Here is a 57,671-nt window from a genome sequence, read left to right as displayed (position 1 = left end):
CTGCTGGGCGGGCGGGTCCGCGAGCGCACCCTCGCCACGGTCGACGACTGGACGCTGCGCACGCTGCGCGACCTGACCCCCGACGTGGCGTTCGTCGCCACCAACGGGCTCAGCGTGGCCGGCGGCCTGACGACACCTGACCCTTCCGAGGCCGGCGTCAAGCGCGCCATGGTGGAGGCCGGACGGCGGGTCGTGCTGCTCGCCGACCACAGCAAACTGGAGCAGGACCACTTCGTCCGGTTCGCCGACGTCGCCGACGTCGACGTGCTGATCACGGACGCGCAGGCGGACCCGGCGCACTGCGAGGCGCTCGAGGCCGCCGGCCTGGAGGTGGTGCGCGCATGATCGTCACCCTGACGCCGAACCCGTCGTTGGATCGGACGCTCGAGGTCACCGAACTGCGCCGCGGCGCGGTCCTGCGCGCCACCCGCGTGCTGGTCCAGCCCGGCGGCAAGGGCATCAACGTCGCCCGGGCGCTGCAGGCCAACGGGGTGCGCACGCGCGCCGTCGTGCCGCTCGGCGGTCACGAGGGCGACCAGCTGCTCGACACCCTGCGTGCCCAGGGTCTGGACGTCGTCGCCGTCACGACGGCCGGTGCCGTGCGGACCAACGTCAGTGTGGTGGAACCCGACGGGGTCGTGACGAAGATCAACGCGCCCGGCCATCCGCTCGGCCGCGACGAGGTGGCCGCACTCACCAAGGCCACCGTCGCCGCCATCGAAGGCGCCGACTGGGTCGCCGGCTGCGGCTCGCTGCCGCCCGGCACCGCGGACGGCTTCTACGCCGAGCTGACCCGCAGTGCCCACCACGCCGGCGCCCGGGTGGCGATCGACACCAGCGGTCCGGCTCTGCGCGCGGCGCTGGCGGCCGGTCCCGACCTGATCAAGCCCAACGCCGAGGAACTGGCGCAGGTGACCGGCCGTGCCGTGGAGACCCTCGGCGACGCGGTGCAGGCCGCCGACGAGCTACGCGAGCTGGGCGCCGGCACCGTCGTGGTGTCGTTCGGTGCCGACGGTGCCGTGCTCGTCGATGCGGCCGGCACGTGGCACGCGACCACCCCGCCGATCACGCCCCGCAGCGCGGTCGGCGCCGGCGACGCCCTCGTCGCCGGCCTGCTCGCGAGCCCGCGGCTGGACGCCGACGCGCTGCGGCGCGGCGTCGCCTTCGGCACCGCCGCCGCCCTGCTGCCGGGCACGCAGCTGCCCGGCCCCGACGACCTCGACCTGGCGAGCGTGGCCCTCCACGCCGTCGACCCCGACCGACGACTGCGCGAACCCGGAGGACCACGGTGACCACGACCATCGCCGACCTGATCGACACCCAGCTGGTGACCACCGACCTGGCCGCCACCGACCGCGACGGCGCGATCGCGGAACTGACCGCGCTGCTCGCCGCCGACGGGCGGGTGACCGACCCCGACACCTACGTCAAGGCCGTGCTGGCCCGCGAGGAGGAGACCGGCGGGACCGGCATGGAGTCCGGGATCGCGATCCCGCACGCCAAGAGCCCGGCCGTGACCCGCGCCGCCGTCGCCTTCGGCCGCAGCGGGTCGGGCCTCGACTTCGGGGCCGAGGACGGCACCCCGGCCGACCTCGTGTTCCTGATCGCCGCGCCGGAGGGCGCGGACGACCTGCACGTGCGGGTGCTCTCGCGCCTGGCACGTCGACTCATCCACTCGGCGTTCCGGACGGCCCTTCGGGAGGCGGACTCGTCCGCAGCCGTCGTCGACGTCATCCACCGGGAGGTAGAGCTGTGAAGCTCGTCGCCGTCACGAGTTGCCCGACGGGTATCGCCCACAGCGAGATGGCCGCGGAGGCCATCGAGGTGGCGGCCCGCGAACAAGGACACGAGATCCACGTCGAGGTACAGGGCGCCGCCGGTGGCCCGCCCGTCGACCCGGCGTACGTCCGTGGCGCGGACGCGGTCATCTTCGCCGTGGACGCCACGGTGAAGGACCGTGACCGCTTCGCCCACCTGCCGGCGGTCGAGGTCCGCACCCGTGAGGCCATCGACCGGCCGGGTCAGACCGTCGAGCGCGCCGTCGCCGCGGCCGAGCGCGCCCCGGCCCGCGTCGGCGCCGGCCCCGGCGCGACCCCGGCGGGGGAGACCGCCGGCGGCGACCACGACGTGTTCGCCAGCGTGACCGGCCGCGGCACCAGCAAGGCGGAGGAGGTGCGGCGCTGGCTGATGACCGGCGTCAGCTACATGATCCCCTTCGTGGTCGGCGGCGGCATCCTCATCGCGCTGTCGTTCGCGATCGCCGACGCGGTCGCCATCACCGAACCGGACATGCAGCTGTTCGTCGTGGGCGAGGGCGTGCAGACCGCAGGCGACCTCGGCGTCGACACGATCACCTGGCTCGGGATCCTGTTGCTGACCATCGGCGGGATCGCGTTCAGCATGCTGGTGCCGATCCTGGCCGGCTTCATCGCGTTCGCGATGGCCGACCGCCCCGGCATCGCCCCCGGCGTCGTCGGTGGCCTGATCGCGGTCCAGGTGGAGGCCGGCTTCCTCGGCGGGCTGGTCGCCGGGCTGCTCGCCGGCGGGATCGTCATGGCGCTCAAGAAGATCCCGGTGAAGGGAACCATCAAGCGCATGATGCCGATCCTCGTCTACCCGATCGTCGGCATCCTGGCGGTCGGTGTGCTGATGTTCCTCGTCGTCGGCGAGCCGGTGGCCGCGATCAACGCCGCGCTGACCTCGTGGCTGCAGGGGATGTCGGGCGCCAACCAGATCGTGCTCGGACTGATCCTGGGTCTGATGATGGCCTTCGACATGGGCGGGCCGGTCAACAAGGTCGCGTACGCGTTCGGGATCCTGTCGCTGGAGGCCGGCAACTACCAGGTGATGGCCGCGGTCATGGCGGCCGGGATGACCCCGCCGCTGGGACTCGCGCTGGCCACCGTGCTGCGCCGGAAGCTGTTCACCGAGGAGGAGCGCGAGGCCGGCGAGGCGGCCTGGGTGATGGGCGCGTCGTTCATCACGGAGGGCGCGATCCCGTTCGCGGCCGCCGACCCGCTGCGCGTCATCCCGGCCCTGATGGCGGGCTCGGCGGTGACGGCCTCCCTGTCGTTCGCCTTCAACGCCACGCTCCAGGCGCCGCACGGCGGGATCTGGGTGATCGGGGTCATCGGCAACTGGGCGCTGTACCTGCTGGCCATCGCGATCGGCACGGTCGTGACCGCGGTGCTCGTCGTCCTGCTGAAGTCGCTGGGCCGCCGCACCGCCGAGGAGACCACCGACGCCGCGGCCCCGGCCGCCGTCGCCAGCTGAGAAGGAGATCCGATGCCGAAGCGCACCGTCACCCTGCCCAACCCCAGTGGCTTGCACGCCCGCCCCGCGAAGGTGTTCGCGAAGGCGGCCGCGGCGGCGCCCGGCGAGGTCACCCTCGCCAAGGGCGACCGTGAGGTCAACGCCAGCTCCGTGCTGTCCGTGCTGACCCTCGACTGCCACCAGGGCGACACGATCACGGTGGGCGTCGAGGGCGAGGACGCCGAGGCGACACTCGACGAGCTCGTGGCACTGATCGAGTCCGGACTCGGCGAAGGGACGGCCGCGTGAGCACGCTGACCGGGCGGGCGGCGGCCCCTGGGGTCGCCCTCGCCCCCACCTTCAGGATCGAGCCGCCGGCCGCGGCCGCGCCGGTGCCATCGACCCGCACCGGGCCGGTCGACGACGAGGTCGCCCGCCTGGACGCCGCACTGGCCACCGCCCGGGCCCAACTCGAGGAGCTCGCCGAGCGCGTGGCCGCGGCCGTCGGCGAGGAGGAGGGCGAGATCTTCGAGGCCCACGCGGAGTTCGCCGCCGACCCCGAGCTGCGCAGCCAGGCCGTCCAGGAGATCACGGCCGGCGCCTCCGCCGAACGCGGCGCGATCACCGCCTTCGACCGGTTCCGGGAACTGCTGCGCGGCTCGTCCAGCGAACTGCTGGCCGCACGCGCCACCGACCTCGACGACGTGCGCGACCGGGTCGTCGCCCTGCTCCAGGGCCGCGACGTGGCCGTGCCGGTGCCACCGACGCGCTCGGTCGTCGTCGCCGAGGAGCTGACCCCGTCGCAGACCGCCAGCCTGCCGCGTGAACTGATCGCCGCCCTGGTGACGGAGACCGGTTCGCCGACCAGCCACGCCGCCATCCTCGCCCGCTCGCTGGGCATCCCGGCCGTCGTGGCCGTGGACGGACTGCTGGCCGCCGTCGCCGACGGCGACGAGCTCGCCGTGGACGGGCGCACCGGCGAGGTGGTCGTGCGGCCCGACCCCGACCACCGCGCCGCGGTCACGAAACGCCTGGCGGAGGAGGACCAGCGGCGCACCGAGCTGGCCGCCCTCCGTGACGAGCCGGGCCGCACCGCCGACGGTCGCCACGTCGAGGTGGCCGCCAACATCGGCAGCGCCGACGACCTCCCCGTCGCGGTCGAGGCGGGCGCACAGGGCTCGGGGCTGGTCCGCACGGAGTTCCTGTTCCAGGACCGTCGCACGGCACCGTCGGTCGCCGACCAGGTCGGCTTCTACACCCAGGTGCTGCGGGCCTTCCCGGGCCACCGGGTCGTGTTCCGGACCATGGACGTCGGCGCGGACAAGCCGCTGCCGTTCGTCCACCGCGAACCGGAGGAGAACCCGGCGCTCGGCCTGCGCGGCATCCGGCTCCACCTCAGCCGCGCCGAGCTGCTGCACGACCAGCTGCGGGCCCTACTGCGGGCGAAGGCGCAACTGGCCGACGGCTCCGCCGGCCGGCTCGCCGTCATGTTCCCGCTCGTGTCGGTGGTCGACGAGCTGCGCCGCGCGCGGGCGGCCCTCGAGCAGGTCGCCGCGGAGGAGGACGTCGACCTCGCCGACGTCGAGGTGGGGGTCATGGTGGAGGTGCCCTCGGCCGCGCTGGGCGCCGACCGGCTCGCCGCCCACGCCGACTTCCTGTCGATCGGCACGAACGACCTGTTGCAGTACCTGTTCGCCGCCGACCGGCTGCAGGCCGGCGTGGCCCACCTCGCCGACGTCTGCCATCCCGACGTGCTCGCACTCATCGGTCGCGTGGTCGCGGCCGGCCACGCCCAGGGCGCGTGGGTCGGGGTCTGCGGCGAAGCGGCCAGCGACCCGACCGTGGCCGCGGCGCTGGTCGGGCTCGGGGTCGACGAGCTGTCCATGACCCGGGTGGCCATTCCTGAGGTCAAGGACCGGCTGCGCCGGCTCACGACCCAGCAGTGCGCGGACGCGGTCGCCGGAGCGCTCGACGAGGCCGAGGACGGCGCCGGCGTCCGCGCCTACCTCGAGGCCGCCCTCACCGAGGCCTGACCGAGGCCGCGGTCGGGAGATCCGTGCGTCGAGTGCGAGCGACTCTTGGACCTCGCATCGAGGAACGGTCCGAGGGCCGCGGGGTGAAGCCTGAAGGCTTCGCAGCACGTCGGTAGGGCGGCGCTGACGTACGCTGCTCTGCCCGTATCGAGGTTGCGACCCAGGTGAACGGCATAGGCGTCCAGCTCGGGCTGGTCGCGTTCCTCATCGTCCTCAACGCCGCGTTCGCTGGCTCCGAGATCGCGTTGATCTCGTTGCGCGAAGGCCAGCTGGCGCGTCTCGAGCAGCGCTCGGCCGCCGGACGGGTGCTCGCGCAGTTGGCGAGGGAGCCGAACCGGTTCCTGTCCACGATCCAGATCGGGATCACGCTGGCAGGCTTCCTGGCGTCGGCGACCGCGGCGGTGGCGCTGGCCGAACCGCTGGTCGAGCCGCTGTCGTTCCTGGGACGCGCCGCCCGTCCGGCGGCCATCTTCTCGATCACACTCGCGCTGACGTTCGTGACGCTGGTGTTCGGTGAGCTGGCCCCGAAGCGGTTGGCGATGCAGCGGGCCGAGGCGTGGGGGCTGCTGGCGGCCCGGCCGCTGGTGGTGATCTCCAAGATCGTCGCACCGGCGATCTGGCTGCTGTCGCATGCCACCGACCTCACGGTCCGGCTGTTCCGCGGCGATCCTGATGTCGACCGGCAGGCGGTGACCAGCGAAGAGATCCGCGATCTCATCGCGACGCAGGAGACCTACACCGCAGAGCAGCGGCAGATCATCGACGGCGCCCTGGAGGTCGCCGACCGCACCTTGCGCCAGGTCCTGGTACCGCGCGCACGGGTGGTCGCGCTGCCCGCGGACACCACGGTGGAGGAGGCATTGCAGCGGCTGGCGGCGGCCGGCCACAGCCGAGCGCCGGTGTTCACCGAGGACCTCGACGACGCGGACCGGACGGTTTCGGTGCTGGGGATGGTCGGCCGGTCCGGGACCGTCCAGGACCATGCCCGGCCGGCCACTGCGCTGCCGGAGTCGCTCAACGCGGTCGTCGCGCTGGGCGAGATGCAGTCCGCGCGGCAGCAGCTGGCGCTGGTCGTGTCCGAACACGGTGGGGTCGAGGGGATCATCACCGTGGAAGACCTGGTCGAGGAGCTGGTGGGCGAGATCTACGACGAGCACGACCGGGACGTGCTGAGCGTGGTCCACGAACCGGACGGAGCTGTGGTCGTGCCGGGGAGCTTCCCCGTCCACGACCTGGAGGATCTCGGCATCGAAGTGGAGGCCGAGGACGCCACGACGGTGGGTGGCCTGATCGTCGAACAGCTCGGTCGCATCCCGGTGGCGGGCGACGAGGTGGAGCTGGACGGTGACCGCTTCGAGGTCCTCTCCGTGCGGCGACGCATCGCCGAACGGGTCCGAATCCAGGAGCAGCCGAACGAGCCGCCCCCGAGCTGACCGCTGCGGCTGCATGGGCCCTCGGTCGGAAGCCTCGATGAGCGGTCTCCAGCCAGTTTCCCAAGACCCCGGCGTCGGCGACCAAAGGATCTCGGCCGCGGTGCGGAGCTCAGGCCGCCCGGTCCGCGAAGGCGGCCGCCACCGCGTCGACCAGGTCGGCCTTGCGTGCACCTGACGGCACGGCCAGCTCCAGCTCCGCGGCCAGCACGCGCAGGTCGTCGACGGTCTCGGACGCCGCCAGCGCGGCCGGTCCGGCATCCAGCAGCGTGGCGACCGCGGCGAGGTCGTCCTCGAACGCCTCGCGGGCGGCGAACCGGTCGGCGTCCGAGCGGGCGCGCAGCACCGACGACGGGTGCACCGTCGGGATCGCCGGCAGCCGGTGCGGGCCGACGTGCAGGCGTCCGCGCGCCTTGGTGACCTTGACCTGAGGGCCCAACACCGCCTGGGCGGCGGTGGCGCCGAGCAGCACCAGCACCCGCGGGCTGGTGCGTGCCAGCTCCGCCTGCAGCCACGGCAGGCAGGCGCGGATCTCGATGCGGTTCGGCTTCTCGTGGATGCGCCGCTTGCCGCGCCGCTCCGACCACTTGAAGTGCTTGACGGCGTTCGTGCGGTACTGGGCCGTCTCGCCCAGCCCGACCGACTCCAGCGCCCGGTCGAGCTCGCGGCCGGCCGGACCGACGAACGGGTGGCCCTCCTGGTCCTCCCGATCGCCCGGCTGCTCGCCGACCAGCACGAGCTCGGCGTCCGGCGCGCCCTCGCCGAAGACCGTCTGCGTACCCGTCAGGTGCAGGTCGCAGGCCGTGCAGCCGGCCGCGATCCGGGCCAGCTCGTCCAGCGACGCGTCCGGCGGGATCAGTACCGCCGCGGTGTCCGGTTGCTCCACCATCGTGTGACCTCCGGCGCTCGTCCCGGCGAACGATCGCACGCGGGCGGGCGGCCCCGTAGGGTGGGCGGCCCGGCCGTAGGAGGGTGGATTGTCGGTCACCCTCCCGGTCGATGCGCCGGTGCTGGTCGTGGGCGCGCTGTTGGTGGCGGCGGTGCTCGTCGCGGGGCTCTCCGACCGGCTGCGCGTCCCGGGCGCGCTGCTGTCCCTCGGGCTGGGGATGCTGCTGGGCAGCGACGGGTTCGGTTGGGTGCCGTTCGGTGACGTCGCGCTGGCCCGCGACCTCGGGGTCATCGCGCTGGTCGTGATCCTGTTCGAGGGTGGGCTGACGACGAAACCGGCCGACCTGCGCCGCGGTGGTCTGCCGGGGTTCGTGCTCTCGAACCTCGGCGTGCTGATCACCGCGGCCGTCACCGCCGGTGCGCTGGTGCTGCTGCTCGACGTCGGCTGGCGGACGGGGTTCCTGCTGGGCGCGATCGTCGGTTCGACCGACGCCGCGGCGGTCTTCGACCTGCTGCGTCGCACCCCGCTGCCGCGGCGTATCGCGTCCGCGCTGGAGGTCGAATCGGGCGCGAACGACCCGTTCGCGGTCGTGTTGACGATCAGCATCCTCGCCACCGCCGACGCGCCGCTGGACTGGACGGAGTGGTTCACGTTCGGTGCCCGCCAGCTGGTCGGTGGCCTGGCCTTCGGCGCGCTCGCCGGCGCGTTCGGCGTGGTGCTGCTGCGGCGCTGGCGGCTGCGGGCTCAGGCGCTGTACCCCCTGCTGGCCTTCGCGGTCGCGGCCGTGGCCTACGGCAGCGCCGCCGTGGCGGGCGCGTCCGGGTTCCTCGCGGTCTACGTCGCCGGCCTGGCAATCGGCGCGTGGGTTCCACGGGAGCGGCGCGTCATCCGCAACTTCGCCACCACGCTGGCCAACAGTGCCGACCTGGGGCTGTTCCTGATGCTCGGGCTGCTCGTGTTCCCGTCGCAGCTGGGCGAGGTGGCCGGTCCTGCGCTGGCCGCCACGGCTGTGCTGCTGTTCGTCTCCCGCCCGGTCGCGACGATGGTGTGCCTGACCCCGTTCGGGTTCGGCTGGCGTGAGCAGGTGGTCGCGTCGTGGGCCGGTCTGCGCGGCGCCGTGCCGATCGTGCTGGCGACGTTCCCGCTGACGGCCGGCTACCCGGCGGGCGCCACCATCTTCAACGTGGTGTTCTTCGTCGTGCTGGTCTCGGTCGCCCTGCAGGGCGTCACGGTGGCGCCGCTGGTGCGTCGCCTCGGGCTGGAGGAGGACCGGCCGGCCTGGGAGAACCTCGCCGAGGCGCTCCCGATCGAGTCGCTGGACGTGCACCTCGTGGAGTTGACCGTGGCCGAGGAGCTCCCGATCTGTGGCCGGCGGCTTCGCGAGGTTCCCGTGCCGGAGGGCATGCTGATCACCACGCTCGTGCGGGGACACGCGATGCTGGTGCCGACGGGGGCGACGCGGCTGCACCCCGACGACCAGCTGGTGATCACCGTGGCGGCCAGCGAGGACGCCGCGGCGCTGGTCAGTCGGTGGGCCCGCGACCGGCGCCACCAGACCGTCGACGGTGAGGAGGCGCCGTGACCGTCGGGGCGTTCGGCGACGACCTCGCCGTCGTCCGCGAGCTGGGCAGCCGCGCCGACGGGCGCGACTGGCTGCAGGCCCTGCCCGCCCTGGTCGCGGACCTGGCGCGCGACTGGCGGCTCCGGATCGGTGCGCCGTGGCCCGAGGGGCGCACCGCCTGGACGGCCCCGGCCGTGACCAGCGACGGCCGGGAGGTCGTGCTGAAGGTGGTGTGGCCGCACCCGGAGGCGGCCGGCGAGGCCGCCGCCCTGACGCACTGGTCCGGCCACGGCGCCGTCCGGCTGTTGCGGCACGACCCGTCGCGCTGGGCGCTGCTGTTGTCGCGCTGCCGTCCCGGCGTGTCGCTGCGCGACCACGACGCCCCGGCCGACGTGCGCCTCCGCACGGCGGCCACGGTCCTGCGACGGCTCTGGGACGTCGCCCCGCCGACGCCGCCCCTGCCGGTGCACCTGGTGCCGGAACTCGCCACGGTGGCTGCGTCCTGGGCCGCGCTGGCCGAGTCGCGGCTGGCGGCGACGGACGGCCGCCACGACCCCGGCCTGGCGCGCCACGGCATCGCGCTGCTCCGGAGCCTGCCGAGCGTGGAGACCTCGGTGATGTTGCACGGCGACTTCAATCCCGGCAACGTGCTCAGCGACGCGGCGGCGGGCTGGCAGGCCATCGACGCGAAGCCGATGCTCGGCGACCCGGCCTACGACCCCTGGCCCTTGCTGACCCAGCTGGACGCACCGTTCGCGGCGCCCGATCCGGCGGCCCGGCTCGCGGAGCGGTACCGGCGCTTCGGCGCGCTGGTCGGCGTGGCGCCGCAGCGGCTCGCGGCCTGGTCGGTCGCCCGGACGATCGAGATGGCCCTGTGGCAGGACCACCACGGCCGCCACGCCGAGGCCGCGGCCGCCTTCGGGCAGGCGTCCGTGCTGGCGCGCGTCGACGAACGGCTGCCGGGGTGACGGGACTTGCGCCGTCCTCGTGCGCCGATGCCGGTGCGATCACGTCGGGGCGTCGAGCAGGTCGCGGTCGACCCGCACCAGCCCGACGCCCCCGTGCACCAGCAGCGGATCGGCCGAGGCCACCTGCACGCTCCCCGGCAGTTCGACCTGCCCGCCGGAGCCGTACACGCGGGTGAGACCGTCCTGGCGGACGAACGTCAGGCCTCCCCGCCAGTCGACGTGCGCGCTGTCGGCGACCTGGAGGTGGCGTTCGTAGGCGACCCGCAGCGGGTCCGTCCGCAGCCGCACGACGCTGCGGCCGCGACCGAGTACCAGGTCCACCAGGCCCGCCTCCACGTCGACCACCTCGAGCAGCGGCCGGTCGGCGAGCGCCACGCCGGCCGGCAGTCGCAGGCGGGCCTCGTCCTCGATCGCTCCGTCCGCGCCGACGACGAAGGCGAGCAGTTCACGTCCGGACGCGAGCACCTCGATGCCGAGGATCCGGCGGCCCAGCGGTTCGGCGAGCAGGCCGCGGTGCACGTCCGGGTCGAAGGCGCGCTCGAAGGCGACCTCGCCGGTCGCCGGGTCGACGGCGGTGCGTCGGTCGGTGTCCTCGACGAGCACCCAGGGGGCCGCGGAGAACGGATCGGCACCCTCGTGTACGTCGGTGGCGACGCTGCCGGTGACCTCGCCCGTGTCCGCGTCGATGCGGTCGACGCGCCCGTCGGCGACGGCCTGGATGCCGCCCTGGCCGACGAACGCGAACCGGTAGGGCCCGGCCGCCTCCCAGTCGACGCGCCCGTCCACCAGCGAGACCCGCTGGATGCCGCCGGCGGGCGTGGCGAGGAACGGCAGCGGGGGAGCCGGGTGGCGTTCGGGCTGGAGGAGCGGCGTGCCGACGTGGTGGCCGAGCACCGCACCGTCCACGTCCACCACCAGCAGCTCGCCCTGGGAGCCCTGCCCGACCGGGCCGCCGGCCACCAGCAGCCGGTCACCGAGCCAGGCCAGCTCCGAGGCCCGGGCGAAGGGCAGCTCCGTCGTGGTCCGCTGATGGCCGTCGGTGGCGTCGAACAGCAGCAACCGCGGGCCGTCGGCGACGGCGACGAGGCCACCGCCGACGGCGCCACGCAGGTCGTGGGACCAGGCCTGGGCGGCGTCCGACGCCGTGGGGCGCTGCCAGCGCACCTCGCCGGTGTGTGGGTCGAGCGCCAGCATCCCGTCGCGGCTCGCGTGCACGACCAGCCCGTCCCCGACCCACACGTTGCGGTGGTCGACCCCGTCCACCTGCCAGGCGGCGCAACCCTGCGGGAAACAGCTGTCCTCACGCGGCACGCCGCGGCCGCCCGCCGGATCCGACGCCGCATCCGGGTCCGTGTCCGGGTCGGACGGTGTGACACCGGCACGCGGGGGATCGGCGTCCGGGCCGGGGCGCGCCTCGACGGGCAGCTGGACGTCCACGTCGCCGGGCATGGCCGGATCGCCCGCGGCCAGCGGATCGGGCGGGAGCGCCCGGTAGCCGACGGCCACACCCAGCACCGCCAGGAGGCCCAGGACGACCGCGCCACGCGGTCGGGTCCGGCCGACGGTGACCCCGCGCGGGCCGGTGAGCGCCGCGCCGCAGCGGCCGCACCAGCGGCTGGTCGCGCGCGGCCACGACGCGCCACACGCCTCGCACTGCCGTCGTGCCACGGCGGCCCTTCGCGGTCGTACTCGGGATGCTCCGTGCCCGGCGAACGTACTGCGAGCCGCACCGCCACGGACGGGGCCGCCCGGGCCCACGAACCGGCACCGTGCCCGCGAACCGCCACCGGGCGGCGTGTCGCCACCCGGGACCCGCCGCCGGTTCGGCTCAGCGCGGGCTGGCCTCACCCGTGTCCACGAGGTAGGCGACGGTGCGTGCCAGGAACGAGCCCATCTGCTCCCGGCTGACGTCGCCGCGCGGCTGGTAGCGGCCACGCGCGTCGCCGCCCGCGAGTCCGGCGGTGGCGGCCTTGTCGATGAAGGCCTCGTGGGTGTTGCCGGCGATGTCCGGGAAGCCGGCGTCGGCCTCGATCAGGTCCTCGCCGGTGCGGTACTCCAGCGCCGCCGCCAGGAAGCGCGCCATCTGGTCGCGCTTGACGTACGCGTTGGGGCGGAAGGTGCGGTCCGGGAAGCCGCCGACGATCCCGGCCGTGACCAGGCGTTGGATGTTGGCCTCGTGCGCGTGGCCGGCGATGTCCGTGAGCCGTGTCGGCCGCGGCGCCGGCAGCGTGCCTCCGGTCTCGTCGATCATGTTCGCGATGAAGGTCGCCATCTGGCCGCGGGTGACCTTGCGGCCGGGCCGGTAGCTGCCGTCGACGAAGCCGCCGGCGATCTGGTAGTGGGCGACGCAGTCGATCGCGGCGGCGTGGACGGTGGTCGCGTTCGTCACGTCCGGGAACGCGTCGCGCTCCGCGTCCCGGCAGGTGTTGCGCAGGTCACGCACGGGCGGGCGCGTCCGCAGCAGTTCACGGACGTCGAGCAGGCCGTGCCCGAACGCGGTGTCGCGGCCGGGGGCGCCGAGGTCGAGCGCGGTCGCGCCCAGTGCGGTGCGGGTCTGCTCGGCCGAGGAGTTGGTCGCCTCCATGAACAGCGCGGCCGCCCCGGCGACGATCGGCGTGGAGAACGACGTGCCGTTGAAGAGGTCGTAACCGTCACGCGCGCCGAGCGTCAGGATGCTGTTGCCCGCGGTGTACCCCTCGGCCGTGCGTTGTCCGCCGGGCGCGGCGATCTCCACCCATGGGGCGCGGTTGGAGTAGGAAGCGCGGCTGCGGTCGGGGCGGGTGGCGGCGACCGCCAGCGTGGCCGAGTGATCGGCCGGTGCCACCGCGACGTTGTTCGAGTTCTCGTTCCCGGCGGCCGCCACCACCAGCACGCCGGCGTTCCGGGCGCGGTTCAGCGAACGCGCCAGCGGGTTGATGGTCGTCCCCGGCCCGCCGAGGGAGAGGTTGATGACGTCGGCGCCGTCGGCGACCGCCCGGTCGATGGCCGCCGCGATCGCCGAGGCACCGGCACAGCCGGCGAAGTCGAACACCTGGTAGGGGCGGATGGTGGCGCCCCAGGCGATGCCCGTGAGTTGCTCGCCGGGCCGGGCCGCCGCCACGCCGGCGACGGCGGTGCCGTGCCCACCGCGGTCGGAGTTGGCCGCTGCGGGGATGGCGACGCCGCGCAGCGCGTCGAATCCGGCCGCGACACGGTTGCGCAATTCCGACCGGCTGCCGTTCACGCCGTCGTCGATGACCGCGATCGTCACGCCGGCGCCGGACGCGCGACCGGAGGCGGCCGAGGCGCGGACCTGCGTGCGCCACCAGGCGTTGGCCTGGGCCGCCGTCGCCACCGGGTCGGTCGCGGCCCGGGTGAAGACCTGCGAGGACCGGACGTCGACGACCCCGGCCAGGCGCCGCACCGCGTCGACGTGGTCCGGGGAGGCCAACAGGACCTCGAACGTGCCCGACGCCTCGTGGACCGACGTCGGTGTCAGCCCCGCCGTCCGTACGGCCGCGAGCGACTCGGCGAGGCGACCGGATGCGGCCGTGACGGTCTGCCGGGCGACGCTGTCCACCTGGCACGAGCCGTCGGGGAAGTAGCCCGGCGGCTCCGGCGGCACGCCGTCCTCGGGGATGTCGATCTCCCCGTCCGGCATGACGGCGTCGTCGTACTCGGGCATGCGGTCGACGGCCGCATCGTCGGGCCCGAACGACGTGATCACGAAGAAGAAGCTGTCGACGCCCGCGATGGCCGTGGCGGGGAAGGCGAACCCGGCGCCATGGCCGTCCGGTGCCAGCTGACCGGTGCCGAGGAACGTCGGCTCGTCGTCGGAGCTGTCGAGGTCGTGAACCGCACCGACCACGGTCTTCCCGATGGCGCTCAGGAAGATCTCGAAGCGTCGGCGATCTTGCGGCCGGTCCTCGTCGGTGACGAGTTGCAGGGTGACCCCGCTGGCCAGCTGGCTGGCCGTGATGGGCTTGCACGTCTCCACCACGAAGCCGTAGTGCGCGGTCGACGCCGCCGTGGCGTCGACGATCGCTGCGGCCCGCAGGTCGAGCGGTGCCTCGCCCGCGTCCCCGCAGTAGTCGTCGTAGTAGTGGGCGACGCTGCTGGCCGACGACCGGCGGAACACCTCGCCGTCGGCGCGCACCAGCGGTCCCTCGGCTCGCGCGTCGCGGGTCGCCACACGCAGCTCGCGGAGGCGCTCGGGCGACGGCGGGGCAGGGAGGTCGATCATCAGCGAGCCGGCCGGCACGTCGTCGGCGGCCGGTGCCGCGGCGGTCGCGCTGGCCGGTGCGACCGTCGCCGTGGCCAGCAATCCGGCGCCGAGCGACGCCACGAGCAACCGTCGGGAGAGTGTCGTGTCGCGCACGCCGTCGTCCTGCCACGCGTCGGAGGAGCCCCTGCACCGGGGCCTGCCGCCCCCCGTCGGCCGGCGACCCCGGATTCCGCACGAACGCTAGGCGATCGTGGCGCGCGCGCCCGGCTATTCCTCGTCGAGTTCCTCGGCGAGCCCGTTGGGATCGATGAGCCCGCCGGCGGCGGCGAGCGCACCAGCCGTGGTCACGGCGCGGTCGTAGACGACGGTGAAGTAGTGGGCCGCGATCTGCTCGTGACCCGGCAGCGGTGGCGTGCCCAGCGAGCGCGGCACCGCGGCGGGGGCGTCCGTGATCTGCACGCCGGTCTCGGTCTCGGGCAGCTGGGCCGGGTCCCCCCAGAAGGCGACCGGGTCCGGCTGGTTGCGACCGCGCCCGCGGTTGCGGCGGTTGCCGCGCGGGGGCTTGCCACCACCGCCGCCACCACCGCCGCCACCGCTGCCACTGCCGCCGCCGGTGCGCTGGTTGCGGCGTTCCTCCTGCGCGGCCGGCTGCTGCTGGCCGCCGGCGCGCCCACGGCCGCGTCGGCGCGAAGCCCGCCGGCCGGTGTTGCGTGCGGCACTCATGCTCGACCTCCGGTGTCGGCGGTGGGCAGGGCGGACTCGTCCGTGAGCAGCGCCGAGCTGTCCAGCCCGAGCGCCCGGCGCAGCTGCTCGGAGTCGAGGTCGTCGACGGAACTGGACTTGGGCAGCACCAGGTCGGCGATCTGTCGCTTGCCGGCCACGACCTCCTCGACGCGTTCGTCGACGGTGCCGGGGCAGACGAGCCGGTGGGCGACGACCGTCCGGGTCTGCCCGATGCGCCACACGCGGTCGCGGGCCTGGTCCTCGACCGCCGGGTTCCACCAGCGGTCGTAGAGCACGACGTGGCTGGCGGCGGTGAGATTGAGCCCGGTGCCGCCCGCCTTCAGCGACAGCACCATGGCGCCCGGGCCGGTGCCCTCCTGGAACTCCTTGACCATCCGGTCCCGCCGGCCGCGGGCCAGGCCACCGTGGTAGCAGGCGATCGGCAGGCCGGTGCGGGCGGTGAGGTGTGCGGCGAGCCGCTCACCCCAGGTCGCGAAGTGCGTGAAGATCAGCATCCGCTCGTTGGCCTCGAAGACGTTGTCGACGATCTCCTCGAGGCGGGTGAGCTTGCCGGAGCGGTCGGCCAACGGCCCGTCGTCGCCGGTGTAGGCGGCCGGGTGGTTGCAGATCTGCTTGAGCGCCGTGATGGCGGCCAACACCGCGCCCTTCTTCTTGGGCGCGCCCGGTTCGGCCTCGGCGGTCTCCGCCACGAGCTGGTCGAGGACGGCCTGGTACAGGCCGATCTGCTCGGGCGTCATCGGACAGTGGTCCAGCGCGTCGATGCGGTCGGGCAGCTCCTCGGCGATGACCGGCTCGGCCTTGGTCCGGCGGAAGACGAGCACGCCGTTGAGGGTCTTCAGCGCGGACTCGGCGGTCGAGCCCGACTCCGACGCCTTCTGCATCTGCGCCACGAACGTGGCCCGGTCGCCGACGAGCCCCGGGTTGACGAAGTCCATCAGCGCCCACAGGTCGCCGAGGCCGTTCTCGATCGGGGTGCCGGTCAACACGACGCGGTTGCGGGCCTGCAGCCGGCGCAGCTGCTGGGCCGTCTCCGACGTCGGGTTCTTGATGACCTGCGCCTCGTCGAGGACGACCTTGTTCCACTCGAGCTGGGCGAGGGCCTCGACGTCACGCAGGGCGGTGCCGTAGGTGGTCAGCAGGACGTCGGTGTCGGCGACCTCCTCGGCGATGGTCTCCAGGCTGGCGCGGTCCACGCCGTGGTGGACCCGGACCCGCAGCTCCGGGACGAACTTGGCCGCCTCGGAGGCCCAGTTGCCGACGACGGCGGGTGGGGCGATGACCAGTGCCGGCCCGGCCTCGCGCGACAGGCGCAGGTGGGCGAGCAGCGTCGGGGTCTTGCCGAGGCCCATGTCGAGGGCGAGGCAGCCGCCCAGCCCGGCGCCGTCGAGGAACTCCAGCCACGCCAGGGCGTTGGCCTGGTAGCTGCGCAGCTCGCCCTCGAAGCCGGGCGGACTGGTCGGCGGGTGCGGCGGGATCTCGCGGGCGCTGCGCAGCAGGTCGGCCGCCCAGCCCTCGCCGCCGACCGAGACCGGTCGACCGAGGGCCGTGCCGTCGAGCCCCAGCGCGTAGCGCAGCATGTCCGCGCCGGTGAGCCGGGTCTGCTTCTCGCGCTCGGCCAGCGCCTCGGCCGCCGCCTGCAGGTCGGCGTGGTCCACCTCGACCCAGCGGCCGTGGGACTTGACCAGCGGCCGCGACTCCTTCGCGAGGCGCTGGATGTCGTCGGCGGTCAGTTCGACGTCGTCGAAGACGGCCGACCACCGCACGCTGGAGAGCTGCTGGGCACCGACGGCCGTCTCGTGCTCGCCGGTCGAGGTGACGCGCAGCGAGGGGGTCGCCTTCTTCTTCGCCAGCGGCGGGACGCGCACCTCGAACCCGGCGGCGACCAGCACGGAGCCGGTGTGGGCCATCAGCTCCCACGCCTCGTCCTGGCTCAGGATGACCTGGCCGCGGCGGGTGTCCTTGCCGCGGGCGAGCGGGGCGTAGAGCCCCTCCAGGCGCTCGAGCTCGCGCTTGATCGCCTCCTTGCGCTCGTGCTTGGCACGCGACATGGCCGCCTCGACCGGCTCCTCCTTGCGGCCGGCCGCCGAGGTCAGCGTCCGCAGCAGCCAGGCGTCGCCCTCGTCGGGCGGGTCGAGCTGCACGACCAGGCCGACCTTGGGTGCGCCCGTGACGCCCTCGGCCCAGGTCTTCAGTCCCTTGGCGATCTCGCTGCCCTGCTGGTGCAGCGCCTCGAACGTGGAGCCGTCGAGGCGGCCGAGGACGGCCTCGGCGACCTCGGAGGCGCTGCGCGGCTGCGGGGGTGGTGCGGGGACCTCGACCCGCGCTGCGGCCTCGCGGCAGATCGCGTCGACGAACGCGGCCACGATCGAGCGGGTGATCGCCCGCGGATCGCGGCGGTCGAGCGCCGCGACGACGCCGGGCATCGACTTGGCCAGGGCGGTGAGCTCGTCGTGGTCGATCAGCGTGGCATCCCAGCGCACGGCGAAGTACGACCGGTTCGCCGGCGCGTCGCCGACCTTCTGCAGCTGCGGCACCATCCGCCCGTGCGCGACCAGCCGCACCGCCAGCGCGGCCGCCAGCCCCATCCAGGTCACCGACGCGCCCAGTGCCTCGTCGTCGTGGGTCGAGTTCAGCGACACCAGCCAGCCGAGGGAGCTGCGCACGGGTGCGGCCACGGCGTCGACCTTCTCGCCGCCCGGCAGCTTCACCGGCTCGTGGTCGCCCCACACGTCGCTTCCGGCGCCGACCTGCTTGAGCCGGGTCCGCAGCGACTCGACGTCGTCGGCGTCGGCCTCGTAGCCGCCGGCCCAGGCCACCACGTCGCCACGGTCCCAGGTCAGCTGCAACTGGGTCACGCCCACGACGGCCGGCTGCGGCGGCGGGGCCTGCTCGCGCTCCTCGCGGCGGTCGCCGTCGCGGTCCTGGCGTCGACGGGGGTCCTGCCCGGTCAGCTCGACGAGCATGTCGTCGACGCGGTCGCGCTCCTCCTCGAAGTCGGCGAGCACGAGCGCTCGCTCGGGACCGTGGAGTTCCTTGCGGAGCCGGTCGATCGTGCCCTGCGCGTCGCGCCGCATTGCCTGCAGCGCCTCGACCCACTCTTCCTCGTGGGACTCGAGGACCGCGAGGTCGGCGTCGCTCGCGAGGCCGTCGAGGTGGGCCTGGGCGAGTTCGCGGAAGTCGCCCAGCGTCACCGGCCGTGGTGCTGTCGTGGTGCTGATGGTCGTCTCTTTCGTGCCGTCCACGGCGAGAACGCATCCGAGTCGTCTCGCGCGGCGTCGTCCGCACGTTCGCGTCGCACGGTCGGCGAACCCACGCCCGCACCTGCCGGGTGGGGTGCTGGCCCATGCGGGACCGACGTTGCTGCCCCGTCCAGGCCAGCCGGTCGTCGACCGGCGGCATGCCACCGTCCGCGCGCCCCCGGGTGGGGACGCAGTGCGCCTCGGACCGTGTAGGCGGCGACGCGTCTGCCGCACCCCTCGTCGGCGGCGACACTGCCTGCGAGCGGCGCGGCCCGGTCCGAGAGCCAGGTGCCGGTGCGGGAGGGTGCCGCCCCGGCGCGCGACCAGCCTACCGGCGAGACGGCGATCGTCCACCCATTTCCGAGGTGCCCGTTCGTCGCCCGTCTGCGGGTGGACGACATGCCGGAGGGCCGGTGGTCGAAACCACCGGCCCTCCGTGTGCCCCGTCTCCCCCGTGCCGGGTCCCGCTGCGGTTGTCGCGGGACCCGTTCCCCCGGATCGTGGAGCGTGTGCTGCGAGTTGGGTTCGTCAGGCGAAGGCGACGGCGTCGCGGCGGAGCTTGAGGACGACCAGGCCGAGGCCGAGCAGGGTCAGGCCGACCACGAAGGCGAAGGCGGAGAAGGCGTAGGACAGGATTCCGAGGGCGAGCACGGTGGTGAGCGAGGTGGCGGTGATCCAGCTCATGCGGGCGTCGTTGGGGACCATGACGGGTTCGCCGGCTTCGTCGAGCACGACCTCGCCGGTGGCTTCGTCGATCTGGGGGACCATGCGTTCCATCTCGGCGTAGCGCAGCCCTTCGGTGGACTCGAGCTGGTGGTGGGTGATGATGTCGGACTGGACCCACATGGAGATCGGGCCGCGCACGGCGATGCCGGGGATGGCGGCGTCGTCGGGGGTGACGATGTTCTCCACGGCGGCGGTGCGGTAGGTGTAGATGGCGCCGCCGATGCCGCCGAGGGCGGAGAAGGTGCCGATGATGATGGCGGCGAAGGCGACGAGGGTGAACAGCCGGTTGGGGCGCAGGTGGAGTTCGATCTTGGGGGCGGTGCCCTGGGCGCGGCCGGTGGTGAGGTCGGTGCTCATGTGGGTCTCGCTTGTTCGGTGGGTGGTGGCGCCGGTGTCGGTGCCGTTGAGGGAAGTGTCGACGGTGCGACGGTTCGTATCGCCGGTCGCAAGGCCTGATCTGGCGCGCGGAAGGTCCCGACCCGGCCGGGACCTTTGCGCCCCACCCGGGCGCGTCCACCGCTTCGGCCCCACAGACCCCGCACACCGACGCGGCCACCTACCCGGCCGAGGCGCGCGACGGGCACGCCGTCAGCCTCCCGCGGCGGTCACACGAGCGTGGGCGCCGCTAGCGCTCGCGTGGGGTCGGCGCCACCTCGTCGAGGGCGGCCAGGTCCTGCGCCGTCGGCTGCCAGGCCGTCGCGGCGACGTTGGCGGTGATCTGCTCGGGGCGGGTGGCGCCCGCGATCACCGATGCGACCGCCGGCTGTGCCGCCAGGCCACCCAGCGCCACGTCGAGCAGGCCGACCCCGCGTTCGCGCGCGAAGGCGTCCAGCCGTTCGACGACGTCGAACCGGGCGTCCTGGAGCCACCGCTGCGCGCGCGGCGAGCCGTGCAGGCGCGTGCCCTCCGGCGCGGGCTCGCCGCGGCGGTACTTGCCGGTCAACAGGCCGCTCGCCAGGGGGAAGTAGGGCAGCAGCCCCACGCCGAAGCGCCCGCACGCCGGCACCACCGCGGCCTCGACGTCGCGCTCCAGGAGGCTGTAGTGGTTCTGTGCGCTGATGAAGCGTTGGAGGCCTCGCGAGCGCGCCACCCAGTCGGCGTCGGCGACCTGCCAACCGGCGAAGTTGGAGGAGCCGACGTAGCGGACCTTGCCCTCGTGCACCAGTTCGTCGAGCGCCGCGAGCGTCTCCTCGATCGGCGTGGCCGGATCCGGCCGGTGGTACTGGTAGAGGTCGATGTGCTCGGTCCGCAGCCGGCGCAAGGAGGACTCCACGGCGCGGCGGACGTAGGCCCGTGACCCACGCGCCTGCCAGTCCGGACCGTTGTGGTCGACGGGCAGGCCGAACTTCGTGGCCAGGACCACCTCGTCGCGGTGGCCGCGCAGCACCTCGCCCAGGTGCAGTTCCGAGTCCCCGTAGGCGTCGGCGGTGTCGAAGAAGGTGATGCCGGCGTCGAGGGCCGCGTGGACGACCCGCCGGGAACCGTCGAGGTCCAGGCGGCGACCGAGGTTGTTGCAGCCCAGCCCCGCCACGGAGACCACGAGGCCCGAGTCGCCCAACCGCCGGTACTCCACGCGCGTCGCCGATCGCCGCTGGCCCGTGCCGGTCCGCACGGACGAGCCGACCCTAACGGGCGGCGCCACGCCGCGCGCCAGGGCCTGCCGGCCGCTTGGATGGCGCCGAGGACCACGACGACGAAGGGTCGCTGACGTGCGGATCAACTTGATGGTCGAGGGGCAGGAGAGCGTCACCTGGCCCCAGTGGCTGGCGCTCGCCGAGGCCGTCGAGGACGCCGGTCTGGAGGGCCTGTTCCGCTCCGACCACTACCAGTCCGTCGCCAACCGCACGGAGCTGAGCTCCCTGGACGCGTGGGCGACGCTCACGGCGCTGGGAGCCGTCACGTCGCGGATCCGGCTCGGGACGATGGTCTCGCCGGCCTCGTTCCGGCATCCCTCGGTGCTGGCGAAGAACGTCGTCACGGCGGACCACGTGTCGGGCGGCCGGGTCGAACTCGGCCTGGGCGCCGGCTGGCACGACCTCGAGCACCGCACCTACGGCTTCCCCTTCCACGCGGTCGGCACCCGCTACGACGTGCTCGCCGAACAGCTGGAGATCATCCGCCGGCAGTTCCAGGAGGAACGGTTCGACTTCGCCGGTGAGCACTACCGGCTGGAGGCCTGCGAGGCGCGTCCCAAGCCGGTCCAGGAGCGGCTGCCGATCATCATGGGCGGCCAGGCCGGGCCGCGCGCGGCCGCGCTCGCGGCGCGCTGGGCCGACGAGTACAACACCGTCCACCCGACGCTCGACGAGGTCCGCGAACGACGCGCCAACATCGTGCGTGCCTGCGAGCAGGTCGGGCGCGAACCGCTGGTGTTCTCCGTCATGACCGGGTGCGTCGTCGGCGCCGACGAGGCCGACTTCCGCGACCGGGCCGGCCGGCTGCACGCCGACGAGGGCAGCGACCAGCCGCTGGACACGTGGATCGAACGACGGCGCGACGTCTACGTGATGGGCACCGTCGAACAGGCCGCGGAACGCCTGACCGCGCTCGAGCAGGCCGGCGCGTCGCGCGTGTTCCTGCAGCACCTGCTGCACGACGAGGTCGACGAGGTGGCCCTGCTCGGCCGGCTCACCTGACCGGCCGGAACCGTGCAGGTCGCGCCGACGCGGGCGGCCCCACCACCAGTCGAACGCGCGGTGGCGGCGCGATCACCCGTGGGCGCGCACGGGCGCCGTCCGCTCGCGACCCGGGGGCCGATCGGCCGAATGCGGGCCAGGAGCCGCCGGATTCGGGCGATCCGGCACCCACAGGGTCGAGAGGTGCAAGGAATTTCAGCAACTTCTGGTTGCCTTGCAACGATCCAGCAAGTAGGACTTCGGTCACGTTCGACGGTTCTCGCCGTTTCCGGGAGAGGGAGATCCTTCCGTGCGTCGCCTGTGGTCCTGCCTGCTCGCCTGCGTCCTGCTGTTGTCCCTCGTCCCGGCCGCCGGCGCCGAACCCGCCGCGCCGGAGACCGCCGACACGATCGACGCGTCTGCCGACGGCGCGCCCGCCTGGGCCCGCCACGCCTCGATCTACCAGGTCTTCGTCGACCGGTTCCGGGACGGCGACCCCGCCAACCCGGACGTCGACACGAGCCTCGACTTCAGCGGGGCGTTGAAGGACTGGATGGGCGGCGACCTCGCCGGCGTGCGCGAGGGCCTCGACCACATCCAGGACCTGGGCTTCGACACGATCTGGCTCGGCCCGGTCTACGACAACAAGTACTTCCACGGCTACCACCCGACCGACTTCCTGCAGGTCGACCCCAATTTCGGTGACGTCGCCGCGCTGACGGCCCTGGTCGACGAGGTCCACGACCGTGGCCTGCGGATCGTCTACGACTTCGTCCCCAACCACACCAGCGACGAACACCCGTGGTTCCAGGACGTGCTGGCCCGCTGCCAGGACAGCCCCTGGTTCGACCACTACCGGTTCGAGACCTGCGACGCGGACACCGGCACGTACGAGTACGCGACGTTCTTCGGCATCGACGAGTTGCCCGAGCTCGACCTGCTCGCGCCCGACACGCCCGCGTCCCGCTACCTGCTCGACGAGGTGGTGCCGTTCTACTTCGACGAGGTCGGTTTCGACGGCTTCCGCATCGACCACGCCAAGGGCTTCGGCAGCGTGGACTCCGAGGGGACCGACGACAACCAGGCCTTCCTCGCCGCGCTGCGCGACCGGGTCGCCGCGATGGAGGGCGAGAAGTTCCTGTTCGGCGAGATCTGGTCGCCGCGCAACGCCATCGCGGGCTACCAGGACGTCCTGGACGGCGCCGTCAACTTCCCGCTGCACGACGCCTTCGTCAGCACGATGGCCGGCAACGCCTCCCTGGCCAACCTCGACGCGGCCGTGCGAGCCGACCTCGACGCCTACGGCGACGGTTTCGTCACCCCGAGCTTCCTCGACAACCACGACGTGCAGCGGTTCGTGTTCCGGGCCGGCAACGACGACACGGCCCGTGAGCGGCTGAAGCTCGCGTTGACCGCCCAGTTCACGCTGCCCGGGGCGACGATCGTCTACCAGGGCACCGAGATCGGCATGGGCCAGACCGCCAACACCGAGGCCGCCGGCGGGGGCTGGGTGGACCGCTGGTACCGCGAGCCGATGCCATGGCCCGACGCCGCCTGGGCCCACGCCGGCAGCGAGGGCTTCGTGCTGCAGGAGCGGCGCGAGGACGTCGCAGCCCGGGTGCAGGCCCTCAACGCCCTGCGCGACGAGCAGCCCGCCCTGGCCGCCGGCGAGTACCGGACCGTCCATGCCGCCGGAGACCTGTACGCCTTCGAGCGGGTCCACGACGACGGGCGGCTGCTGACGGTCGTCAACCGCGGCGACGCCCGCACGCTCGACCTCGCCGACCTGTACGGCGCCGAGGTCCCGGACGGTGTCGCGCTGGACGCCCTGCTGGGGGAGGGCACGACCACCAGCGGCGACGGCACCCTGACGCTGGATCTGACCGCGGTGAGCGCCGAGGTGTTCGCCGTCGACGGGGACCTGCCCGCCGCGCCCGGCCCGGACGACACGCCCCCGGCCGACGTGCCGGACCTCGTGGTGCTGCCCGGCGCGTTCCAGTCCGAGCTGGGCTGCACCGGCGACTGGCAGCCCGACTGCGAGGCGACCGCGTTGACCTACGACGCCACCGGTGACGTGTGGCGCGGCAGCTTCGACCTGCCCGCCGGCCGGTGGGAGTACAAGGTCGCCATCGACGGGTCCTGGACCGTGAACTACGGCCAGGGCGGTCAGCCCGACGGGCCGAACCTCGTGCTGGAACTGGCCGAGCCGACCACCGTGGACTTCGTCTTCAGCCACCGCACCGGCTGGGTGGCCAACTCGGTGCAGCACGTCTTCGCGACCGTGCCCGGCGAGTTCCAGACCGAGGCCGGCTGCCCCGGCGACTGGCAGCCCGAGTGCTTCCGGACCTGGCTGCAGGACGTGGACGGCGACGGCACCTACACCTACACCTCGCCCGGCCTGCCCGCCGGCAGCTACCTGTTCAAGGTCGCCCTCGACGGCGGCTGGGACGTCAACTACGGCCAGGGCGGCATTCGCAACGGCGCCGACCTGTCGGCGACCGTGGCCGACGGCGAACGCATCCGCGTGCACTTCACCCCGCCGACCGGTGACGGCGACGCCGGGCTGAGCTACGAAGTGGTCGAGGGCACCGACCCGGTCGACCCCTCGCCCGGTGTGCAGCGCGACCACGCGGTCGTGCACTACCAGCGTGACGCCGGTGACGAGGCCGAGTGGGGTCTGCACCTGTGGGGCGACATCGACGTCTCCGAGCAGCGCGAGTGGCCCGACCACAAACGGTTCACGGGCGAGACCGACTACGGCCGCTTCACGTGGGTGAAGCTGGCACCGGGCGCCGAGGAGGTCGGCATGGTCGTCGCGAAGGGCGACCAGAAGGACCCCGACGCCGACCTCGTGTTCGACCCCCGGCGCACGCCCGAGGTGTGGGTGCGTCAGGGCGACGCCACCCTGCACACCTCGCAGGCGGCCGCGCAGGGCTTCGTCACGATCCGCTACGAGCTGGCGGACGGCGACGACGGCAGCGGGCTCGGCCTGCACCTGTGGGGCGACGGGCTGGCGGAGGGCGCCGGCACCGACTGGGGCTCGCCGCGGCCCATGGACGGCAGCGACGACTACGGCGCGTACTGGCAGGTCCCGGTCGGCGACGTCGACGCACCGGTCGGCTTCATCGTCCGCCGTGGGCAGGACAAGGAACTCGAGCCGGACCTGTTCCTGACCCCGTCGCAGACCCCGACGGCGTGGCTGCGGGCCGGCGACGCGACCGTCCACGCCTCGCGCGGCGCGGCGCTGGACCTCGCCGTCCTGCACTACCACCGCCCCGACGGCGACTACGGCGACCCGGCCAGCGACGACTACAACGACTTCTGGGGCCTGCACACCTGGGGCGGCGCGGCCGACCCCGGCTGGACCACGCCCCGCAAGCCCGTCGCGCAGGACGGTTTCGGGCTGGTGTTCGAGGTGCCGCTGGACGCCGGTGCCGAGTCGCTGAACTACATCCTGCACCGGGGTGACACGAAGGACCTTCCGCAGGACCAGACCCTCGACCTGCAACGCTTCGGCCACGAGGTGTGGATCCTGTCCGGCGTCGAGGAGTACCTCTTGCCCGTCGTCACGGCCGGCACGACCGGCAGCACGAACCTGCGCCAGCAGCGGGCCCACTTCGTCACCAGCGGACTGATCGCCTGGCCGTTCGACACGCCGGCGGGTGCGACCTACCACCTGCACCACGCCGCCGAGGGCGGCCTGGAGGTGGGCGACGACGGTGTCACCGGCGAGCACGTCGAGCTCACCGTCGTCGCCGGCGGACTGCCCGCCGAGATCACGCAGCGGGACGGGTTCCGCCACCTCGCCGGCCGCGCCGCACTGGCCGTCCCCGACGACGTCGACCTCGACGCGTGGCTGACCGGCCAGCTGGCGGTGTCGGCCACCGATGCCGACGGTCGCCTGGTCGCGGCCACCTCGCTGCAGCTGCCCGGTGTGCTCGACGAGCGCTACGCCACCGACGCCGAGCTGGGCGTGGTGTGGGACGGCGACACGCCCAGCCTGCACCTGTGGGCACCCACCGCCAAGCGCGTGGCGGTGCACCGGTTCGCGGACTCGGGCAGCGCGGAACCGGTCGAGGTCGTCGAGATGACCCGCGACGGCGGAGTGTGGTCGCTGGCCGCGGACGCGTCCTGGGACCGCGACTTCTACCTCTACGAGGTCGAGGTCTTCGTGCCGGAGACGGGCCGGGTGGAGACCAACCTGGTCACCGACCCGTACTCGTTCTCGCTCGCGACCGACTCCACCCGCACGCAGGTCGTGCGCCTGTCCGACGAGGACCTCGCGCCCACCGGCTGGCAGCAGCTGGACAAGCCGGCGTTCGCCGGGCAGCGCGACCTGACCGTCTACGAACTGCACGTGCGCGACTTCTCCATCGCGGACGAGACCGTTCCGGAGAAGCACCGCGGCAAGTACACCGCGTTCACCCTCGACGACACCGACGGGGTGAACCACCTGCGGGCGCTCGCGGACGCCGGCCTCAGCCACCTCCACCTGCTGCCGACGTTCGACCTCGCCACGATCCCGGAGGACCCCGACGACCGGGTCGAACCGGACATCGACTGGGACGGTGACCCGGCCTCCGAGCACCCCCAGGCCGCCCAGCAGGCGGTCAAGGACCGGGACGGCTTCAACTGGGGCTACGACCCCTTCCACTACACGACGCCCGAGGGGTCCTACGCGACCGACCCGGACGGCGTGCAGCGGATCGTCGAGTACCGCCAGATGGTCGCCGCACTCAACGACCTGGGCCTGCGCGTGGTCAACGACGTGGTCTACAACCACACCCACGCCGCCGGGCAGGACTCACGGGGCGTGCTCGACAAGATCGTGCCCGGCTATTACCACCGCCTGTCCGACACGGGCGTGATCGAGACCTCGACCTGCTGCCCGAACACCGCCACCGAGCACGCGATGATGGAGAAGCTCACCATCGACTCCGTGCTGACGTGGGCGAGCGAGTACAAGGTCGACGGCTTCCGCTTCGACCTCATGGGCCACCACCCCAAGGCCCAGATGGTGCGGCTGCGCGAGGCACTCGACGGGCTGACGCTCGAGGAGCACGGCGTCGACGGGTCGACGATCGTGCTCTACGGCGAGGGCTGGAACTTCGGCGAGGTGGAGAACGACGCCCGCTTCGTGCAGGCCACCCAGGCCAACCTCGCCGGGACCGGCATCGGCACGTTCAACGACCGGCTGCGCGACGGGGCCCGCGGAGGCAACCCCTTCGGCGGCCTGCGTGAGCAGGGCTTCGTCACCGGGCTGGCCGTCGACGCCAACGGCACCAACCAGGGCAGCCCGGCACAGCAGGCGACGCGGGCACGGCACCTGGCCGACCTCGTCCGGATCGGGCTGGCCGGCAACCTCGCCGACTACGCGTTCGAGGCGTCGGACGGCACGGTGAAGGCCGGTCGTGAGCTGGACTACGGCGGCTCGCCGGCGGGGTACGCCGCCACGCCGACGGACAACGTCGTGTACGTCTCCAAGCACGACAACGAGACGCTGTTCGACGCGATCCAGTACAAGCTGCCGACCGACGCGCCGATGGCCGAGCGCGTCCGGGCCCAGAACCTCGGCCTGTCGGTCGTGGCGCTGGCGCAGGGCACGCCGTTCTTCCACGCCGGCAGCGACCTGCTGCGCAGCAAGTCGCTGGACCGCGACAGCTACAACTCCGGCGACTGGTTCAACCGGCTCGACTGGAGCCGGCAGACCAACAACTGGGGCGTCGGGCTGCCGCCGGCCGAGAAGAACCGCGACAACTGGGACGTGATGCGGCCGCTGCTGCGCGGGCTGCCCGCACCGCAGACCGCGGACCTGGACCGCAACGCCGACCACTTCCGCGAACTGTTGGCGATCCGGGCGTCCTCGGAGCTGTTCCGCCTGCCCGACGCGGGCGCCGTCCAGGAACAGTTGCGCTTCCACGACACGGGCGCCGACGCCACCTTGGGGGTCATCGCGATGTCCCTGACGGGCGGCCAGGACGCCTACGAGGACCTCGTGGTGGTCTTCAACGGCTCGACCGAGGACTACGTGCTCGACGACGCGCAGATCACGTCGGGCGAGTGGCGTCTGCACCCCGTGCAGGCCGCCTCCGGCGACCCGGTCGTGCGCACGTCCGGCTACGACGCGGCGGCGCACACCTTCACGGTGCCGGCGCGGACCACGGCGGTGTTCGTGATCGGCGAGGACCCGGTCGGCCCGCCGCCCGTGACCTGTCCCGACCGCCCGGGCGACGGGGACGGCCAGGGCTGCCCGCCGCCGCACGCCGGTGAGCCGGGCCGTCCGCCGCACGCCGGCGAGCCGGGCCGTCCGCCGCACGCGGGGCAGCCGGGCCGTCCGCCGCACGCGGGCGAGCCGGGCCGCCCGCCGCATGCCGGTGGACCGACGACGGGTCGCTGACGCGCGCGAGGTCGGCACACGGCTCATGCTGCGGGGGCAAGGCGATCTTCCGGTCGCCTTGCCCCCGGCGCGTCCGGCGGCTAACACACCACGGCTTGCCGACGACGGAGCACCACGTGGACGACGCAGCGATCTCGCGGCCGGACAGCATCGGCGTGCTGACCAGCGGCGGTGACGCTCCCGGCATGAACGCCGCCGTGCGGGCGGTCGTGCGCACCGCCCTCTCGCAGGGTGTCCAGGTCTATGCCATCTACGAGGGCTTCCGCGGCATGGTGGAGGGCGGCGACGCGATCCGCCGCATGCGCTCGCAGGACGTCGGCGGGATCCTCCACCGCGGCGGGACCGTGATCGGCACCGCCCGTTCGGAGAAGTTCCGTACCCGTGAGGGCCGCCGGCGGGCGGCGGCCAACCTCCTCGCGCACGGCATCGACGCGCTGGTCGTGATCGGCGGCGACGGCAGCCTCACCGGTGCCAACCTCTTCCGTGCCGAGTGGCCCGAACTGCTGAAGGAACTCGTCGAGGCGGGTGAGCTGGACGCGTCCGTGGCCGAGGTCCACCCGCACCTGCGGCTGACCGGCATGGTCGGCTCGATCGACAACGACATGTTCGGCACGGACATGACGATCGGGGCCGACACGGCCCTGCACCGGATCACGGAGGCGATCGACGCGATCCACGCCACGGCGGCCAGCCACCAGCGCTCGTTCGTCGTGGAGGTCATGGGCCGCAACTGCGGTTACCTGGCGTTGATGTCGGCGCTGGCCACGGGCGCCAACTGGGCGTTCGTGCCGGAGAACCCGCCGCAGACCGACGACTGGGAGGGTGCGCTCAAGGAGATGGTGCAGGCCGGGCGCCGTATCGGGCGCCGCTCCAACCTCGTCGTCGTCGCCGAGGGAGCCCGCGACCGGCACGGCCAGCCCATCACCTCCGAGCGGGTGCAGAAGATCCTCGAGGAGGGCCTCGGCGAGGACACCCGGGTCACGATCCTGGGGCACGTGCAGCGGGGCGGGGCGACCTCGGCGTTCGACCGCAACCTGTCCACGCAGTGCGGCTACCACGCCGTCCACGAACTGTTGCGGTTGCGGCCCGACGAGGAACCCAAGCTGATCGGGATCCGCCGGAACCGGATCGTCAGCTCGCGGCTGATGGAGGCGGTCGAGCTCACCCATTCGGTGGCCGCCCACCTCGCACGGCAGGAGTACGACGAGGCGATGCTGCTGCGCGGTGGCAGCTTCGCGGAGTCGTTCGAGACCCTGCGCACGCTGGTGCGGGCCCAGCCGTCCCCGCCGATCGAGGGCGAGCCCTCGCTGCGCCTGGCGGTGCTGCACGCCGGCGGTCCGGCGCCGGGCATGAACACCGCGGCGCGGGCGGCGGTCCGTGTCGGTCTGGACCGCGGCCACACGATGCTGGGGGTCCAGCGCGGCTTCAAGGGGCTGCGCGACGGCGACGTCCACGAACTCGACTGGATGAGCGTCAGCGGCTGGGTCTCGCGCGGTGGGGCCGAGCTGGGCACCAGCCGGTTGGTGCTGGGTGCCCACGAGCTGGAGTGCATCGCGCGGACCGTCGAGGAACAACGCATCGACGGGCTGCTGATGATCGGCGGTCTGTCGGGCTACGAGGCGGCGCACGCCCTGCTGGCCGCCCGCGAGCAGTACCCGGCGCTGGACGTGCCGATCGTGTGCCTGCCCGCCACGATCAACAACGACGTGCCCGGCACGGAGTTGTCGATCGGGGCGGACACGGCGCTCAACTCGATCGTCAGCGACGTGGACAAGATCAAGCAGTCGGCGGTCGCCTCGCGGCGCGTCTTCGTCGTCGAGGTGATGGGCAAGTCGTCGGGCTACCTCGCGCTGACGAGCGGCATGGCGACCGGCGCGGAGCACATCTACACGCCCGAGGAGGGCATCACGCTCGACGCGCTGCAGGACCACGTGCAGGAGTTGAACGCGGCCTTCCGCAACGGCCAGAGCCTCGGGCTCGTCATCCGGGCCGAGCAGGCCGACGAGGTCTACACGACCCCGTTCCTGTGGGCGCTGTTCGAGAAGGAGGGCGGCAGCCTGTTCGACGTCCGGCAGGCGATCCTCGGACACGTGCAGACCGGCGGCAACCCGTCACCGTTCGACCGCATCCAGGCGACGCGGTTGGCGGTGCGCGGGATCGACTACCTCATCGACGCCGCCATCGGCGCGGACCACACCAGCGCGATGGGCGGGCTGGTGGCCGGCAAGGTCCAGTTCACCGCGCTCGCGGACGCGCCCGAGCTGCTGCACGAGCGGGCCGAGCATCCGACGGACGTGCCGTGGTTCTCACTCCGGCCGATCGCCGACGTCATGGCCGGCCCGGGCGGTGGCCGCTGACGCCGAGGTGGGCGCTGACGCCGAGGTGGCCGCCCACGTTCGAGGTGGCGCTGACGCCGAGGTGGCCGCGGCCGCCGTCACTCCTCGGCCTCGATGGTGGTGACGGGCATGTCGACCGCACGGGCGATGCGGCTGGGCAGGTCGAGCTTCAGCCACCGCGACAGACCGGCGGGCAGCGTCGACACGACGATCTCGTCCACCTCGACGTGGTCCAGCGCCTGGCGGACCGCCTCGGCGCCGTCGGGGTCGCCGAGCTCGCCGTCGGCCACGCCGCCGGCGTCCCGCAGCCGCTCCAGCATGCGGTGCAGGCGCAACTCGCAACGCTGCTGCGCCTCCGCCCGCGCGTCGTTGACGTCCTCCATCGGCACGGCCGGCAGCGCGAAGAACGGATCCGGCGGCGACCACACCGCCACCTCGTAGCCCAGCTCCGTCATCGGCACGACGACATAGAAGTCACGGGTCCCGGCAGCGATCCGGTCCCGGATGGCCGCATCCAGCTCCGCCCCGCCCAGCGTCTGATTGGCCACGATCATGCAGCGTCCCACGGCGGTCCTCCCTCGGCCGTCGTGTACAGCCTGCCTGCTGCGGCGCCCGTGAGCGAGCAGGTGGGGCCGCGACCGGCCACCGTCACGTCGGTTGCGCGTCGGTCAGCAGCACCGACAAGCAGGTCGGGCCGGCCTCCAGCTTCTCCAGTTCGTCGATCGCCACCGCGACGACCTCGAACCCACGCCCGGCGATCTCCTCGGCGGTTCGTGGCGCGCTCGCGGACACGACGACCAGGTCGTCGAGCAGCAGCACGTCGGCGCCCGTGGGCTCGGGCGCGACCAGGATCGGGCGTGGTCCGAAGGGGGCGAGGTCCACGCAGTCGGGACGGGCCACCAGCTCCCCGTCGGGCAGGGCGGTGACGGCCGTCTTCAGGTGCAGGGCACCGGTCACGTCCACGGGGACGACGGTGCGGCCGAGCGGCACCAGCCAGCGGCGCAACTGCTCGACGGCCGCGTCGTTCGTGCGCGAGGAGCGGCCCACGTAGACACACGTGCCGATCTGCAGCACGTCGCCACCGTCGAGGGTGGCCGGCGGTTCGACCGTCACGACCTCCAGCCCCATGGCCGCCAGGATCGGTTCGAGCCCGGCGGTCTCGCCCCGGCGTGACGCCGCCCCCGGGCGGGTGACGATCGCCAGACCCCCGACCGCGACGACGACGTCCTCCACGAACACGCCGTCGGGGTGCGACGGGGCGGCGGGCAGGTGGCGGACGGCGACGCCGTACTGGCGGAGTACCTCGACGTAGGCGGTGTGTTGCGAGGCGGCCCGGTCCGGGTCCACCGGCTGCCGCGCCAGATGGGTCAGCTCGGCCTCGGCGAGGTGCCTGGCCGGGCGACGGACGAGGGCCGCCGCGGGTGGGCAGCGTTCGTGGCGGCGATGTGGCGTCAAGGCGCGGCTCCCGTCGGCGGTCTCCGGCAGCCACGGAGCCTACGAAGCGGCCGGCCGCACCGGGCGGCGTTCGCCGGCACACGCCGATGCGGCACGGCGATCTGTCGCTGGCGTGGCGGGCCGGGCGCGGCGGGGCGGGCGATTCGCGCGGACGCCGAACGCACGGCCGGGGCGACACCCACGGCGGGGTCCCGCGCCGTCCAGGGTGGGGAGTCGACCAGCGCCAGGCGAACGGAGCACGGGATGAGAACAGCAACCGGACGGGGCGGGATGGTCCTGGCGTCGGCGCTGGTACTGGCAGGCTGCGACGGCGGCACGGCGACCGCCCCGGACGACGGGGCCGAGACCTTGGCCGAGGGCAGCACCGACGTCGGGGACGTCGAGGGCGAACCGGGGGAGGAGTTGCTCCCGGGCGAGGACACCGGGCCGGCCACCACCACCGACGACCAGCGCGTCGAGGTGGCCCTGGCGGACGTGGACGGCGAGCCGGTCGGCACCGTCGTGGTCACCGAGGCGGCCGACGGGGTCTTCGTCGAGGCGACCATCGACGGCCTCGGTCCCGGCTGGCGTGGCTTCCACCTCCACGAGAACGCGGCATGCGACGCCGACGACCCCGACGGCCCCTTCCAGGGTGCGGGCGGCCACTGGGCGCCGGACGGCGTCGACCACGGCGAGCATCCCGGCGACTTCCCGCCGCTGCTCGTCAACGAGACCGGCACCGCCTACCTCGCCTTCCAGACGACCGCCTTCCGGTTCGCGGACCTCCCGGCGGACGGGGTGGCCGTGATGGTCCACGAGGGCCCCGACAACCTCGGCCACGTCCCGGACCGTTACCAGGCCGATGGCGCCGACGCGCCCGGCCCAGACCAGGAGACGCTGGACACCGGTGACGCCGGGGACCGCGCCGCCTGCGGCGAGCTCGTCCCCGGTCCGACGATGGACCACGACGCCCAGGACGAGGAGGTCGACGCCGAGGCCGGCACCGAGGGCGAGGAAGAACCAGGACAGGACGAGGAGGACGACGCCTGAACGAGGCCGACGCAACGAGGGCGGGGTTTCCCAGGCGGGTCGCCCGCGAACACCTCGCCATGGCCGTCAGGTGGCGACGAGGGCCCCGCCCTGGCCGGACGGGCACCGCTGAACGGTCATGCCGACCGGCCATGCGGCGGCTGCCGTTCGTCGGTGCTCATCGGTCAGACTGCCCTCGCCGTCAGTGAGTGCGGAGTGCTGACGGTTCTCGAGTTCGACGGAACCCAGCCAGTCGAACGTGACGCGACGCGAGGAGGCGCCGTGCAGCCCATGCAAGCCCCGGCCCCGAAGGCCCAGAAGATCGTTCCCGTGCCGACCCTGCGGTTCGACGACCCCATCCTCGCCGGCCTGCGCCTGCGCGTGGACAAGGACGTCGCCACCCTCGGCCGTCGTGAGGACAACGGCTACGTGCTGCCCGACCCGCGCGTCTCCCGGGTCCACGCGGAGATCCGCAAGGACGGCAACGTCCTCATCGTGACAGACCTCGGGTCGAGCTCCGGCACCAAGGTCAACGGCGAGTCGATCGCCGGACCGACCGTCGTGCGGCACGGCGACCGCATCAGCTTCGGCCCGCTCACCGCGACCCTCGAGGACCCCGCAGCTGCGATGCAGCGCGAGGACGCCACGATGGTCTTCGAGATGCCCAAGGTGGAGACCGGCCCGCACCTGTCCCCGCGCCAGCAGCAGGTGCTCGAGGGCATGGCCGAGGGGATGACCAACTCGGAGATCGGCGAGCAGCTCGGCGTGACCGAGCGGACGGTCAAGGCCTACGCTCAGGAGCTGTACGACAAGCTCGGCGTGCGTAACCGCGCCGGCGCCGTGTCGCAGGGGGTCAAGCTCGGCCTGCTGTGAGCGTTCGGCGCTGACGCGTCGATCCGCAGTACCGCTTCGAACGACGGGTCGGGCAGCGACTGCCCGGCCCGTCGGCGTGTTCGCGGGGGGAACGCGTCGACGACTCCCGTGAAGGACCCTCCATGGACAAGACCTACGACTACGTGATCGTCGGTGGCGGCTCGGCCGGCAGTGCCCTGGCCAACCGGCTGAGCGCCGATCCCGCCAACGAGGTGCTGGTCCTCGAGGCCGGTCGTCCCGACTACCGGTGGGACGTCTTCATCCACATGCCGGCGGCCCTGCCGTTCCCGATCGGCAGCCGCTTCTACGACTGGAAGTACGAGTCCGAGCCCGAGCCGAACATGCACGGCCGGCGCATCTACCACGCGCGCGGCAAGGTCCTCGGCGGCTCGTCCTCCATCAACGGCATGATCTTCCAGCGCGGCAACTGGATGGACTACGAGAAGTGGGCCCAGCAGCCCGGCATGCAGGACTGGGACTACGCCCACTGCCTGCCCTACTTCAAGCGCATGGAGACCTGCCTGGCCGGGGAGGACGAGTACCGCGGCGGGCAGGGGCCGCTCGTGCTCGAACGCGGGCCCGCGGACAACCCGTTGTTCGGCGCCTTCTTCGAGGCGGGCCGGCAGGCCGGCTACCCGCTGACCAACGACGTCAACGGCTATCGGCAGGAGGGGTTCGCACCCTTCGACAAGAACGTCCACCGCGGCCGGCGGCTGTCGGCCGCTCGCGCCTACCTGCACCCGGTGATGGACCGCCCGAACCTCGAGGTCCGCACGCGCGCGCTGGCGGCCAGGGTCGTGTGGGACGGCACGCGGGCGCGCGGTGTCGACTACATCCACCGCGGCCGGCTGCGACGGGCGCTGGCCAACGAGGTGATCCTGTGCGGCGGCGCCATCAACACCCCGCAGCTGCTGCAGCTGTCGGGCGTCGGCGACGCGGACGAACTGCGCCGGCTCGGCGTCACGCCGGTGCACCACCTGCCCGGGGTCGGGGAGAACCTGCAGGACCACCTCGAGGTCTACATCCAGTACGCCTCCAAGCAGCCGGTGTCGCTGCAGCCGCAACTCGCGATGTGGCGCCGGCCCTGGATCGGCTTCCAGTGGCTGTTCCTCCGTTCGGGCCCGGGTGCGACCAACCACTTCGAGGGTGGCGGCTTCGTCCGCTCCAACGACGAGGTGGACTACCCGAACCTGATGTTCCACTTCCTGCCGATCGCGATCCGCTACGACGGCTCCACGCCGGCCGGCGGTCACGGCTACCAGGTCCACGTCGGGCCGATGTACTCCGACGTACGCGGCAGCGTGAAGATCCGTTCCCGTGACCCGCGGGTCCACCCGGCGCTGCGGTTCAACTACCTGTCGACGGAGAACGACCGTCGCGAGTGGATCGAGGCGATCCGGGTCGCGCGCGAGATCCTCAACCAGCCCGCGATGGAGCCGTTCAACGGCGGCGAGATCTCGCCCGGCCCGGACGTGTCCACCGACGACGAGATCCTCGACTGGGTGGCCCGCGACGCGGAGACGGCCCTGCACCCCTCGTGCACGGCGAAGATGGGCACCGACGACATGGCCGTCGTGGACCCGGCCTCGATGAAGGTCCACGGCGTCGAGGGGCTGCGCGTCGTCGACGCCTCGGTCATGCCAGGCATCACCAACGGCAACATCTACGCACCGGTGATGATGATTGCGGAGAAGGCCGCCGACCTCATCCTCGGCAACACCCCACTGCCGCCCGAGCACGTCCCGGTCTACCGCCACGACCGCACCTGACCCGCGGCAGCCGCGGCTGGCCCGCGTCGCCACCCCTGCGGTCGCGCCTGCGCGCATCGGTCGCGGCTGACCGCCGCCGAGCGGCCGCTGGGCGCGACCGTTGCCGGCTGGCGCGACCGGGCCGCCGCTCGTCTGACACCGCGCTGGCCCGCCGTCGGACGGCGCTCCCGATCGCGCCGCCGTCGTTCTCCACAAGCGGTGACGGGCTCGCGGCGGCCTTCACCGACCGACCCGTCATGCTCCGTCCCATGGAACCCGTGGACGTCCGAGCCAACCGAGTCGCGAGGCAACAGCGTGGCCTCGTGCTACGCCGTCAACTGCTCGAGGAGGCGGGCGTGAGCGCGCGCACCATCACGGCGCGCGTCGCGGCGGCGGCCTGGACCGAGCCCTTGCCCGGGGTCATCGATCTCGGCACGCACGAGCGGACGTGGCGCCGGGACCTGCAGGGTCTCGTCCTCGCCGCGGGCCCGGAGGCCTGGGCATCCCACGACACCGCGGCGCACCTGCACCGCTTCCTCGACGCCGAGCGTCCGGAGCGCCTGGACGTGACCGTGTTCCGCGGCCGTCACACCAAGGTCGGTGACCACCGCTTGCGGACGACGGCGTCGTTGGGCGCGGACGAGGTGACCGAGGCCCACGGGATCCCCTGCACGATCCCGGCGCGAACGGTGCTCGACCTCGCCGTCGGAACGGATCTCCGCACGCTGGAGCGCTACGTGGCGGACCTCGCACGCCGGGACGCGGGGTTCGTGGAGACGTTGGTCGAACTGACCGACCGTCACCGCCGCCTGCCCGGGCGCCGCCGGCTGCTGGACGTGGTGGCACGCTTGCCCGGCGACGTCGGACGGCTCGGTTCTCCCGTCGAGGTCCTGATCGTGCAGGAGCTGATCCGGCTCGGGGCGCCGCCGTTCGTGCTGCAGTACCAGGTTCGCGACCTGGGCGGCGCCCCGGTGCACCGCGCCGACGTCGCCTGGCCGGACCGCTTCGTGCTGCTGGAGATCGATGGTGCGGCCTACCACGACCTGCGGGATGTTCGCCGCAAGGACGAGCGCACCCGCGCACGGATGGGCGCGCTCGGCTGGTACGTCGAGGTGGTCCGTCGCGCCGACCTCCACACCGACGTCCTGCCCGGGTTGGTTCGGCGCCTTCGTCGTGGCGAGCTCGGCCCCGCCTGATCTTCTGCCGTCATCCTTTGAAAACGTGGAACGAGCCGGGCGCATGGCCCGGCTCGTTCCTGGGAGAGAGGGAGAGAGGGTGTCCTCGTCTGGGGGCGAGGCCACCCCCGAGTGCCGGCCTCGCTCGTGCGTTACCAGTAGTGAGGACGCCCACCCACCGCCCGGCCGATGGAGCCGAGGATGAACAGGATGACGCCGACGACCAGCAGGATGATGCCGAGCGTCCACAGGATCCCGATGTCGAACAGGAACCCGAGGATGAGGAGAAGCACTCCGAGGGTGATCACCTATGACCTCCAGTTGGAAAGACGACGCGAATAATCGTGCATCCGGCGCCGCGGTGGCACCCGCCGTTCCGGTCACGAAAAATGGCCATTCGACCCCCGGCGAACGGCAGTGATTGGCTACGAGGCGCGTCGGCCAGCACGGCCACCGCCTCGCGCGACGGGGCGGGTCGGTCGCGGGTGACGGCGAGGGTGATGTGAGGGCGCAACGGTCGCGTGGGGGTGCCGCGGAGGGGCGGTCGGGCGCGACGGTTGCCGGCTGGCGTGACGGGGCGGGTCGGTCGCGGGTGACGGCGAGCGTGATGTGAGGGCGCAACGGTCGCGTGGGGGTGTCGCGGAGGGGCGGTCGGGCGCGACGGTTGCCGGCTGGCGCGACGGAGCGGGGTGGGGCTCCCGAGCCGGGGGAGGAGTGGGTCAGCGGCGCGGGACGGCGGCGTTCAGAGGCGCAGGAGGGCGGTGGTCGCCATCGCGGCGAGGACGACGACGAGGAATGGCGCGCGCAGCAGCACCGCGACGATCGCGACCCCGACCCCCGCGACGCGGGCGTCCACGCCCAGCGCGGTCCCGTCGGCGACGGTCTGCACCGCGATCAGCGCCGCCAGCAGCGCGATCGGCAGCATCGCCGCGATGCGGCGCACCCGTGGGTCCTCCAGCACGCGGTCGGGCACCGACAGCCCGGCCAGCTTGATCCCGTAGCAGCCGAGGGAGCCGGCCAGTACGGCGATCCACAACGTCGTCGACGGCATCAGCGCGCCTCCTGCGGGACGTCGACGCCGTCACCGCACTCGTCGTCGCGCCCGCCGTCGGACGCACCGCCGCGCCGACCGACCAGCGCCACCACGGCCGCCACCACCGCGGCGAGCAGCACCGGCACACCGGCCGACACGAACGGCACCGCGACCACGGCCACCAGCGCCGCGACCATCGCCACGGTCCAGGCCGGTACGTCGCGCAGCCGCGGCGAGAGCAGGGCCACGAACGCGGCCGGACCGGCCACGTCGAGCCCGAACCGGCTCGGGTCCTCCAGCAGGTCGGCGCCGACCGCGCCGACGACGGTGCCGAGGTTCCACAGCACGAACACGGCCACGCCCGTCGCCCAGAACCCCAGCCGGGCACGCGGCGGGTCGTCCTGGGCGACCGCCATGGCGGCGCTCTCGTCGATGACCAGTTGCGACGCGAGCAGGCGGCGTGGCCCACGCGCACGCAGCAGCGCGCTCAGCTGCAGCCCGTACAGGGCGTTGCGCGTCCCGAGGAGCACCGCCGTGGCCGCCGAGGCGAGCGCGCCACCACCGGCACCCACGACGCCGACCATCGCGAACTGCGACGCGCCGGTGAACATCAGCACGGACAGCGCGCACGTCTGCAGGACCGACAGCCCCGACGCCACGGCGATGGCGCCGTAGGACAGACCGAACGCGCCCGTCGCGACGCCGATACCCACGGCGTCGCGCACCACGGCACGACGGGACACGGGATCCACGGTGGACACGGCGAGGCAGCCCCTGGCAAGACGAACCTCGCACGGTATCCCGCCCGGGCCCGGTGGCCGAACGTGGGGTGGTGACGCGCACCGGCGCCGGCTTGGCTTCGCATCCGGCCCCGCGTCACATCCGCTCGGCCCCGCTACCCGCCTCGGCCCGGCGCCCATCGGCCTCGGCACCCGCCTTGGCCCGGCACCCGACATACCCCTACACCCGACGACCGGAAGGACCAGCGTGACCGTCGTGCTGGCACTGCGCTGCGAGGACGGCCTCGTCATCGGCGCCGACACCCAGATCACCGAGAACGACCGGGGCATGAGCTACCCGGCCCCGAAGTTGCACGCCCTGGGCGAGCACGCGGCCTGGGGCGGCAGCGGCGCGCGTGGTGTGTTGACGGACCTGGCCGCGGACCTGCACGAGTCGGCCGGCGAGGTGCTGCAGGCCACCGACGTCGGGCACGCCCTGCAGGCGCGGGTCCTGCCGATCTTCCGCCACCACTACGACAACTTCATCGAGGACGTCCCCGGCGAGGAGATGGGCGCCACCCCGTCGGCCTACGTACTGGCGGCCGGCTACAGCCAGGACCGGCCGTGGATCATCGAGGTGAACCCGACCGGGCTCGTCAGCCGCTACGAGGACATCGGCTTCCACGCGATCGGCAGCGGCGCCCCGATGGCACAGCAGGCCGGAGCCCTGCTGGCCCACTTCCGGATGGTGCAGCGCCCGGTGCGCTACGGGGTCATGGGCATCGTCCGCGTGCTGGACGCACTGACCATCACCTCGCCCAGCGTCGGCGGCCCGATCGACCTGTGCCGGATCACCCCGGACGGCGCCCACCACTTCGACGACGAGGAGATCGCCGAGGTCCGCGACGACGTCAAGACCTGGGTCGAGCGGGAGCAGGAGCTGCTCGACGGCCTGTTCACCTGACCCGCGCTGCCGCCACCTCGCTAGCGTCCGGTCCGCACTCGACTCCAGGAGCACGGCGCTGGACACCCTCGACCTGTTGCAGACCCTGGTCGGCATCGACACCACGGCCCGGCACCCGAACCTGCGACTGCTGGACTTCGTCGAGGCCCTCCTCGACGACCACGGCGTACCGCACGAGCGGGTGCCCAGCCCCGACGGCACCAGCGCGAACCTGATCGCCCGGGTCGGGCCCGAGGTCGAGGGCGGTGTGGTCCTGTCCGGCCACACCGACTGCGTGCCCGTCGTGGGTCAGCCGTGGACGCGGGACCCGTTCGCCGTGCACCGCGGCGACGACGGCCGCCTCTACGGCCGCGGGGTCACGGACATGAAGGGCTTCCTCGCCGTCGTGCTCGCCGCCCTGCCGACGATGGTGCGGGCTGGGCTGCGCCGCCCCGTCCTACTGGCGTTCTCCTACGACGAGGAGGTCGGCACGGTCGGCGCCCCGAGCCTCGTCGAGCGGCTGGTCGCGACCCAGCCGAGACCCGAGGCCGTGGTGATCGGCGAGCCGACCTCGATGGAGGTCGTCACCGCCCACAAGGGTGTGCGGGCCTTCACCACCGTCGTCCACGGCCGTGACGCTCACTCCAGCCAGCCGCAGAAGGCGGCCAACGCCGTGGCGGCGGCCGCGCGGATCGCGGCGTACGTCGACGAACTGGCACGCCGGCACGAGGCGGCCGCGGCCGACCCGCGGTTCGACCCGCCGTACACCACCTTCAACGTGGCCACGATGACCGGCGGGCAGGCCATCAACATCGTCCCGCGCCGGTGCGAGCTGACCTGGGAGTACCGGCCCGTGCCGGCCGACGACGGCGAGGCCATCCTCGACCAGGTCCGCCGGTTCACCGACGAGGAAGTGCTGCCCTCCCTCCGGCGCGGCAGCGGCGACGGCGAGGTCGAGTTCCGCGTCGACGCGATGGCGCGGGCGCTGGCCGACGAGGACGGCGGCCCCGCGGAGACCTTGTGCCGCGAGCTGACCGGCTACACCGGGCCGCCGCGGACGGTCGCGTTCGGCACCGACGGCGGTCACTTCCAGGCGGCCGGCCTGTCGACGGTCGTGTGCGGGCCCGGCTCGATCGACCAGGCCCACGTCGCCGACGAGTGGATCGACGTCGACCAGCTACGCGCCTGCGAGGCGTTCGTCACCGGCCTGATCGAGCGCCTCGCGACCTGACCGCCCCTCCGCGCGGCAAGCGGGGGATCAGATCGCGCAGCTGCCGTCGGCACACGCCTCACCGTGGTCGTGCCCATGGTCGTGCACGTGCCCGTGGTCGCGGGGCGCGTCGACGCCCACCATCGCCAGCGGCGTCCGCTCGCTCCAGGCCTGCCGGAGGGCCTGCAGCAGCACGTCCGCCGGCTGCGCCCCGGACACCCCGTAACGGCGGTCGAGGACGAAGAACGGCACCCCGGTGATCCCGAACGCGTGCGCCTGCTGTTCGTCGGCGCGGACCTCGGCGGCGTAGCGGTCGCCGGCGAGCACGTCGCCGACCTCGCCCGGCTCGAGTCCCGCGGCCGCCGCCACGGCCGCCAGCGCGTCGTGGTCACCGATGGCGACGCCGTCCTCGAGGTAGGCGGACAGCAGCGCCTCCTTGACCGCGTCCTGGACACCCCGTTCGGCCGCGAGGTGGAGCAGCCGGTGCGCGTCGAACGTGTTGCCCGGCCGGATGCGGTCGAATCGGAAACGCCAGCCGTCCGCGGCCGCCGTCGCCGTCATCCGGTCGATCATCGCGCGGGCCGCGTCGAGGGACGAGCCGTACTTGTCGGCCAGCCGCCTGGCGTAGTCGCCGTCGCGCACCGGCGGAGCCGCCGGGTCCAGCTCGAAGCTGCGCCAGCGGACGTCCACCTCGTCGCGGTGTTCGAAGCGGGCCAGCGCGGCCTCCAGACGGCGCTTGCCGACGGCGCACCACGGGCACGCCACGTCGGACCAGACCTCGACCTGCACGATCGGACTCCTCGAAGGGTGGGGAGGGCGGGACCGGGACAACGCCTCCCGTTGCCGGCGCCTTCCCGTTCGCGTGCACGACCGCACGCGTGCTTCGCTGCCCGTACCACGGCCTACCGGACCAGGAGGGGCGGCATGGACGCCGAGACCCGCGTCGTCGACCTGCTGCGCCGCGCCGACGACATCGTGAAGGCCGCGCCGGCCCGCCGGGACGACGCGGCCGTCGTCGGGCAGGTCGGCGAACTGCTCGCACAGGCCCGCGACGCCCTGGCCGACGTCCGCGACGATCAGCGCCGCCGGTCGCTCGCCGGCCAGGTCTCGCGGCGCGTCGGCGACCTCGACCAGGCCCAGGTGGCGGCCTTCTCGGGCCCATCGCCCGGGGTGCGGCGTGCGCCGACGAGGGACGTCGACCCCGCCCGGATCCCGCCGAACCAGCACCTGACGGCCGGCTTCCCGGTCCTGCACGTCGGCCGGCTGCCCGACACGCCGGCACACGACTGGCGCCTGGTCGTCACCGGCCTGGTGGCGCGCCGGCAGCGCTGGTCGCTGGCCGAGCTGCAGGAACGGTCGACCGTGACCGAGCGCAGCGACTTCCACTGCGTCACCGGCTGGTCGCGGCTCGACAACGACTGGACCGGCGTGCGTGTCCGCGACCTGCTCGACCGGGCCGGCGCCAAGCCGTCGGCCACGCACGCGGTGGTCGCCGGCCACCCGGCCTACACCGCCAACCTCGACCTCGAGGTGCTGCGCCGCGACGACGTCCTGGTCGCCTGGGCCCACGACGGCCAGCCGCTGGCGCGCGAGCACGGCGGTCCGCTGCGGCTGGTGGTCCCGTCGCGCTACGGCTGGAAGAGCGTGAAGTGGGTCACGGAGATCCGTCTGCTCGACCGTGACGTGCCCGGCTACTGGGAGGAGCGCGGCTACCACGACGTCGCCGACCCCTTCCGCGAGCAGCGCTTCCGCTGACGCCCATGCGGGCTGGCGGGCCCCTCGGGGCGGTGGGCGTCGGCGGCGGTCAGGTCGCGTGTTCGTGCTGGGCCGCCAGCGTCAGCGCGACCAGCAACTCGAGGCGCCCGAGGTACATGAGCGCCGCGAGGGTGCCCTTGCCGAGCCCTGGCAGCTCGGCGTCGACCACCTCGGCGTCCAGGCCGACGTTGCCGAGTGCGGACGCCGCGTCGAACACCACCTGGCGCAGAGGCGCGTCGGTGGTGGCGGCCAGCAAAGCCGAGCCGATCGCCAGCGTCACCAGCCACAGAGCCACCACGGCGGCGGCGTGCTCGACCGCCTCGCGCCGGGCGGCGGGCGCCACCTCGTCGCCGTCCCAGTGCAGCTGGCCGGGTCGGCCGCCGTGCCGCAGGCGGGCGAGGCCGGCCTTGACCAGCCAGGCGACGCGGTCCTGCTTGGCGCCACCCCCGGTGGAACCGCTCGGGGCGCCGACGACCATGGCCAGCACCAGCAGGAGCAGCAACGGGGTCGGCCAGGCCGCCTGCTCCGGTGCCACGCTGAACCCGGCCGTCGCCGTGGCGCTGACCCACTGGAACGCGGCGTCGGCGGGCGCCAGGTCGGCCGCCCGGGCGGCCAGGGCGACGGCGGTCGCCAGCCCGGCCGCCAGCAGCAGGCCCTGCACCCGCACCGGGGTGAGGCGGGTAAACCGGCGGACGTCCCGCTGCACGAACAGCACGTGGTGGCCGACGAACGTCACGGCCCCGAGGCTCATGATGACCATGACGACCACGCGCGTGGCCGTGCCGAAGCCGGCGATGCTGTCGTCGGTGACCGTGAATCCGCCCGTCGACAGGCCGGTCAGCCCGTGGTTGACGGCCTGCCACGGGGTGTGGCCGGTGGCCAGCAGCGCCAGGACCGCCGCGGCGGTCAGCCCCGCGTAGATCCCGAAGGTGCGCCGGACGGTGACCCGGACGTCGCCGCCGAGGTCGTCGGTCCGGCCCTCCGCCTCGTAGAGGGCGCGCACGTTGGACGCGGTGTGGGTGAAGCCGATGGCGAAGAGCACCACGCCCACGCCACCGGTCCACTGCAGCAGCGACCGCCACCACTGCACCGTCCGCGACAGCTGGGACTCGATGCCGTCGGCCATGGACAGCCCGGTGCTGGTCGTCCCGGACATCGCCTCGAACAGCGCGTTGCCGGGATCGCGGAACACGCGGTCGGCGTCGTCCATCCCTGCCGCGGTGCCGATGCCCCACAGCACGGCGGCGCCGGCGACCGCCAGCAGCAGCCAGCCCAGCGCGACGATCTCCACGGCCGGCCACGCGTGGGAGGTGCGCGCGTCCCGGAACCGGCGGACGAGCAGGGTCCCGCACACGCCGGCCGCGGCGGCGACCATCAGCAGCGGCGGCAGGGCGTGCCACTCGCCGACCGCCACGGCGACCGGCACCGTCCCGATGACGAGTCCCACAGGGACGAACAGCAGCAGCCCGAGGTCGTGTGCGACGGCGCGTGCGTCGGCACCCATCGGCCTGGCCCGCCGTCAACCGGCGGGCGGGTAGGGCTGCGCGCGCAGGAGCCGGGCGACGTGGGCCAGGTTCGTCGCCATCGTCCGGGTGGTCTGGCCCACCTTCTGCGGCGTCTCGTCGAGGTCGCCGTAGTCCACGGACCCCATCGCCTCCCCGACCCAGTACGTGACGGCGTTGGCCGGAATGGTGAAGCCGATGTCGGAGAGGCCCTGGAAGAGCTGGGCCGCCACGTTGTGGGCGCCGTCCTCGTTGCCCGTCACGACCACGCCGGCGACCTTGCCGAACGTGAGCATGCGCCCTTCGTCGTCGGTCTCGCTGATGAAGGCATCCATGCGTTCCAGGACGCGTTTGCACACCGAGGACGGGTTGCCGAGCCAGATCGGCGTGCCGAGCAGCAGCACGTCGGCCGCCAGTACCCGCTCGCGCAGGGCCGGCCAGTCGTCACCGGGGCCCTGCGCCTCGGAGGTGACCCCCGGCTGGACGTCGTGGGCGGCGACCCGCACCACCTCGCCGGTGACGTCGTGCGCCGCCAGGGCGTCGAGGGTCTGCCGCAGCAGCAGGTCCGTGTTCGACGGCCCCTCCGGCTTGAGCGTGCAGTTCAGGGCGAGACAGGTCAGCGCGTCCATGGCCCGACCGTAGGCGTCGCGCTACGGGTCCGCAGGGGACGGGACCCGGCCGTCCTGCGGGCGAGGACGGGTCCCACCACCCGGGCGGGTGACCGACAGGGTCACCATGAGCCAGGCGATCCCCAGCGCGTAGCCGAACAGCACGTCGCTGGGCCAGTGGACGGCCAACCACACGCGGCTCCAGCCGGTGGCCACCGCCAGCAGCAGCGCCACGGCGATGCCGAGGTGGCGCCACCAGCCGGACGCCCAGCGCAGCAGGAACCAGGCGACGAGCCCGTAGACGACCATGCCGCGGACACTGTGCCCCGACGGGAACGACGAACTGATGGTGCCGACCAACGCCCCGTCCGGTCGCGCACGGTCGGTCACGAACTTGACGACCCCGGTCACCACGAGCGCGCCGCCGACCGCGGCCAGCACCAGCCACACCAGATCCAGGCGGCGCACCCGCCGGTAGACCAGCAGGCCCAGCACGACCGTGACCGCGGCGACGACCCACAGGTCGGCGAGGAACGTCAACGTCCGCGCCGCCGTCACGCTCCAGCCCGTCCGCACCCCGGCCACGGCCTCCAGCGCGGCGGCGTCACCGGCGGGGACGGGGCTGGTCGCCAGCCACCGCCCGACGCCCACCAGGACGAGGACGAGCAGGGCTGCCCAGGCGGCGAACCGGGCCAGGGACGGGAGCGACCACACCGGCCGTTCCAGGTGCAGCGGTCGCGCGAGCGGGCGAGATCCCGACATGGATCACGCCGCCGAGACGGCGGGCTCGAGCACCTCGAACCGCAGGCCCTGGTGCGTGAGCCGGGTGCGGTAGTGGTGGCCGAGGGCCATGGCCGGGGTGAGGGCACCGGCCAGTTCCCCCCGACCGTCCTGTGCGAGCGACAGCGCCGCCTCCCCGAGCATCCGGGCGGTCTCGTCGTAGCCGGGATCGCCGCCCGACACGCGCGTGACGACCTGCTGGCCGTCGCCCCGGCCGACGAACGTCACGGCGAACCGGCTGCGGGCACGGACCGCTTCCGACGGGCCGTCGCCGGCGGCGGGCAGCACCCGCCGCAGCAGCACCCTGGTCGGGGGCAGCGCCGCCGCGGTGGCGAACAAGCCGGCGCCGACGACTCCCGCGGCCGCCACCGGCAGGTGCCGGATGGCGGCGTAGTGGCCGTAGGCGAACGACGCGCCGTACCCGGGCAGCGCCCGGGCGGAGCGCAGGACGATGGCGGGGTCGACCGTCGGCAACGGCACGCCGTAGCCCGTCACGACACCGTCGACGGCCCGGTGCACGCGCGGCGGCAACGCCCGGACGGGCCGCAGTTCGGGCGCGCCCGGACCGGGCCGCCCGGCACCACCCAGCCGGCGGGAGGCGACCGCTTCCAGTGCGCTGTGCGCCGTGCCGCCGCTGAAGCGCGCGTTGGCCTCGACGTAGCCGCGGACCTCGAGTTCGGCGTCCTGGGGGAGCAGCGCGGCCGTGAACTGCGCACCCAGGTCGTGCGGGACCGAGTCGAAGCCGCAGCAGGTGACCAGGCGCACGCCGGCGCGGTGGGCCGCCTCGCCGTAGCGGTCGCGCACGAGCGCGACGAAGCCGGGCTCGCCGGTGATGTCGGCGTAGTCGGTGCCGGTGTCGACACAGGCGGCGACGATGGGCTCGCCGAGGCGGGCGTAGGGTCCGATGGTCGTGGCGACCACCGTGGTGCGGGCCGTCAGCGCGCGCAGACCGGCGTCGTCGGCGAGGTCGACGACCTCGATCGCCGGTGGGTCGCCCGGCAGCTCGGCGACCAGCCGCTGAAGGCGGCTGCGGTCGCGTCCGGCGACCGCCCACCGGGTGGTGGTGCCGGTGACGCGGCGGGCGAGGTGGGCGGCCACCAGGCGGCCCGTGAAGCCGGTGGCGCCGAACAGCACCACGTCGTAGTCGCGGTCGCTCACGTGTGGTCCTCGGTCGGAGCGGGAAGCGGCGCGGCAGCGTGCCGGCCGCGAACGCGAGGACGGGCGGCTCGTGGTGGCCGCCCGTCCTCGTCAGGTCGAAGTCGCGGTGCGACTCAGCCGGTCTCGCCGGTGTCGTCGCCCGCCGCGCCGTCGTCGGCGCAGTAGAGCTCTCCGTCGTGCTCGATGCAGTCGCGACCCTCGACGTCCTCGACGGCCACGCCGTACCCGACGGCGCCGCCGAGCAGGAGTCCGACGATCACGCCGAGCCCGACGAGGCACCAGATGAACACCTGCGTCGCGTTCGACAGGCCGTCGAACTCCTCACGGACCCGATCGGTGTCGCTCTTCACGTCCACTGCCATGCCGTGTCCTTCCCCCGTCGTAACAGGCGGGTGTGGGGATCAGGCGAACAGCAGGATGAGGATGATGATGAGCAGCAGGGTTCCGAGGCCGATGTACACGGTGTTCCTCCGGTTGGTGAGGCGGTTCGTTCCGGTCGCAGACAGGTGTAACGGCCCCTCGGAGCACGAACCAGGGCGCGCGTATGTACGAACGGGGCGGGCTTGCTCCGCCGTTGATCGCACGGACGGTGCCCGGCCACCGACGTCGGAAGGTGCCCGCGGCCGGGTACGGCCGGCAGGTCGCCGGTGCGGCCGGCTCGCGCGCCGACGCGGGTGGCGCCCCGGGCGGCGGTTACGATCCGCGAGGCCCGACAGGCGTGGAGGAGCGGCGATGAGCGGTTCGGCGACGACGGCACCGGCCTTCGGCACGGTCATGGCGCCCCGGATGATTCAGGCCACCACCACCGACGGCGTCTTCGGCGACGTGGAGCTGGTCGAGACCGGGCCGTTGGCGCTTCACCCCGCCGCGCACGCGCTGCACTACGGCAGCGCCTGCTTCGAGGGCCTGAAGGCGCATCCCGGCATCGACGGCAAGGTGCGCCTGTTCCGGGCGCCGCGCCACGCCGAGCGCCTGCGTGCCTCGGCCGCGTTGCTCTCGCTGCCCGTCCCGCCGCTGGAGCTGGTGACCAGGGCGCTCCACGACGTGGTGGCGGCCAACCTCGATGTCGTGCCGGCCGTGCCGGGCGCGCTGTACCTGCGGCCCGTCCTGCTGGGGACCGAGCCCAACATCGGTGCGGCGGCGGCGCCGTCGGCCGAGGCGTTGCTGTACGTGTTGGCCAGCCCGGTCGGCGACTACTTCCGGGGCGACGGCGGCGGGCTGACGCTGGCCGTGGAGACGCGCCTGCCGCGGACGACACCCCAGTTCGGGCAGGTGAAGTCCGGCGCGAACTATGCGATGGCGCTCGGCGTCACGCGCCGTGCCCGGGCCGAGCACGGCGCCGACCAGGTGCTGTTCGCGCCCGACGGCGACGTGCAGGAGACCGGCGCGGCCAACTTCCTGCTGCTCGACGACCGCCGCGTGATCACCAAGGCGCTCGACGGGTCGTTCCTGCACGGGGTGACCCGCGACTCCGTGCTCACGATCGCCCGGGACCTCGGCTACCAGGTCGACGAGCGCGACATCACGGTCGACGAGGTGCTGGCCTGGGCCGACACCGGCGAGGCCGCCCTCGCCGGCACCGCCGCCGTGCTGGCACCCGTCGGCCACCTCGTGCACGAGGGTCGTCGGGTCATGGTGGGCGACGGCGGCATGGGCCCCAACACGGCACGCTTGCGCGACGCGCTGCTCGCCGTCCAGCGTGGTGAGGCGGCCGACCCCCATGGGTGGACGCAGCCGGTCTGACGAAGGAAGCCCCGGGTGAACCCCGTCTACACAGGTGTCATCGGCACCGTCCTCGCCGCGTTCCGGGTCCTGAACTGGAAGGTCCGGGTGACTGGGCACGAGCACGTGCCCGCGTCCGGGCCCGCCGTCGTCGCGACCAACCACATCGGCTACCTCGACTTCGTGTTCGCCGGCTACGGCGTGCGCGAGCAGGGCAAGCGCCGCCTGCGCTTCGTCGCCAAACGTGAGGTCTTCGACCACAAGGTGTCCGGCCCGCTGATGCGCGCCATGGGCCACATCCCGGTCGACCGGGCCGGCAACACGCGGGTCGCGCTGCGCGAGGTCGGCGAGGCACTGGCCGCCGGCGACCTCGTCGGGATGTTTCCCGAGGGCACGATCAGCCGCTCGTTCGTGCCCCTGGCGGGCCGTCCGGGTGCCGTGCGCATGGCCATGGAGGCCGGCGTCCCGCTGATCCCCGGGGCGGTGTGGGGCACGCAACGCGTGTTCACCAAGGGCCGCAAGCCGCGCCTGTTCCGCAACCTGGTCGTCACGGTCGCCTTCGGCCCGCGGATCGCCTACACCGCCGACGACGACCCGCTCGAGGTCCACAAGCGGCTGATGGCCGCCATCGGCGACCTGGTCGACGAGCTCCAGCGCACGTACCCGCAGGTGCCCAGCGGTCCGGACGACACCTGGTGGCAGCCCGCCCACCTGGGTGGCAGCGCGCCGACGGTCGCCCAGGCCGAGGCGGCGGCGCGGGCCGACGCCCAGCGCCGGCGACGGGAGCGCGACGGGTCGTGAACGTGGTCCGGATCGACGATCCGGACGACGAGCGCCTCGCCGACTACGCCGCGCTCAACGACCCGGCCCTGCGCAAGCGCTATGAGCACCAGCTCGGGGTGTTCATCGCCGAGGGGCCCAACGTCGTCCGGGAGCTGCTCCGCTCGGCCTACCCGCCGCGGTCGGTGCTGGTCGTCGAGGAGCAGCTGGAGACGATGCTGGCCGACCTGGCCGGCCACGAGCAGCTGCCCGTCTACGTCGTCACGCGCCAGCTGCTCTACGCGCTCGTGCGCTTCCGGCTGCACCAGGGCGTGCTGGGCTGTGGGGGGCGCCGGCCGGCGCCCGACCTCGACGACGTCCTGGTCGGCGCGCGCACCGTGGCGGTGCTCGAGGGGCTGAACGACCACGAGAACCTCGGCACGCTGTTCCGGTCGGCCCGCGGGCTGGGCGTCGACGCGGTCCTGCTGGCGCCGGGGTGTGCCGATCCGCTGTACCGGCGCGCCGTGCGGGTGTCCATGGGGCACGTCCTGCACGTGCCCTTCGCATGGGTGCCGCCGCTGGACCTGACGATGCCGCGGCTGCACGAGGCGGGCTTCGCGACCGTGGCACTCACCCCCCGCGACGACGCGGCCGACCTGGCCACCATGCCGCGGCCGGGCGCGCGGGTCGCGGTCCTGCTGGGTGCGGAGGGGCCCGGTCTGACCCCGGCCGCGGTCGGCGCCGCCACCCATGCCGCACGGATCGTGATGCACCACGGCGTCGACTCGCTCAACGTGGCCGCGGCCGGCGCCATCGCGTTCCACGCCCTCGCCGCCCGCCCGTGACGGAGCTGGTCGCCGGACCGAGTACCTTGCGCCGGCTGTGACCGGGACCTTCCTGAACGTCGGCGCCATCGTCGTGGGCGCCCTGGCCGGCACCGCCGTCGGCGGCCGGCTGCCCGCGCGTGTCCGGACGACGGTCACCGACCTGCTCGGTCTCTTCGTCGTCGTCCTCGGCATCGCCGACGCGCTGGACACCTTCGGGCCGGAACTGGCCGGTCACCTCGGACGTGGCGCGGTGCTCCTCGTGCTCGGTTCCCTGCTGGTGGGCGGCCTGGTCGGCGAGGCCGTCGACGTCGAGGCGCGGCTGACCCGGCTCGGTGAGCGCCTGCGCGACGCGGTGCTCGGCCGCGGCCCGGATGCCGCAGCCGCGCACGGCCCAGACGCCGAGGGCGCCCGGCACCGGTTCGTCGAGGGATTCGTCGTCACCACCCTGCTGGTGTGCGTCGGGCCGCTGGCCGTGCTCGGCGCGGTCGAGGGTGGGCTGACCGGCAGCATGCAGCTGCTGTCGGTGAAGTCCGTGCTCGACGGGTTCGCGGCGCTGGCGTTCGCCTCCGCCCTGGGCCTGGGCGTGGCCTTCGCCGCCCTGCCGCTGCTGCTGTACCAGGGCGGCCTGACGCTGGCGGCCGCCGCCGTCGGCCCGTGGACCACCGAGGTGATGGTCGCGACCGTCGGCGCCGTCGGCGGCTTCCTCGTGGTCGGGATCGGGCTGCGCCTGCTCGAGATCCGCGCGATCCGGGTGGCGAACCTGTTGCCCGCGCTGGTCGTCGCGCCGGTCGCCGTGGCGCTGTGGCCCTGAACGCGCGACGCCCGCGCGAGCGGCCACCCGGCCGGTGACCGGTCGTTGACGTGAGCGGTGTCGCCCCCGACGCTCGTGGCAGCGTCGCACGGGGGGTGCTGCGTGACAGGTTCGTGGATCGGCAGGTCGCTCGTCCTGGTGCCGGTGATGTTGGCCGGCGTCGGGGTCGGCATGGTCGTGGCCGGCCTCACCGCCGCGCCGACGGTCGGGGGGCAGGCCGCCGCGGCCGTCATCCTGCTGGGGGCCCTGCGGGCCTTGCGGACCGGTGTGCGGGTCGACACCGACGCCGAGCAGGTGCGGGTCCGCACGTTCTGGCGGACGCACCGGCTGCCGCTCGACGCCCTACGACGGATCGACGCGGGTGGCCGGACCGAGGGTGGTTCACCCTCCGTGCGGTTCCTGCTCAAGGACGGACGCGAGTACGGCTCGATGGCGCTGGCCTACCTCGACGGTGGCGCCGCCGACGCCCTCATCGCCGACCTGCGCCGGGCCCTGGACGGCCGTGGCGCGGAGGTGTCCCTCACGGCGGCCTCGTTCCGTCGGGCCGGCTGACCCGGCCTCTAAGCTGCCCGCTCCAGGGGTGATCGGGGAGCCGCAGCGTGAGCGCACCGGTGCGAGAGCAGGATCTGGTGCCGTCGTGGCTGGCAACGGCCGCGGCCTGGACCTGGCGGCTGCTGCTGCTCGTGCTCGGCGCTGCCGTGTTCGTGCAGGTCGCCACCCGACTGTCGTTGGTGACCGTCCCGCTGATCGTCGCGCTGATCCTGGCGACCCTCGCGTCGCCGCCGGCGCGCTGGCTCATGCGTCGCGGCTGGCGCCCGGCGTTCGCGTCGTTCCTCGTCGTCTTCGGGGGCGTGGCCGTCGCGGTCACGGGGCTGCTGGCGCTGGTGCCGACGTTCATCGAGCAGACCCGTGAACTGATCCCGACCGTGCTGATCGCGCTGCAGGACCTGCTCGACTGGCTGGAGACCGGCCCGCTCGGGTTCGAGCAGGCGCAGCTGCAGGCCCTGGGGGAGCAGGTGCTCGCCCAGGCCGAGGAGCAGCAGGGTCCGCTGGCCATCGGGGCGTTGGCGGTGCTGGCCACGACCCTCGAGTTCCTCGCCGCCCTGATCCTCGCCGTGATCCTGCTGTTCTTCCTGGTCAAGGACGGCGAGCGGATCTGGGCCTGGTTCCTCGCCCGGGCGCCCGACGTCCACCGGGACACCCTGCAGGCCCTGGGCGCACGCGCGTGGGACGCGTCGGCCGGTTACGTGCGCGGGACCGCGCTGGTCGCCCTGATCGACGCCGTCGGCATCGGCATCGGCCTGGCGATCGTCGGGGTCCCGCTGGTGCTGCCGCTGACCGTGCTGGTCTTCATCGGCGGGTTCGTGCCGATCGTCGGCGCGTTCGTGTCGGGCCTCGTGGCCGTGCTGGTGGCGCTGGCCGACGGGGGCGCCGGCACCGCCCTGATCGTCCTGCTGATCGTCGTGGTCGTCCAGCAGGTCGAGTCCGATCTGCTACAGCCCCTGATCATGCGCCGGGCCGTGCCGTTGCACCCGATGGTGGTGCTGGCGGTGCTGATCGCCGGGACCGTGCTGGTCGGTGTGGTGGGGGCGTTCCTGGCCGTGCCGCTGGCCGCGGTGGCCTCCGCCGTCACCAACGAACTGCGCCTGCGGCACCAGACCGACGTCGGTGGTCCGCACCCGCTGGGGGGCCGGCGCGGCCACCTCGACGAGGACCCGGCGCCGGTGGTCGTGCAGCGGCCCGACGAGCCGCGGCCCGAGGTGCTGGACGCCCCCTCCGACCGGGCCTGAGGGCTAGCCGCGATGAGCGGCGACCTGGCCGACCTCGCCACCCAGGCGGTCATAGAGCGGGAAGCTCTCCAGCCAGCCGTCGGGCGCGCGGCTGCCGCCTTCGAGCACGGCGTACAGACGGTGCCGTTGCTGGCGCAGCCACGCGAGCGCCGCGACCTTCTGGTCACTGGTGAGGCTGTCGGTCTCCACCACGACCGCCTCGTTGCCCTGCAGCAGGAAGTCCTCCCACTTGGTGCGCCGCACCCAGTGGACCGGGTCCTCCAGGAGCCAGCGCAACCGGGCCGCCTGCTCGTCGGTCAGGCGGTCGGGGACCGCCCGTCGTGATCCGGGCATGGCTGGCGGCATGGTCGTCGTCACGGCTCTCTCGGACATGGCGGATGGGGGCAGTTCCCATCGTATGCGCGCGTCCGGCGCTACGAGCCGTGCACCTCGACCTCGGCCACGCTGCCCCGGAAGCGGCCGTCGTCGGGCCCCAGCGAGGTGAACCACAGCAGCACCGTGCGTCCCTCGGTGCCGTCGTCGAGCGAGATCGCCTCCTCCGCGCTCCCGTCGCCGACGGTGCCGACCGCCTCGCCCCAGGCATCGGGGTCGTCGCCGCCGGACGGCGGCTCGTCGCCGACGTAGACGGTCAGGTCGTAGCCGGGATGCTCGGTCGTGACCACGACCTCGTCGAGGGTGTGGGTGTCGCCGAGATCGACCCACAGCCCGACCCCCGGCTTGAGGCCACCGAGCGCCGGGTTGTTGTTGTAGCCGACGGTCCGCCAGGTCGTGCCCGGGTCGCCGTCGAAGGCGTTGTCGACCTGGTCCGGGTTCTCGCTGCCGCCACCGAACGGATCGTGGTCGCCGGCCTGCTGGATCTGCAGGGGCTCGGCCTGCGCGGGTTCGTCGTCGGCCGGGTCCTCGGCCGGCGCGTCGGTGTCGTCGGCCAGGTCGTCACCGTCGCCGCCGAACACGCCCGACCAGACGAGCCACACGCCGAGCAGCAGCGCGGCCAGCACCGCCAGCACCGGCAGCCAGCGTCGCCGCCGGCCGGTGTCCTGCGGCGCGTCGTCGACGTCGGGTTCGGCGGTCAGCGCGCTGGTCCGGTCCACGTGGCCGCCGCCGGCGCCGGTACCGGTCGCGGCGGCGCGCCCGGCACCGCCGGCCGCCACGCCGACGGGTCGGTGCCGCCGTGTGGCCTCGGCCTCGTCGGGCGACGCTGCCGGGCGTGACACGGGGGCCGCCGCCTCGCCCTCGAGCGGCGGCAGCGCCGCGGTACCGGCCGCCGCCGCGTCGGCACGCGAGGGCGGCGTGATCGGCGGCGTGGCGGCCGTCGGCGTGCGCCGCACCCGGCGGATGCGGGACGCCAACTCCGTCGCGGCCTGCGGGGCGGCCAATGGCGCCAGCGCGGCCGCCAGCGCGGAGCCGTCGGTGTACCGGTCGTCCGGCTCCAGCGCGGTCGCGCGGGCGATCACGTCGTCGAGCGCGGGCGGCACCCCGGCCATCAGGGTCGACACGCGCGGCAGCCCGTCCGCGACGAGCCGGCGGGCAGCCACCTCGACGGCCGTGCCATCCCCGAACGGCTGGCGTCCCGTGACCATCTGGTGCAGCAGCAGGCCCAGCGCGTACACGTCGGCGCGGGCGTCGATGGCCTCGTCGCGCAGCTGCTCCGGGGCGAGGTAGCGGGCCGTGCCCACCACCTGGCCCGGTGTCGTCAGCCGCGACGTCGCCTCGCCGAGCGCGCGGGCGATGCCGAAGTCGGCCACCTTGGCGATCCCGTCCCGGGTCACCAGCACGTTGGCGGGCTTGACGTCGCGGTGCACCAGCCCACGGCCGTGGGCGGTGCCCAGGGCCCGGGCGATCTGGGCGCCGAGCGCCGCCGCGACCCCCGCCGGCAGCGGCCCCTGCGCCAGGACGTCCCCCAGCGTGCCGCCCTCGACCAGCTCCATCACGAGGTAGTCGCAGCCGTCGGAGGTGCCGATGTCGTAGACGATGACCGCGTGGGGATGCGTGAGCTTGGCGGCCGCGGCGGCCTCGGCCCGGAACCGGGCCGCCGTCTCCGGCTCGCGAGCCAGCTCGCGGTGCAGGAGCTTGACCGCGACCGTGCGGTCGAGCACCTCGTCGTGGGCACGCCACACCGAGCCCGCGCCGCCCGAACCGAGTTGGTCGTGCAGCACGTAGCGTCCGGCGAGTTGCTGGCTGGTCGTCGTATCGTCCACGTTCGTCACACTTGGTGGTGTGTCGCGGGAACCGTGCGTGAGGTCGGCCGCGACCGTACGCGCCGTGGGGGCGGGGTGCCTGCCCGGACAGGGGCCGGGCGTACATGAGGGGGGTCCATCAGGTCCAAGATGCCTGGATCTCGGCCATCGCCGTGGCGAAGTCGCGCGACGGGCGGACCCCGAACACCCCGGGCAGGCGCTCGGTCGCGTAGGAGCCCTGCCACGGCGCACCGTCGCTGATCGCCGAGGTGGCGGGCGGGGCGGGCACGAACTCGCGGAGGCTCGCGAGGTAGCGGCCGAAGGTCGTGTGGCCTCCGACCACGTTCACCGTCGCCTGCGCCTCGTCGTCGAGCGCCGCCAGGACCGCGTCGACCAGGTCGTCGACGTGGACCCATCCGAACGTCGTCTCCGCCGGTCGTGGCGGCAACTCGCCGTCGGCGTAGCGTTGCGGGATCCGCGTCCCCCAGGTCGAGGTCGGACCGGCGCCCAGCACGGCGGGGGGTCGCAGGATCGCGATCGAGAGTCCCTGCCGCCCACCGCGCACGACCTCGGCCTCGGCTTCCGCCTTCGTCACGGCGTACGGGCTGCCGGCTCCGCCGCTGGCGGCCGCGTCGTCGGCGCCCACCAGCGGTGCGTTCTCGGCGACCTCCGCGTCACCGATCGCCTCGAGGTCGTACACGGAGGTCGTGGACACGTGCACGAACCGCCCGACGCCGGCGGCGAGGGCGGCCGTCACGAGCGCGCGCGTGCCGTGGGTGTTGACCTCACGGGCCGTGTCCAGGTCCGGACCGGAGGTCGCCGCCGCGTGGACGACCGCATCGGCCCCTCGCATCGCGGTGGTCAGGCCGTCGACGTCGGTGATCGGTACGACCGGCTGCGTGACCCCGAGGGCGTCCAGGTCCGTGCTGGGCGTGCGCACCGTCGCGGTCACCTCGTCGCCGCGTGCCCGCAGCGCCCGCGCCACCCGTCCACCGACGAACCCGGTCGCACCCGTCACCAGCACCCGCACCATGCGGTCTCCTGCCTGTCGACGTCGTCCGGCGGACCGTACCGGGGCGCCTGGTGGCACCCGGTCCGCCCGTCCTAGGCTGCCAGGCGACACGAACCTCCCGATCCCGTCCCGATCCTCGGAGTCCCAGCATGGAGATGCAGTACCGCCGTCTCGGCAACGCCGGCATCAAGGTCAGCGTGCTGTCGTTCGGCTCGTGGGTGACGTTCAAGAACCAGGTCGACGTCCAGAAGGCGGTCGAGTGCCTCGACGCCGCCTACCAGGCCGGCGTGAACTTCTTCGACAACGCCGAGGCCTACGCCGGCGGCGAGTCCGAGCGGATCATGGGCCAGGCGATCCAGGAGCTCGACTGGCCGCGCCACAGCTACCTCGTCTCGTCGAAGTACTTCTGGGGCCTCCACGCGGGTCCCAACAGCAAGAACACGCTCAACCGCAAGTACCTGCTGGAGGCGATCGAGGCCTCGCTCGAGCGCTTCGGCCTGGAGTACCTCGACCTCATCTACTGCCACCGGCCCGACCCCGACACGCCCATCGAGGAGACCGTCCGCGCCATGTCGGACGCTATCGAGCGCGGCTGGGCGCTGTACTGGGGCACCTCGGAGTGGAGCGCCGACGAGATCCGCGCCGCCTGGGACGTCGCCGACCGCCATGGCTGGCACAAGCCGGTGATGGAGCAGCCGCAGTACAACCTGTTCCACCGCGAGCGCGTCGAGCAGGAGTACGCGCGCCTCTACGAGGACGTCGGGCTGGGCACCACGATCTGGTCGCCGCTGGCGTCGGGCCTGCTCACGGGCAAGTACCTCGACGGCGTCCCGGAGGGCAGCCGCGGCGCGCTCGAGGGGTTCGGCTGGCTCGCGGAGCGCCTGACCGATCAGCAGCAGAACGCGATCGTGCGTGAGCTCAAGGGCGTCGCCGACGAACTCGGCTGCTCGCTCGCCCAGCTGGCCATCGCCTGGTGCGCGAAGAACCCGAACGTGTCCACCGTCATCACCGGCGCGTCGCGGGTCGAGCAGGTGCACGAGAACATGGCGGCCCTCGAGGTGCTGCCGAAGCTGACCGACGACGTCCTCGCACGCATCGACGAGATCACCAAGGCCTGACGCCCCGCGCCCGCGGTCCGGGGCGGGCGGCGTCCCTGCCCCCGCCCGGGGCCGGGTCGCGTCCATGCCCCCGCTGCGGGCCGGGTGGTCGCCTTCGCAGGGGGCGTTCCGCCCCTGACACTCGGCTCCACTCGTGAGCATCGCTTCGCTCGCTCACAGCCCCTGCTACGGCGACCACCCGCCCCTCCGCTCCCTCGGCCGTTGCGGCGGTTGGCCCCGGCGGCACCGCGCGGGTCGTTCGGTCGCGGGAGCCGGCAACGGTCGCGGCTGGGTGCCACGCCGCGGCAGCGACGCGCGACCGTTGCCGGCAGGCGCGACCGGACGGATCCGACGCGTCCAGCCCGGGGGGACGGCGCGCGGGGCCGACCCCGGAGCGGAGGGTGGGGTGGTCGCCGTGGCAGGGGCTATCTCGGGAGCGCCCCCGGCGCGAACCGAGAGCGAGCGAAGCGCCCCCTGCGGAGGCGACCACCGCACCCGCAGCGGGCGTGTGACCTCGCAGCCGTGGCAGGTGACCACCGCACCGGCAGCGGGCGTGACCTCGCAGCCGTGGCAGGTGACCACCGCACCCGCAGCGGGCGTGACGTCGCAGCCGTGGCAGGTGACCACCGCACCCGCAGCGGCGCCCTTCCCGGGTCACCAGCCGCGTGCGAGCGGGCGGCCCTCGGCGTAGCCGGACCGGGTCTGCACCCCGACCACGGCCTGCTCGGCGAACGTCGGCAGGTCGTGCGCCCCGGCGTAGGTGCAGGCGCTGCGCACCCCGGCGATGATCGTGTCGATGAGGTCCTCGACGCCGGGGCGGTCGGGGTCGAGGTACATCTGCCCGGAGCTGATGCCCTCCTCGAACAGCCCCTTGCGGGCCCGCTCGAACGCGTCCTCGCCCTCCGTGCGCTGCTTGACCGCGCGGGCCGAGGCCATGCCGAACGAGCGCTTGAAGGCACGTCCGTCCGCGTCGTGCTCCAGGTCGCCGGGCGACTCGTGGGTGCCCGCGAACCACGAGCCCACCATCACGTTGGACGCCCCGGCGGCCAACGCGAGCGCCACGTCCCGCGGGTGGCGGACACCACCGTCCGCCCACACGTGCGCACCCAGGCGGT

The 57,671-nt window shown here is 73.6% G+C and carries 48 protein-coding genes (2 of these 48 cut by a window edge); 26 read left to right on the top strand and 22 right to left on the bottom strand.

What is annotated here, in order from left to right:
• The 7 genes from ACERM0_RS10685 to ACERM0_RS10655 form a co-directional block, all read left to right on the top strand.
• Positions 1-345, top strand: partial view of a DeoR/GlpR family DNA-binding transcription regulator gene (locus tag ACERM0_RS10685; protein WP_373678578.1) — the end only. It extends 417 nt beyond the left edge of the window; the window shows 345 of its 762 coding nt (coding positions 418-762); the start codon falls outside the window, past its left edge; the stop codon is at positions 343-345.
• Positions 342-1,292 (top strand): 1-phosphofructokinase, encoded by a 951-nt coding sequence (pfkB, locus tag ACERM0_RS10680; protein WP_373678577.1) that lies wholly within the window; start codon positions 342-344, stop codon positions 1,290-1,292. The genes ACERM0_RS10685 and pfkB overlap by 4 nt, the downstream gene beginning before the upstream one ends.
• The gene (locus ACERM0_RS10675) at positions 1,289-1,756 is read left to right on the top strand and encodes a PTS sugar transporter subunit IIA (protein WP_373678576.1); all 468 of its coding nucleotides are present in this window, start codon (positions 1,289-1,291) and stop codon (positions 1,754-1,756) included. Before pfkB ends, ACERM0_RS10675 begins: the two co-directional genes overlap by 4 nt.
• Positions 1,753-3,273: a PTS fructose transporter subunit IIC gene (locus ACERM0_RS10670; protein WP_373678575.1), complete on the top strand. Its 1,521-nt coding sequence runs from the start codon at positions 1,753-1,755 to the stop codon at positions 3,271-3,273. Before ACERM0_RS10675 ends, ACERM0_RS10670 begins: the two co-directional genes overlap by 4 nt.
• A gap of 12 nt (positions 3,274-3,285) precedes the next feature.
• A complete protein-coding gene (locus ACERM0_RS10665) occupies positions 3,286-3,561 on the top strand; it encodes an HPr family phosphocarrier protein (protein ID WP_373678574.1) in 276 nt (91 codons plus the stop codon).
• On the top strand, positions 3,558-5,285 hold the full coding sequence (gene ptsP / locus ACERM0_RS10660; RefSeq protein WP_373678573.1) for a phosphoenolpyruvate--protein phosphotransferase: 1,728 nt from the start codon (positions 3,558-3,560) through the stop codon (positions 5,283-5,285). The genes ACERM0_RS10665 and ptsP overlap by 4 nt, the downstream gene beginning before the upstream one ends.
• Positions 5,286-5,449: 164 nt before the next feature.
• Positions 5,450-6,718, top strand: coding sequence for a hemolysin family protein (locus ACERM0_RS10655; protein ID WP_373678572.1), 1,269 nt, complete (start codon positions 5,450-5,452; stop codon positions 6,716-6,718).
• Positions 6,719-6,827: 109 nt separating this feature from the next.
• On the opposite strand, the gene ACERM0_RS10650 is transcribed toward ACERM0_RS10655, so the two are convergent.
• The gene (locus ACERM0_RS10650; protein WP_373678571.1) at positions 6,828-7,604 is read right to left on the bottom strand and encodes a UdgX family uracil-DNA binding protein; all 777 of its coding nucleotides are present in this window, start codon (positions 7,602-7,604) and stop codon (positions 6,828-6,830) included.
• Between the two features lie 88 nt (positions 7,605-7,692).
• Between ACERM0_RS10650 and ACERM0_RS10645 the strand changes: the two genes are divergently transcribed.
• Both ACERM0_RS10645 and ACERM0_RS10640 read left to right on the top strand, forming a co-directional pair.
• Positions 7,693-9,186 (top strand): potassium/proton antiporter, encoded by a 1,494-nt coding sequence (locus ACERM0_RS10645; RefSeq protein ID WP_373678570.1) that lies wholly within the window; start codon positions 7,693-7,695, stop codon positions 9,184-9,186.
• Positions 9,183-10,133 (top strand): aminoglycoside phosphotransferase family protein, encoded by a 951-nt coding sequence (locus ACERM0_RS10640; protein WP_373678569.1) that lies wholly within the window; start codon positions 9,183-9,185, stop codon positions 10,131-10,133. The genes ACERM0_RS10645 and ACERM0_RS10640 overlap by 4 nt, the downstream gene beginning before the upstream one ends.
• 39 nt (positions 10,134-10,172) lie before the next feature.
• On the opposite strand, the gene ACERM0_RS10635 is transcribed toward ACERM0_RS10640, so the two are convergent.
• The 6 genes from ACERM0_RS10635 to ACERM0_RS10610 all read right to left on the bottom strand — a co-directional run bounded on the left by ACERM0_RS10635 (position 10,173) and on the right by ACERM0_RS10610 (position 20,619).
• Positions 10,173-11,801 carry a hypothetical protein gene (locus tag ACERM0_RS10635; RefSeq protein ID WP_373678568.1) on the bottom strand — a complete coding sequence of 543 codons (1,629 nt, stop codon included), beginning with the start codon at positions 11,799-11,801 and terminating at the stop codon, positions 10,173-10,175.
• A gap of 160 nt (positions 11,802-11,961) precedes the next feature.
• Positions 11,962-14,490: a S8 family serine peptidase gene (locus ACERM0_RS10630; protein ID WP_373678567.1), complete on the bottom strand. Its 2,529-nt coding sequence runs from the start codon at positions 14,488-14,490 to the stop codon at positions 11,962-11,964.
• Between the two features lie 114 nt (positions 14,491-14,604).
• On the bottom strand, positions 14,605-15,060 hold the full coding sequence (locus ACERM0_RS10625) for a hypothetical protein (protein ID WP_373678566.1): 456 nt from the start codon (positions 15,058-15,060) through the stop codon (positions 14,605-14,607).
• Positions 15,057-18,323: a DEAD/DEAH box helicase gene (locus ACERM0_RS10620; RefSeq protein ID WP_373678565.1), complete on the bottom strand. Its 3,267-nt coding sequence runs from the start codon at positions 18,321-18,323 to the stop codon at positions 15,057-15,059. Before ACERM0_RS10620 ends, ACERM0_RS10625 begins: the two co-directional genes overlap by 4 nt.
• Positions 18,324-18,848: 525 nt before the next feature.
• Positions 18,849-19,403 (bottom strand): hypothetical protein, encoded by a 555-nt coding sequence (locus ACERM0_RS10615; protein WP_373678564.1) that lies wholly within the window; start codon positions 19,401-19,403, stop codon positions 18,849-18,851.
• Between the two features lie 268 nt (positions 19,404-19,671).
• Positions 19,672-20,619 (bottom strand): aldo/keto reductase, encoded by a 948-nt coding sequence (locus ACERM0_RS10610; protein WP_373678877.1) that lies wholly within the window; start codon positions 20,617-20,619, stop codon positions 19,672-19,674.
• Between the two features lie 136 nt (positions 20,620-20,755).
• On the opposite strand from ACERM0_RS10610, the gene ACERM0_RS10605 reads away from it, so the two are divergent.
• From ACERM0_RS10605 to ACERM0_RS10595, 3 genes are all read left to right on the top strand, one after another.
• Positions 20,756-21,682, top strand: coding sequence for a TIGR03560 family F420-dependent LLM class oxidoreductase (locus ACERM0_RS10605; protein WP_373678563.1), 927 nt, complete (start codon positions 20,756-20,758; stop codon positions 21,680-21,682).
• Between the two features lie 289 nt (positions 21,683-21,971).
• Positions 21,972-28,058, top strand: a complete 6,087-nt coding sequence (gene pulA / locus ACERM0_RS10600) for a pullulanase-type alpha-1,6-glucosidase (RefSeq protein WP_373678562.1) — start codon at positions 21,972-21,974, stop codon at positions 28,056-28,058.
• Between the two features lie 116 nt (positions 28,059-28,174).
• Positions 28,175-30,415, top strand: a complete 2,241-nt coding sequence (locus ACERM0_RS10595; RefSeq protein ID WP_373678561.1) for a 6-phosphofructokinase — start codon at positions 28,175-28,177, stop codon at positions 30,413-30,415.
• A gap of 77 nt (positions 30,416-30,492) precedes the next feature.
• Here the strand turns inward: ACERM0_RS10595 and ACERM0_RS10590 are convergent, their stop codons facing one another.
• On the bottom strand, positions 30,493-30,960 hold the full coding sequence (locus ACERM0_RS10590) for a hypothetical protein (RefSeq protein ID WP_373678560.1): 468 nt from the start codon (positions 30,958-30,960) through the stop codon (positions 30,493-30,495).
• Between the two features lie 82 nt (positions 30,961-31,042).
• Positions 31,043-31,849, bottom strand: coding sequence for a dimethylarginine dimethylaminohydrolase family protein (locus ACERM0_RS10585; RefSeq protein WP_373678559.1), 807 nt, complete (start codon positions 31,847-31,849; stop codon positions 31,043-31,045).
• 243 nt (positions 31,850-32,092) lie between these two features.
• Here ACERM0_RS10585 and ACERM0_RS10580 point away from each other — a divergent pair, with 243 nt between their 5' ends.
• The 4 genes from ACERM0_RS10580 to ACERM0_RS10565 all read left to right on the top strand — a co-directional run bounded on the left by ACERM0_RS10580 (position 32,093) and on the right by ACERM0_RS10565 (position 36,674).
• Entirely contained in the window at positions 32,093-32,878 is a 786-nt protein-coding gene (locus ACERM0_RS10580) for a superoxide dismutase family protein (RefSeq protein ID WP_373678558.1), read from the top strand.
• Between the two features lie 270 nt (positions 32,879-33,148).
• Entirely contained in the window at positions 33,149-33,730 is a 582-nt protein-coding gene (locus ACERM0_RS10575; protein ID WP_373678876.1) for an FHA domain-containing protein, read from the top strand.
• Between the two features lie 122 nt (positions 33,731-33,852).
• Positions 33,853-35,499: a choline dehydrogenase gene (gene betA, locus ACERM0_RS10570; protein WP_373678557.1), complete on the top strand. Its 1,647-nt coding sequence runs from the start codon at positions 33,853-33,855 to the stop codon at positions 35,497-35,499.
• 335 nt (positions 35,500-35,834) lie between these two features.
• Positions 35,835-36,674: a hypothetical protein gene (locus ACERM0_RS10565; protein WP_373678556.1), complete on the top strand. Its 840-nt coding sequence runs from the start codon at positions 35,835-35,837 to the stop codon at positions 36,672-36,674.
• 131 nt (positions 36,675-36,805) lie between these two features.
• Here ACERM0_RS10565 and ACERM0_RS10560 read toward each other — a convergent pair whose 3' ends face one another.
• From ACERM0_RS10560 to ACERM0_RS10550, 3 genes are all read right to left on the bottom strand, one after another.
• Complete coding sequence (locus ACERM0_RS10560; protein WP_373678555.1) at positions 36,806-36,961, bottom strand: DUF6131 family protein; 156 nt, start codon at positions 36,959-36,961, stop codon at positions 36,806-36,808.
• A 434-nt stretch (positions 36,962-37,395) separates the two neighbouring features.
• Positions 37,396-37,704, bottom strand: coding sequence for an AzlD domain-containing protein (locus ACERM0_RS10555; protein ID WP_373678554.1), 309 nt, complete (start codon positions 37,702-37,704; stop codon positions 37,396-37,398).
• Positions 37,704-38,429: an AzlC family ABC transporter permease gene (locus tag ACERM0_RS10550; RefSeq protein WP_373678553.1), complete on the bottom strand. Its 726-nt coding sequence runs from the start codon at positions 38,427-38,429 to the stop codon at positions 37,704-37,706. The genes ACERM0_RS10555 and ACERM0_RS10550 overlap by 1 nt, the downstream gene beginning before the upstream one ends.
• Before the next feature lie 244 nt (positions 38,430-38,673).
• Here ACERM0_RS10550 and ACERM0_RS10545 point away from each other — a divergent pair, with 244 nt between their 5' ends.
• Both ACERM0_RS10545 and argE read left to right on the top strand, forming a co-directional pair.
• A complete protein-coding gene (locus tag ACERM0_RS10545; RefSeq protein WP_373678552.1) occupies positions 38,674-39,369 on the top strand; it encodes a proteasome protein in 696 nt (231 codons plus the stop codon).
• Between the two features lie 58 nt (positions 39,370-39,427).
• The gene (argE, locus tag ACERM0_RS10540) at positions 39,428-40,579 is read left to right on the top strand and encodes an acetylornithine deacetylase (protein WP_373678875.1); all 1,152 of its coding nucleotides are present in this window, start codon (positions 39,428-39,430) and stop codon (positions 40,577-40,579) included.
• Between the two features lie 27 nt (positions 40,580-40,606).
• Here the strand turns inward: argE and ACERM0_RS10535 are convergent, their stop codons facing one another.
• Positions 40,607-41,347 (bottom strand): DsbA family oxidoreductase, encoded by a 741-nt coding sequence (locus ACERM0_RS10535; RefSeq protein ID WP_373678551.1) that lies wholly within the window; start codon positions 41,345-41,347, stop codon positions 40,607-40,609.
• Positions 41,348-41,482: 135 nt separating this feature from the next.
• Between ACERM0_RS10535 and ACERM0_RS10530 the strand changes: the two genes are divergently transcribed.
• Positions 41,483-42,313, top strand: coding sequence for a sulfite oxidase-like oxidoreductase (locus ACERM0_RS10530; RefSeq protein WP_373678550.1), 831 nt, complete (start codon positions 41,483-41,485; stop codon positions 42,311-42,313).
• Positions 42,314-42,362: 49 nt separating this feature from the next.
• Here ACERM0_RS10530 and ACERM0_RS10525 read toward each other — a convergent pair whose 3' ends face one another.
• From ACERM0_RS10525 to ACERM0_RS10505, 5 genes are all read right to left on the bottom strand, one after another.
• Positions 42,363-43,817, bottom strand: a complete 1,455-nt coding sequence (locus ACERM0_RS10525) for a TrkH family potassium uptake protein (RefSeq protein WP_373678549.1) — start codon at positions 43,815-43,817, stop codon at positions 42,363-42,365.
• A gap of 15 nt (positions 43,818-43,832) precedes the next feature.
• A complete protein-coding gene (locus ACERM0_RS10520) occupies positions 43,833-44,444 on the bottom strand; it encodes a flavodoxin family protein (protein ID WP_373678548.1) in 612 nt (203 codons plus the stop codon).
• A 21-nt stretch (positions 44,445-44,465) separates the two neighbouring features.
• On the bottom strand, positions 44,466-45,185 hold the full coding sequence (locus tag ACERM0_RS10515; RefSeq protein ID WP_373678547.1) for a phosphatase PAP2 family protein: 720 nt from the start codon (positions 45,183-45,185) through the stop codon (positions 44,466-44,468).
• Between the two features lie 3 nt (positions 45,186-45,188).
• Positions 45,189-46,361 carry a trans-acting enoyl reductase family protein gene (locus ACERM0_RS10510; protein ID WP_373678546.1) on the bottom strand — a complete coding sequence of 391 codons (1,173 nt, stop codon included), beginning with the start codon at positions 46,359-46,361 and terminating at the stop codon, positions 45,189-45,191.
• A 113-nt stretch (positions 46,362-46,474) separates the two neighbouring features.
• Positions 46,475-46,723 (bottom strand): hypothetical protein, encoded by a 249-nt coding sequence (locus ACERM0_RS10505; protein ID WP_373678545.1) that lies wholly within the window; start codon positions 46,721-46,723, stop codon positions 46,475-46,477.
• Positions 46,724-47,093: 370 nt separating this feature from the next.
• Between ACERM0_RS10505 and ilvE the strand changes: the two genes are divergently transcribed.
• From ilvE to ACERM0_RS10475, 6 genes are all read left to right on the top strand, one after another.
• Positions 47,094-48,104: a branched-chain-amino-acid transaminase gene (gene ilvE / locus ACERM0_RS10500; RefSeq protein WP_373678544.1), complete on the top strand. Its 1,011-nt coding sequence runs from the start codon at positions 47,094-47,096 to the stop codon at positions 48,102-48,104.
• A gap of 15 nt (positions 48,105-48,119) precedes the next feature.
• Positions 48,120-48,884: a lysophospholipid acyltransferase family protein gene (locus tag ACERM0_RS10495; protein WP_373678543.1), complete on the top strand. Its 765-nt coding sequence runs from the start codon at positions 48,120-48,122 to the stop codon at positions 48,882-48,884.
• Positions 48,881-49,687, top strand: coding sequence for a TrmH family RNA methyltransferase (locus ACERM0_RS10490; RefSeq protein ID WP_373678542.1), 807 nt, complete (start codon positions 48,881-48,883; stop codon positions 49,685-49,687). Before ACERM0_RS10495 ends, ACERM0_RS10490 begins: the two co-directional genes overlap by 4 nt.
• 37 nt (positions 49,688-49,724) lie before the next feature.
• Entirely contained in the window at positions 49,725-50,480 is a 756-nt protein-coding gene (locus tag ACERM0_RS10485) for a DUF554 domain-containing protein (protein ID WP_373678541.1), read from the top strand.
• 102 nt (positions 50,481-50,582) lie between these two features.
• On the top strand, positions 50,583-51,032 hold the full coding sequence (locus tag ACERM0_RS10480; RefSeq protein ID WP_373678540.1) for a hypothetical protein: 450 nt from the start codon (positions 50,583-50,585) through the stop codon (positions 51,030-51,032).
• A gap of 47 nt (positions 51,033-51,079) precedes the next feature.
• Entirely contained in the window at positions 51,080-52,270 is a 1,191-nt protein-coding gene (locus tag ACERM0_RS10475; RefSeq protein ID WP_373678539.1) for an AI-2E family transporter, read from the top strand.
• 3 nt (positions 52,271-52,273) lie between these two features.
• On the opposite strand, the gene ACERM0_RS10470 is transcribed toward ACERM0_RS10475, so the two are convergent.
• The 3 genes from ACERM0_RS10470 to ACERM0_RS10460 all read right to left on the bottom strand — a co-directional run bounded on the left by ACERM0_RS10470 (position 52,274) and on the right by ACERM0_RS10460 (position 55,480).
• Positions 52,274-52,603 (bottom strand): hypothetical protein, encoded by a 330-nt coding sequence (locus ACERM0_RS10470; RefSeq protein WP_373678538.1) that lies wholly within the window; start codon positions 52,601-52,603, stop codon positions 52,274-52,276.
• An 80-nt stretch (positions 52,604-52,683) separates the two neighbouring features.
• Positions 52,684-54,468 carry a serine/threonine-protein kinase gene (locus ACERM0_RS10465; RefSeq protein ID WP_373678537.1) on the bottom strand — a complete coding sequence of 595 codons (1,785 nt, stop codon included), beginning with the start codon at positions 54,466-54,468 and terminating at the stop codon, positions 52,684-52,686.
• Positions 54,469-54,586: 118 nt separating this feature from the next.
• Positions 54,587-55,480 carry an NAD-dependent epimerase/dehydratase family protein gene (locus ACERM0_RS10460; protein ID WP_373678536.1) on the bottom strand — a complete coding sequence of 298 codons (894 nt, stop codon included), beginning with the start codon at positions 55,478-55,480 and terminating at the stop codon, positions 54,587-54,589.
• Positions 55,481-55,614: 134 nt separating this feature from the next.
• On the opposite strand from ACERM0_RS10460, the gene ACERM0_RS10455 reads away from it, so the two are divergent.
• The gene (locus tag ACERM0_RS10455) at positions 55,615-56,577 is read left to right on the top strand and encodes a potassium channel beta subunit family protein (protein ID WP_373678874.1); all 963 of its coding nucleotides are present in this window, start codon (positions 55,615-55,617) and stop codon (positions 56,575-56,577) included.
• Between the two features lie 633 nt (positions 56,578-57,210).
• Here ACERM0_RS10455 and ACERM0_RS10450 read toward each other — a convergent pair.
• Positions 57,211-57,671, bottom strand: the 3' end of a protein-coding gene (locus ACERM0_RS10450; protein WP_373678535.1) for a GuaB1 family IMP dehydrogenase-related protein. Its footprint extends 976 nt past the window's final position; the window shows 461 of its 1,437 coding nt (coding positions 977-1,437); its start codon lies off the right edge, out of view; its stop codon occupies positions 57,211-57,213.

The sequence above is a fragment of the Egicoccus sp. AB-alg2 genome, assembly GCF_041821065.1.
GTDB lineage: Bacteria > Actinomycetota > Nitriliruptoria > Nitriliruptorales > Nitriliruptoraceae > Egicoccus.
This window is presented reverse-complemented; position numbering and strand designations above follow the sequence as displayed.

Coding starts and splice junctions, on each gene's coding strand:
- pfkB (WP_373678577.1), top strand. CDS start 342: ATGATCGTCACCCTGACGCCGAACCCGTCGTTGGATCGGACGCTCGAG.
- ACERM0_RS10665 (WP_373678574.1), top strand. CDS start 3,286: ATGCCGAAGCGCACCGTCACCCTGCCCAACCCCAGTGGCTTGCACGCC.
- ACERM0_RS10650 (WP_373678571.1), bottom strand. CDS start 7,604: ATGGTGGAGCAACCGGACACCGCGGCGGTACTGATCCCGCCGGACGCG.
- ACERM0_RS10625 (WP_373678566.1), bottom strand. CDS start 15,060: ATGAGTGCCGCACGCAACACCGGCCGGCGGGCTTCGCGCCGACGCGGC.
- ACERM0_RS10615 (WP_373678564.1), bottom strand. CDS start 19,403: ATGAGCACCGACCTCACCACCGGCCGCGCCCAGGGCACCGCCCCCAAG.
- ACERM0_RS10580 (WP_373678558.1), top strand. CDS start 32,093: ATGAGAACAGCAACCGGACGGGGCGGGATGGTCCTGGCGTCGGCGCTG.
- ACERM0_RS10575 (WP_373678876.1), top strand. CDS start 33,149: ATGCAAGCCCCGGCCCCGAAGGCCCAGAAGATCGTTCCCGTGCCGACC.
- betA (WP_373678557.1), top strand. CDS start 33,853: ATGGACAAGACCTACGACTACGTGATCGTCGGTGGCGGCTCGGCCGGC.
- ACERM0_RS10555 (WP_373678554.1), bottom strand. CDS start 37,704: ATGCCGTCGACGACGTTGTGGATCGCCGTACTGGCCGGCTCCCTCGGC.
- ACERM0_RS10530 (WP_373678550.1), top strand. CDS start 41,483: ATGGACGCCGAGACCCGCGTCGTCGACCTGCTGCGCCGCGCCGACGAC.
- ACERM0_RS10525 (WP_373678549.1), bottom strand. CDS start 43,817: ATGGGTGCCGACGCACGCGCCGTCGCACACGACCTCGGGCTGCTGCTG.
- ACERM0_RS10520 (WP_373678548.1), bottom strand. CDS start 44,444: ATGGACGCGCTGACCTGTCTCGCCCTGAACTGCACGCTCAAGCCGGAG.
- ACERM0_RS10515 (WP_373678547.1), bottom strand. CDS start 45,185: ATGTCGGGATCTCGCCCGCTCGCGCGACCGCTGCACCTGGAACGGCCG.
- ACERM0_RS10505 (WP_373678545.1), bottom strand. CDS start 46,723: ATGGCAGTGGACGTGAAGAGCGACACCGATCGGGTCCGTGAGGAGTTC.
- ilvE (WP_373678544.1), top strand. CDS start 47,094: ATGAGCGGTTCGGCGACGACGGCACCGGCCTTCGGCACGGTCATGGCG.
- ACERM0_RS10470 (WP_373678538.1), bottom strand. CDS start 52,603: ATGCCCGGATCACGACGGGCGGTCCCCGACCGCCTGACCGACGAGCAG.
- ACERM0_RS10460 (WP_373678536.1), bottom strand. CDS start 55,480: ATGGTGCGGGTGCTGGTGACGGGTGCGACCGGGTTCGTCGGTGGACGG.
- ACERM0_RS10455 (WP_373678874.1), top strand. CDS start 55,615: ATGCAGTACCGCCGTCTCGGCAACGCCGGCATCAAGGTCAGCGTGCTG.